The 55,509-nt window shown below is 74.1% G+C and carries 58 protein-coding genes and 1 pseudogene (1 of these 59 only partly in view); 35 read left to right on the forward strand and 24 right to left on the reverse strand.

The genetic code is table 11. From position 1 onward, the window contains the following. Together KBX43_RS26340 and paaK are read right to left on the reverse strand one after the other, a co-directional pair. Positions 1–223 (reverse strand): hotdog fold thioesterase (locus KBX43_RS26340; protein WP_210887648.1); only part of this gene is annotated, 223 nt, incomplete at its 3' end. A 1-nt stretch (position 224) separates the two neighbouring features. Beyond that, a complete protein-coding gene (paaK, locus tag KBX43_RS26345; protein ID WP_210887651.1) occupies positions 225–1,532 on the reverse strand; it encodes a phenylacetate--CoA ligase PaaK in 1,308 nt (435 codons plus the stop codon). A gap of 202 nt (positions 1,533–1,734) precedes the next feature. Here paaK and KBX43_RS26350 point away from each other — a divergent pair, with 202 nt between their 5' ends. Then, positions 1,735–2,232 (forward strand): CrcB family protein, encoded by a 498-nt coding sequence (locus KBX43_RS26350; protein WP_210887654.1) that lies wholly within the window; start codon positions 1,735–1,737, stop codon positions 2,230–2,232. 22 nt (positions 2,233–2,254) lie between these two features. Beyond that, the gene (locus KBX43_RS26355) at positions 2,255–2,617 is read left to right on the forward strand and encodes a CrcB family protein (RefSeq protein ID WP_113972850.1); all 363 of its coding nucleotides are present in this window, start codon (positions 2,255–2,257) and stop codon (positions 2,615–2,617) included. A gap of 9 nt (positions 2,618–2,626) precedes the next feature. On the opposite strand, the gene KBX43_RS26360 is transcribed toward KBX43_RS26355, so the two are convergent. Next, entirely contained in the window at positions 2,627–2,959 is a 333-nt protein-coding gene (locus KBX43_RS26360; protein ID WP_030499339.1) for a hypothetical protein, read from the reverse strand. Positions 2,960–3,047: 88 nt separating this feature from the next. Further along, positions 3,048–4,307 carry an MFS transporter gene (locus KBX43_RS26365; protein ID WP_064445752.1) on the reverse strand — a complete coding sequence of 420 codons (1,260 nt, stop codon included), beginning with the start codon at positions 4,305–4,307 and terminating at the stop codon, positions 3,048–3,050. Positions 4,308–4,425: 118 nt separating this feature from the next. Between KBX43_RS26365 and KBX43_RS26370 the strand changes: the two genes are divergently transcribed. The 18 genes from KBX43_RS26370 (at position 4,426) to KBX43_RS26455 (ending at position 20,229) form a co-directional block, all read left to right on the forward strand. Then, on the forward strand, positions 4,426–5,415 hold the full coding sequence (locus KBX43_RS26370; RefSeq protein ID WP_210887657.1) for a LacI family DNA-binding transcriptional regulator: 990 nt from the start codon (positions 4,426–4,428) through the stop codon (positions 5,413–5,415). Positions 5,416–5,447: 32 nt separating this feature from the next. Then, positions 5,448–5,699: a hypothetical protein gene (locus tag KBX43_RS26375; protein ID WP_247677750.1), complete on the forward strand. Its 252-nt coding sequence runs from the start codon at positions 5,448–5,450 to the stop codon at positions 5,697–5,699. Positions 5,700–5,878: 179 nt separating this feature from the next. Next, entirely contained in the window at positions 5,879–6,715 is an 837-nt protein-coding gene (locus KBX43_RS26380) for a DUF3153 domain-containing protein (RefSeq protein ID WP_247677751.1), read from the forward strand. Positions 6,716–6,781: 66 nt separating this feature from the next. Further along, positions 6,782–7,198 carry a hypothetical protein gene (locus tag KBX43_RS26385; RefSeq protein ID WP_307851587.1) on the forward strand — a complete coding sequence of 139 codons (417 nt, stop codon included), beginning with the start codon at positions 6,782–6,784 and terminating at the stop codon, positions 7,196–7,198. Between the two features lie 13 nt (positions 7,199–7,211). Beyond that, positions 7,212–7,820: a glycine zipper family protein gene (locus KBX43_RS26390; RefSeq protein ID WP_210887660.1), complete on the forward strand. Its 609-nt coding sequence runs from the start codon at positions 7,212–7,214 to the stop codon at positions 7,818–7,820. Beyond that, positions 7,817–8,497, forward strand: a complete 681-nt coding sequence (locus KBX43_RS26395) for a carboxypeptidase-like regulatory domain-containing protein (protein ID WP_210887663.1) — start codon at positions 7,817–7,819, stop codon at positions 8,495–8,497. The genes KBX43_RS26390 and KBX43_RS26395 overlap by 4 nt, the downstream gene beginning before the upstream one ends. Positions 8,498–8,513: 16 nt before the next feature. Continuing rightward, positions 8,514–9,770 (forward strand): phage tail sheath subtilisin-like domain-containing protein, encoded by a 1,257-nt coding sequence (locus KBX43_RS26400; RefSeq protein WP_104114129.1) that lies wholly within the window; start codon positions 8,514–8,516, stop codon positions 9,768–9,770. A gap of 1 nt (position 9,771) precedes the next feature. Then, the gene (locus KBX43_RS26405) at positions 9,772–10,254 is read left to right on the forward strand and encodes a phage tail protein (RefSeq protein WP_209962162.1); all 483 of its coding nucleotides are present in this window, start codon (positions 9,772–9,774) and stop codon (positions 10,252–10,254) included. Positions 10,255–11,524: 1,270 nt separating this feature from the next. Beyond that, complete coding sequence (locus tag KBX43_RS31730; RefSeq protein ID WP_231915426.1) at positions 11,525–11,665, forward strand: hypothetical protein; 141 nt, start codon at positions 11,525–11,527, stop codon at positions 11,663–11,665. Further along, positions 11,665–12,423, forward strand: coding sequence for a hypothetical protein (locus KBX43_RS26415; protein WP_210887669.1), 759 nt, complete (start codon positions 11,665–11,667; stop codon positions 12,421–12,423). The genes KBX43_RS31730 and KBX43_RS26415 overlap by 1 nt, the downstream gene beginning before the upstream one ends. 49 nt (positions 12,424–12,472) lie before the next feature. Beyond that, a complete protein-coding gene (locus tag KBX43_RS26420; protein ID WP_210887672.1) occupies positions 12,473–14,044 on the forward strand; it encodes a phage baseplate assembly protein V in 1,572 nt (523 codons plus the stop codon). Next, complete coding sequence (locus KBX43_RS26425; protein ID WP_064445743.1) at positions 14,044–14,382, forward strand: hypothetical protein; 339 nt, start codon at positions 14,044–14,046, stop codon at positions 14,380–14,382. The genes KBX43_RS26420 and KBX43_RS26425 overlap by 1 nt, the downstream gene beginning before the upstream one ends. Continuing rightward, positions 14,379–14,819, forward strand: coding sequence for a GPW/gp25 family protein (locus KBX43_RS26430; RefSeq protein ID WP_064445742.1), 441 nt, complete (start codon positions 14,379–14,381; stop codon positions 14,817–14,819). The genes KBX43_RS26425 and KBX43_RS26430 overlap by 4 nt, the downstream gene beginning before the upstream one ends. Continuing rightward, on the forward strand, positions 14,816–17,440 hold the full coding sequence (locus tag KBX43_RS26435) for a putative baseplate assembly protein (protein ID WP_210887675.1): 2,625 nt from the start codon (positions 14,816–14,818) through the stop codon (positions 17,438–17,440). The genes KBX43_RS26430 and KBX43_RS26435 overlap by 4 nt, the downstream gene beginning before the upstream one ends. Then, the gene (locus KBX43_RS26440; protein ID WP_210887678.1) at positions 17,421–18,056 is read left to right on the forward strand and encodes a phage tail protein; all 636 of its coding nucleotides are present in this window, start codon (positions 17,421–17,423) and stop codon (positions 18,054–18,056) included. The genes KBX43_RS26435 and KBX43_RS26440 overlap by 20 nt, the downstream gene beginning before the upstream one ends. Beyond that, on the forward strand, positions 18,053–18,973 hold the full coding sequence (locus KBX43_RS26445; RefSeq protein ID WP_210887681.1) for a hypothetical protein: 921 nt from the start codon (positions 18,053–18,055) through the stop codon (positions 18,971–18,973). Before KBX43_RS26440 ends, KBX43_RS26445 begins: the two co-directional genes overlap by 4 nt. After that, positions 18,970–19,446, forward strand: coding sequence for a hypothetical protein (locus KBX43_RS26450; RefSeq protein ID WP_064445738.1), 477 nt, complete (start codon positions 18,970–18,972; stop codon positions 19,444–19,446). The genes KBX43_RS26445 and KBX43_RS26450 overlap by 4 nt, the downstream gene beginning before the upstream one ends. Positions 19,447–19,464: 18 nt before the next feature. After that, positions 19,465–20,229 carry a hypothetical protein gene (locus KBX43_RS26455; protein WP_210887683.1) on the forward strand — a complete coding sequence of 255 codons (765 nt, stop codon included), beginning with the start codon at positions 19,465–19,467 and terminating at the stop codon, positions 20,227–20,229. Here the strand turns inward: KBX43_RS26455 and KBX43_RS26460 are convergent. The 8 genes from KBX43_RS26460 to KBX43_RS26495 all read right to left on the reverse strand — a co-directional run bounded on the left by KBX43_RS26460 (position 20,222) and on the right by KBX43_RS26495 (position 27,612). Continuing rightward, positions 20,222–20,836 carry a bifunctional 4-hydroxy-2-oxoglutarate aldolase/2-dehydro-3-deoxy-phosphogluconate aldolase gene (locus KBX43_RS26460; RefSeq protein WP_210887686.1) on the reverse strand — a complete coding sequence of 205 codons (615 nt, stop codon included), beginning with the start codon at positions 20,834–20,836 and terminating at the stop codon, positions 20,222–20,224. The two genes, KBX43_RS26455 and KBX43_RS26460, sit on opposite strands and share 8 nt — an antisense overlap. Next, the gene (locus KBX43_RS26465; protein WP_307851589.1) at positions 20,833–21,783 is read right to left on the reverse strand and encodes a sugar kinase; all 951 of its coding nucleotides are present in this window, start codon (positions 21,781–21,783) and stop codon (positions 20,833–20,835) included. The genes KBX43_RS26460 and KBX43_RS26465 overlap by 4 nt, the downstream gene beginning before the upstream one ends. A 29-nt stretch (positions 21,784–21,812) precedes the next feature. Next, a complete protein-coding gene (locus tag KBX43_RS26470) occupies positions 21,813–22,655 on the reverse strand; it encodes a PmoA family protein (protein ID WP_166455937.1) in 843 nt (280 codons plus the stop codon). Next, positions 22,652–23,260, reverse strand: a complete 609-nt coding sequence (locus tag KBX43_RS26475) for a hypothetical protein (protein WP_210887692.1) — start codon at positions 23,258–23,260, stop codon at positions 22,652–22,654. The genes KBX43_RS26470 and KBX43_RS26475 overlap by 4 nt, the downstream gene beginning before the upstream one ends. Further along, positions 23,257–24,126: a carbohydrate ABC transporter permease gene (locus tag KBX43_RS26480; protein WP_104114116.1), complete on the reverse strand. Its 870-nt coding sequence runs from the start codon at positions 24,124–24,126 to the stop codon at positions 23,257–23,259. The genes KBX43_RS26475 and KBX43_RS26480 overlap by 4 nt, the downstream gene beginning before the upstream one ends. After that, a complete protein-coding gene (locus KBX43_RS26485) occupies positions 24,123–25,103 on the reverse strand; it encodes a carbohydrate ABC transporter permease (RefSeq protein ID WP_064445732.1) in 981 nt (326 codons plus the stop codon). The genes KBX43_RS26480 and KBX43_RS26485 overlap by 4 nt, the downstream gene beginning before the upstream one ends. Before the next feature lie 21 nt (positions 25,104–25,124). Continuing rightward, positions 25,125–26,468: an ABC transporter substrate-binding protein gene (locus KBX43_RS26490; protein ID WP_043323559.1), complete on the reverse strand. Its 1,344-nt coding sequence runs from the start codon at positions 26,466–26,468 to the stop codon at positions 25,125–25,127. 97 nt (positions 26,469–26,565) lie between these two features. After that, on the reverse strand, positions 26,566–27,612 hold the full coding sequence (locus tag KBX43_RS26495) for a LacI family DNA-binding transcriptional regulator (RefSeq protein WP_043323558.1): 1,047 nt from the start codon (positions 27,610–27,612) through the stop codon (positions 26,566–26,568). 241 nt (positions 27,613–27,853) lie between these two features. On the opposite strand from KBX43_RS26495, the gene KBX43_RS26500 reads away from it, so the two are divergent. The 8 genes from KBX43_RS26500 (at position 27,854) to KBX43_RS26535 (ending at position 37,447) form a co-directional block, all read left to right on the forward strand. After that, on the forward strand, positions 27,854–29,182 hold the full coding sequence (locus KBX43_RS26500; RefSeq protein WP_043323555.1) for a Gfo/Idh/MocA family protein: 1,329 nt from the start codon (positions 27,854–27,856) through the stop codon (positions 29,180–29,182). A gap of 17 nt (positions 29,183–29,199) precedes the next feature. Continuing rightward, a complete protein-coding gene (gene uxaC, locus KBX43_RS26505) occupies positions 29,200–30,633 on the forward strand; it encodes a glucuronate isomerase (protein WP_210887695.1) in 1,434 nt (477 codons plus the stop codon). Then, positions 30,630–31,931, forward strand: a complete 1,302-nt coding sequence (locus KBX43_RS26510) for an enolase C-terminal domain-like protein (RefSeq protein ID WP_210887698.1) — start codon at positions 30,630–30,632, stop codon at positions 31,929–31,931. Before uxaC ends, KBX43_RS26510 begins: the two co-directional genes overlap by 4 nt. Next, positions 31,922–33,406: a mannitol dehydrogenase family protein gene (locus tag KBX43_RS26515; protein ID WP_210887701.1), complete on the forward strand. Its 1,485-nt coding sequence runs from the start codon at positions 31,922–31,924 to the stop codon at positions 33,404–33,406. The genes KBX43_RS26510 and KBX43_RS26515 overlap by 10 nt, the downstream gene beginning before the upstream one ends. 25 nt (positions 33,407–33,431) lie before the next feature. After that, a complete protein-coding gene (locus tag KBX43_RS26520) occupies positions 33,432–34,598 on the forward strand; it encodes a Gfo/Idh/MocA family protein (protein WP_210887703.1) in 1,167 nt (388 codons plus the stop codon). Positions 34,599–34,626: 28 nt separating this feature from the next. Next, the gene (locus tag KBX43_RS26525; protein WP_210887706.1) at positions 34,627–35,970 is read left to right on the forward strand and encodes a polysaccharide lyase family 1 protein; all 1,344 of its coding nucleotides are present in this window, start codon (positions 34,627–34,629) and stop codon (positions 35,968–35,970) included. Positions 35,971–36,252: 282 nt separating this feature from the next. Further along, complete coding sequence (locus KBX43_RS26530) at positions 36,253–36,711, forward strand: ATP-binding protein (protein WP_043323543.1); 459 nt, start codon at positions 36,253–36,255, stop codon at positions 36,709–36,711. Positions 36,712–36,718: 7 nt separating this feature from the next. Continuing rightward, positions 36,719–37,447 carry an HD domain-containing protein gene (locus KBX43_RS26535; protein WP_210887709.1) on the forward strand — a complete coding sequence of 243 codons (729 nt, stop codon included), beginning with the start codon at positions 36,719–36,721 and terminating at the stop codon, positions 37,445–37,447. Between the two features lie 128 nt (positions 37,448–37,575). On the opposite strand, the gene KBX43_RS26540 is transcribed toward KBX43_RS26535, so the two are convergent. The 5 genes from KBX43_RS26540 to KBX43_RS26560 all read right to left on the reverse strand — a co-directional run bounded on the left by KBX43_RS26540 (position 37,576) and on the right by KBX43_RS26560 (position 43,020). Beyond that, on the reverse strand, positions 37,576–37,992 hold the full coding sequence (locus tag KBX43_RS26540) for a barstar family protein (RefSeq protein WP_187693208.1): 417 nt from the start codon (positions 37,990–37,992) through the stop codon (positions 37,576–37,578). A 61-nt stretch (positions 37,993–38,053) separates the two neighbouring features. Continuing rightward, positions 38,054–38,494, reverse strand: coding sequence for a ribonuclease domain-containing protein (locus tag KBX43_RS26545; RefSeq protein WP_030499301.1), 441 nt, complete (start codon positions 38,492–38,494; stop codon positions 38,054–38,056). Between the two features lie 187 nt (positions 38,495–38,681). Further along, a complete protein-coding gene (locus KBX43_RS26550; RefSeq protein WP_280841825.1) occupies positions 38,682–41,591 on the reverse strand; it encodes a M36 family metallopeptidase in 2,910 nt (969 codons plus the stop codon). 285 nt (positions 41,592–41,876) lie between these two features. Next, the gene (locus KBX43_RS26555; RefSeq protein ID WP_210887712.1) at positions 41,877–42,722 is read right to left on the reverse strand and encodes an alpha/beta fold hydrolase; all 846 of its coding nucleotides are present in this window, start codon (positions 42,720–42,722) and stop codon (positions 41,877–41,879) included. A 58-nt stretch (positions 42,723–42,780) separates the two neighbouring features. Further along, a complete protein-coding gene (locus KBX43_RS26560) occupies positions 42,781–43,020 on the reverse strand; it encodes a winged helix-turn-helix domain-containing protein (RefSeq protein WP_064445718.1) in 240 nt (79 codons plus the stop codon). Between the two features lie 295 nt (positions 43,021–43,315). Between KBX43_RS26560 and KBX43_RS26565 the strand changes: the two genes are divergently transcribed. Both KBX43_RS26565 and KBX43_RS26570 read left to right on the forward strand, forming a co-directional pair. After that, positions 43,316–43,591 (forward strand): DivIVA domain-containing protein, encoded by a 276-nt coding sequence (locus KBX43_RS26565; protein WP_069088517.1) that lies wholly within the window; start codon positions 43,316–43,318, stop codon positions 43,589–43,591. 2 nt (positions 43,592–43,593) lie between these two features. After that, positions 43,594–43,899, forward strand: a complete 306-nt coding sequence (locus KBX43_RS26570; protein ID WP_210887715.1) for a hypothetical protein — start codon at positions 43,594–43,596, stop codon at positions 43,897–43,899. Here KBX43_RS26570 and KBX43_RS26575 read toward each other — a convergent pair. Further along, positions 43,827–44,372 carry a hypothetical protein gene (locus KBX43_RS26575; protein ID WP_210887718.1) on the reverse strand — a complete coding sequence of 182 codons (546 nt, stop codon included), beginning with the start codon at positions 44,370–44,372 and terminating at the stop codon, positions 43,827–43,829. The two genes, KBX43_RS26570 and KBX43_RS26575, sit on opposite strands and share 73 nt — an antisense overlap. Before the next feature lie 330 nt (positions 44,373–44,702). On the opposite strand from KBX43_RS26575, the gene KBX43_RS26580 reads away from it, so the two are divergent. Next, complete coding sequence (locus KBX43_RS26580) at positions 44,703–45,488, forward strand: hypothetical protein (RefSeq protein ID WP_210887721.1); 786 nt, start codon at positions 44,703–44,705, stop codon at positions 45,486–45,488. A gap of 91 nt (positions 45,489–45,579) precedes the next feature. On the opposite strand, the gene KBX43_RS26585 is transcribed toward KBX43_RS26580, so the two are convergent. Further along, the gene (locus KBX43_RS26585) at positions 45,580–46,137 is read right to left on the reverse strand and encodes a M23 family metallopeptidase (protein ID WP_082930909.1); all 558 of its coding nucleotides are present in this window, start codon (positions 46,135–46,137) and stop codon (positions 45,580–45,582) included. Between the two features lie 103 nt (positions 46,138–46,240). Then, positions 46,241–48,022, reverse strand: a complete 1,782-nt coding sequence (locus KBX43_RS26590; protein WP_374226024.1) for an ABC transporter ATP-binding protein — start codon at positions 48,020–48,022, stop codon at positions 46,241–46,243. A gap of 90 nt (positions 48,023–48,112) precedes the next feature. Between KBX43_RS26590 and KBX43_RS26595 the strand changes: the two genes are divergently transcribed. The 4 genes and pseudogenes from KBX43_RS26595 to KBX43_RS26610 all read left to right on the forward strand — a co-directional run bounded on the left by KBX43_RS26595 (position 48,113) and on the right by KBX43_RS26610 (position 51,651). After that, the gene (locus KBX43_RS26595) at positions 48,113–48,529 is read left to right on the forward strand and encodes a MarR family winged helix-turn-helix transcriptional regulator (RefSeq protein WP_043323514.1); all 417 of its coding nucleotides are present in this window, start codon (positions 48,113–48,115) and stop codon (positions 48,527–48,529) included. Between the two features lie 74 nt (positions 48,530–48,603). Then, complete coding sequence (locus tag KBX43_RS26600) at positions 48,604–48,972, forward strand: SCP2 sterol-binding domain-containing protein (protein WP_064445712.1); 369 nt, start codon at positions 48,604–48,606, stop codon at positions 48,970–48,972. Further along, positions 48,965–51,053 (forward strand): annotated as a pseudogene (locus tag KBX43_RS26605) (glycogen debranching N-terminal domain-containing protein). The gene KBX43_RS26600 and the pseudogene KBX43_RS26605 overlap by 8 nt, the downstream one beginning before the upstream one ends. Positions 51,054–51,063: 10 nt before the next feature. Then, positions 51,064–51,651, forward strand: a complete 588-nt coding sequence (locus tag KBX43_RS26610) for a cysteine hydrolase family protein (RefSeq protein WP_043323509.1) — start codon at positions 51,064–51,066, stop codon at positions 51,649–51,651. Between the two features lie 16 nt (positions 51,652–51,667). Here KBX43_RS26610 and KBX43_RS26615 read toward each other — a convergent pair whose 3' ends face one another. The 4 genes from KBX43_RS26615 to KBX43_RS26630 form a co-directional block, all read right to left on the reverse strand. Further along, positions 51,668–52,294: a TetR/AcrR family transcriptional regulator gene (locus KBX43_RS26615; protein WP_064445710.1), complete on the reverse strand. Its 627-nt coding sequence runs from the start codon at positions 52,292–52,294 to the stop codon at positions 51,668–51,670. A gap of 89 nt (positions 52,295–52,383) precedes the next feature. After that, entirely contained in the window at positions 52,384–53,655 is a 1,272-nt protein-coding gene (locus tag KBX43_RS26620; protein ID WP_064445709.1) for an ABC transporter substrate-binding protein, read from the reverse strand. A 52-nt stretch (positions 53,656–53,707) separates the two neighbouring features. Continuing rightward, entirely contained in the window at positions 53,708–54,853 is a 1,146-nt protein-coding gene (locus KBX43_RS26625) for a branched-chain amino acid ABC transporter permease (RefSeq protein ID WP_187693202.1), read from the reverse strand. Beyond that, positions 54,850–55,509: the 3' portion of a branched-chain amino acid ABC transporter permease gene (locus KBX43_RS26630; protein WP_043323502.1), read on the reverse strand. It continues 219 nt past the right edge of the window; the window shows 660 of its 879 coding nt (coding positions 220–879); its start codon lies beyond the right edge, outside the window; it ends in the stop codon at positions 54,850–54,852. The genes KBX43_RS26625 and KBX43_RS26630 overlap by 4 nt, the downstream gene beginning before the upstream one ends.

Raw genomic sequence — 55,509 nt, forward strand, 5'->3', positions numbered from 1 at the left:
CCGGGCCGTGGCTGTTGCAGGCGAGCGCGAACGCGGTGTCGGCGAGCAGGAACACGAAGCCGCCGTGCCCGATCGCGTGCCCGTTGAGCATCGCCGGGGTGACCCGCATCCGCGCCACCGCCGCGCCGTCACCGGCCGAGACGAGTTCGATGCCGAGCCCCTTGGACGCCACGTCGGCGTCGAACATGTCGTGCGCCGCGGTGCGGCCGCCGTCGTCCGCCATGTCAGCGCTCCCGCCGCTGGTCGACGATGCGGCGCATCTTGCCCATCGACCGTTCCACCCCGTCCGGTTCGATCACCCGCACCGCGACGGAGACGCCGATGGTGTTCTTGACCTGCTCGGCCAGGGCCGCGCCGGCCCGCTCGGCCTCGTCGGCGGCGGCGTCCGCGCGCCGCTCCACGTGGACGGCGAGCGTGTCCATCCGCCCCCGCCGGTCGAGCACGCACTGGAAGTGCGGCGACAGGGCCGGGGTACGCAGGATCAGCTCCTCGATCTGCGTCGGGAAGATGTTCACCCCCCGGACGATCATCATGTCGTCGGTCCGTCCGGTGATCTTCTCGATCCGCCGCATCGGGCGGGCCGTGCCGGGCAGCAGCCGGGTCAGGTCCCGGGTGCGGTAGCGGACCACCGGCATGGCCTCCTTGGTCAGCGAGGTCAGCACCAGCTCGCCCCGCTGTCCGTCGGGCAGCACCTCCCCGGTCACCGGGTCGATGATCTCCGGGTAGAAGTGGTCCTCCCACAGGTGCAGGCCGTCCTTGGTCTCCACGCACTCGACCGCCACCCCCGGGCCCATCACCTCGGACAGGCCGTAGATGTCCAGCGCGTGCATGTCCAGGCGCTGCTCCAGCTCACGGCGCATGTCCTCGGTCCACGGCTCGGCGCCGAAGACGCCCACCCGCAGCGAGGTGGCGCGCGGGTCGACGCCCTGGCGTTCCATCTCGTCCACGATGGCGAGCATGTAGCTCGGGGTCACCATGATGACCTCCGGTTCGAGGTCGCGGATCAGCATGACCTGGCGCTCGGTCATGCCACCGGAGACCGGGACGACGGTGCAGCCCAGCTCCTCGGCGCCGTAGTGCGCGCCGAGGCCGCCGGTGAACAGCCCGTAGCCGTACGCGACGTGCACCCGGTCACCGCGGCGGCCACCGGCGGCCCGGATCGAGCGGGCCATCAGCTTCGCCCAGGTGTCCAGGTCGGCGCGGGTGTAGCCGACCACAGTCGGGCGTCCGGTGGTGCCGGAGGACGCGTGCAGCCGGGCGATCCGCTCGCGGGGCACCGCGAACATGCCGAACGGGTAGTTCTCCCGCAGCTCGGCCTTCGTGGTGAACGGGAAGCGGGCCAGGTCGGTCAACTCGCGCAGGTCGCCCGGGTGCGCGCCGGCGTCGTCGAACGCGCGGCGGTAGTGCGGCACGTTGTCGTACGCGTGCCGCAGCGAGTGGCGCAGCCGGTCCAGCTGCAGGGCGCGCAGCTCGTCGACGCCGATCCGCTCGACGGGATCCAGCTCGTCCGGACGAGGGGTGCGGTCCTGCACGGCTTCCTCCTGGCGCGACGGGCCCCGGGCACCGCCGCGCCGGGCGCTGCCGCCCACCGTACGCCCCTCATCCCTCCCCCACCCCCCTCCCCCGTGATCTTGCACTTGCCGCCCCTCGGGTGTCCGCTTCGCGCGCAATGCCGGGGCTGGAACCGCAAGATCACCGAGAGCGGGGGCGCGGGCGGACGGCGGGAGCGGGGTTATGCTCGCGGGGGCGGTGGGAGGTGTGGTGTCGGATCCGCGCGTTGATCCGGACGTCGACCTGCGCGTACCGGCGGACCGGTCGGAACTGTCCGCGCACCCGGCGGCCGTGCTCGGCGTGATCGCCGCCGGTGGCGTGTTCGGCGCGCTCGCGCGGGCGGGCGCGCAGGCGGCGGTGCCACACCGGCCCGGCGAGTTTCCGTGGGCCACGTTCGCCGTCAACGTCACCGGCTGCCTGCTGATCGGTGCGCTGACGGCAATGCTCGCCGCCCGCCCGGCCCACCCGCTGACCCGGCCGTTCCTCGGCGTCGGCGTGCTCGGCGGGTTCACCACGTTCTCCGCGTACGCGGTCGACGCGCAGCGGCTGCTGACCGACGGCGCGGCGGCGACGGCGGGCGTCTACCTGGCCGCCACGGTGCTCGGCGCGCTGGCCGCGGTCGCGGCCGGGGACGCGGCGACAGCGCGCCTGCTGGCCGCCCGGCACGGGCGGGCCCCGTGACCGCCCAGACGGTGGCGGGCCGATGACCGTCCTGCTGATCGCGCTCGGCGCCGCGCTCGGCGCGCCGCTGCGCTACCTGACCGACCGGGCGGTGCAGGCCCGGCACGGCTCACCGTTCCCGTGGGGCACGCTCACCGTGAACGTGTCCGGGTCGCTGCTGCTCGGCGGCCTGCTCGCGGCGCCCGTCGACCCGGCGGTGACCGCGCTGGTCGGCACCGGTTTCTGCGGCGCGCTGACCACCTGGTCGACGCTGAGCTACGAGACGCTGCGCCTGGCCCGCACCGGGAAGCGCCGCCTCGCGTACGCGAATGCGGCGCTCAGCGTGGCCGCGGGCCTGGGCGCGGCGTTCCTGGGCTACGCCCTCGTCACCGCGCTGACCGGCTGACCGCGCCGGTCAGCGGGCCCGGCGTTCCGGGTGGGCCCGGTTCCACGCCCGCATCCGCTCCGGGTAGCCGGTGCGGGCCGCCTCGTACAGCGGCACCGCGTGCTTCTGGGCGATCTTGCCGGCGGCGCGGGGCGAGCCGGTACGGCGGCGGATCCACTCACCGTCGTGCGCGATGGCGACGACTGTGGTGTCGGTGGCGGTGGTCTCCGGTTCCAGGTAGAACTCGACCCCGCGCCGGCTGGTGACGAACGCCTCCAGCTGCGCCAGGTCCTCCTTGGTCGCCTCGCGGTCGAGCTTCGTGGGCGTCGTCGGGTCGGCGGCCCGGCGGCTGAACCAGCCCATGCCCGCCTCCTCTCCTCGGCGTTCGCTCCAGTGCAGCACGCCGGCCTGGCAGGCGGCTGGGAGCGCGGTGGGAGTCGGCTGGACCGGCTCAGCCGACCTTCGCCGCCGCTGCGCCGGCCGGCGTGTCCGGCGCGGCGGGGCGCTCCCGCAGCACCGGCACCAGCGCGAGCGTGGGCAGCAGGAGCAGCGGCACCACGCCGAGCGCGGACAGCACGCCGAAGTGGTCGCCGAGGAAGCCGAGCAGCGGCGGCCCGGCCAGGAAGGCGGTGTAGCCGATCACCGCGACCACGCTCACCCGGGCCGGGGCCTTGTCCTCGTCGTCGGCGACGGCGCTCATCCCGACCGGGAAGCCGAGCGAGGCGCCGAGCCCCCACAGCGCGACGCCGACCACCGCGAGGGGGCCGTTCCCGGCCAGTACGGCGAGCGCCGCGCCGGCGGACGCCATCGCGATGGTGGTGAACAGGACCGGCACCCGGCCCCACCTGTCGATGGCGACGGTGCCGACGGTGCGGCCGATCGTCATGCCCACCACGAACACGCCGAAGACCGCGGCGCCGACCGCTTCGTCGACCCCGTACCCGTCGACGAACGCCACCGCGAGCCAGTCGTTGGCACTGCCCTCGGTGAACGCCATGACCAGCACGAGCAGGCCGACCAGCAGGGTGCGGGGCTCGCGCCAGGCGGCCAGCAGCGCCTGCCGCCGGGCGGCCGGCTCCCCGGCCCCGGCCGCCTCGGCGGTGGCCGCGAGGAATGCCCGGGCGCCGACCAGCGTGCCGGCCAGGATCAGCACGGACAGGACCGGCAGGTGCACGCCCACGGGTACGCCGAAGTGCGCGGCGCCGGCGCCGAGCCCGGCCCCGGCCACCGAGCCGAGACTCCAGGCGGCGTGGAACCGGGGCAGGATGGTGTAGCCGAGGCGCTTCTCCACGGCCGCGCCCTCGACGTTCATCGCCACGTCGCACATGCCGGAGCCGAAGCCGAACGCGGCGAGGCCGAACCCCACCCCGACGACCGAGCCGACCAGGCTGGCGGACAGACCCGCCACGGTCAGGCCGAGCGAGACCAGCACCACCGACACGGCGACAGTGCGCGCGGGCCCGAGCCGCTGGGTGACCAGGCCGGCCGTCGGCATGGCCAGCAGCGAACCCGCCGACGCGCAGAGCAGCAGCAGGCCGAGCCGCCCCGGGTTGAGGTCGAGCGCCTCCTGGGCCGCCGGGACCCGGGAGAACCAGCTCGCCACCGCGAGCCCGTTGAGGGCGAAGACGACGGCGACGCCGTTGCGGGCGGTCAGCACCGCCCGGGGCGCCGGTGGCCGCTTTCCGGCCGGTGCGTCGATGGTGCTGCTCACGGTGCGGTGGTCCCTTCCCCCGTCTGGTTCCCGACGACAATCGCACACCTGAGAGCGCTTCCACCACAAGCGCCGTTATGGCTTCGCCCATCCGCGCCGGAGCAGGCATGATGCGGACATGGGTACGCCGACCGCACGTCCCGCCACGCTCGACGACGTCGCCCGCGGCGCCGGGGTGTCCCGGGCCACCGCCTCCCGGGTGCTCGGCGGCTACGGGTTCGCCTCGGCGGACGCCCGCGCCCGGGTGCACGCCGCCGCCGAGCACCTCGGCTACGTACCGGACCTCGCGGCCCGGTCGCTGGTGCGCGGAGCGGGCGTACGCCTGGTGGTGGCCGTGGTGGGCCGCGACGACACCGTGCTGGACGACCCGTACGTGCACCGGGTGGTGGGCGCGGCGTCGCGGGTGGGCGCGCCGCACGGCGTCGGGGTGGCGCTGGAGTGGCTGCCGCTGGTCGACCCGTCCGGGCTGACCCGGCTGGGCGCCGACCGGGGCGTGTGCGGGGTGATCCTGGTCAACACGACCCAGGCCGCGCTGGACGCGGTGCCGCCGAGGCTGCGCGGCCGGGTCGTCTCGATCGGTCAGGGCTCTCCGGCGGTGCCGTCGTTCGACGTCGACAACGCCGGTGGCGCGGGTGAGGTGCTGCGTCACCTGTACGCCACCGGCCGGCGCCGCGTCGTCATGGTCACCGGGCCGCGCTGGTTGAGCTGCGCCGAGCGTTCGGTGACCGCGTACCGGGAGCTGATGCGGGAGTCCGGGTCGCCGGAGCGGCTGGTCACCGGCGACTTCACCGCGGCGCGGGGCGGCCGGGCGGCACTGGAGGCGCTGCGCCGGTGGCCGGACGCCGACGCGGTCTACGCGGCCAGCGACGCCACCGCGTTCGGCGTGATCGCCGCGCTGCGCGGGCGCGGCGTGCGGGTGCCGCACGACGTGGCGGTGGCCGGGTTCGACGACCTGCCGTACGCGGCGATCAGCAGCCCGCCGCTGACCACCGCGACCCATCCGGTGGACCGGATCGCCGCCGCCGCGGCCACGGCCGTGCTGACGCGCGCGCCGGTCGCCCCGAGCACCGCGTTCCCGTCGACGCTGGTGGCCCGCGAGAGCGCCTGACGGTCGATGGGTACGGCGAAGGAGGGCCTCCGGTGGGCGGTGTCATGACGTGGATGTACCGGGGCGGCCGGGTGGTGCTGCGCCGTCGCCGCCGCGAGCCGGTCCGGCTGGTCGAGGTGCCGGTGGCGCAGCGGCCACCGATCCTGCGCCGGCATCTCGCGCTCTCTCCCGGCGCGCGCCCGCACGCGCCCGTGGACCGGCGCGCCCCGCTCGCCGACTTCGCCCGGGTCGCCCCCGGCCTCCCGGTCTTCCGGATCGTCGCGGCGGAGTCCCCGGCGCGGTGACCCGCCGCCCGGGTCGTCACCGGGAACCCCGGCGGAACGGCGACACGACAATCCTTCAGAATATCGATCGCTCACGTTTTCGAGGTCGTCCGAATGGGAGAGGACGCCGGTAAGATCGGCGACAGAACGGCGACCGATCACGGACTGCCCGGCGGGCTGCACCGGCTCACACTGAGCGCATGAATACGAGACTCCGCCGCAGCCGGGCATTCCGCCTCGCGGTGTGTCTCGCCCTCGTGGCGATATTGAGCGGCTGCATGCAGCTCAACCTCGGGCTGACCATGAACGACGACGACACGGTCTCCGGTCAGCTCCTGCTCACCGCGCCGAAGTCCGTGCTCAAGCAGCGCAACCCGGACCCGGCGGTGGCCTTCGCGGAACTGCGGCCGAACATTCCCTCACTTCCGCCCGGAGCGGAGACCCGGTACGAGGATGCCACCTCGTACGGCATTCAGATCACGTACCGGAAAACACCGCTGGCACAATTCACGAGCGAAAGCGTGAATCTTGTCCGGGACGATGATCTGTATCGCTTCTCGCTCCCGCTGGACCCGAAGAAATACGGCGGCAAGTTCGGGCAGCAGGATCCGCGCCAGCAGCAGGCGTTCATGACGCTGATGGCGTTCGAGATCTCGGTGACGTTCCCCGGCCGGGTGCTCGACACCAACGGCACTGTCACCGGGCGCTCGGTCACCTGGAAGGTGGTCGCCAACCAGCCCAAGCCGTCCGAGCTGCGCGCCGTCGCCCAGGCGCCCCCGCCGCCGGCCACCAGCCCGGCCGCCGTGGTGACCGGTGACGGTTCCTTCCCGTGGCTGCCGGTGGTGGCCGCCGTGGTCGTCCTGCTGCTGGTCGCCGCCGTCGTGCTCGTGCTGCTGATGCGGCGGCGGCGCTCCCGCGGCGGCCCGGACGCGACGGCGACCACCGGCCCGGGCGTGCCGGCCGACCCCGCCCCGGCCTCCACCGGCGCCCCGGCCGCGTCCGACGCACCGACTCGACCCGCCGGTCCGCCGGCCTGAGCCCACCGACCACCGACGGCGTCCGCGCCGGCGGCCCACCAGCACACCGGGCGGAGGCTGGGTCACGTGACCCGGAACGCCGCCGCACCATCCCACCCCGACCTGCACCACCGCACCACCGAAAAGAGGGGGATCGCCGTGAACGATCTCTTCACCTGGGCCGCCCTGGGCAGCCTGACCGGCGCCAGCGCCGCCACCCTGCTCGCCGCGAACGTCATCGGCGGGCTGATCGGCCCGAGCGGCGACAAGGCGCGCAAGTGGATCGCGCTGGGCTTCGCGCTCCTGCTGTCCTACCTGACCGCCGCGTTCGCCGCCGACGCCGGCCCGGAGAAGTGGATCATCGCGTTCTTCAACGGGCTGGTGATCTTCTCCGCCGCGCTCGGCGTCAACCAGCTCCCCCCTGGTAACCGGCAGGCGACGCAGGCGTCGCCGGCCCAGCTCGCCCAGGGCCACGAGCCCCGCTACGTCCGCTCCTGGGTCTGAGAGAGGTGACCCCATGATCTTCGGCATCCTCAGCGCCGCCGTCCAGGTCGTCTTCGGCGCCGCACTCGGGCAACTCGCCGCCGGCACCGTCGGCCTGCTGGCCGGCGCGGTCGTCGGCCTGCTCGTCGGCGCGCCGTTCGGCTGGGCGTCCGCGTCCGCCGGCACGTACGGCGCCGACCCGAAGGGGATCTTCCTGTTCGTGGTCGACCACACCTGGAGCCTGCTCAACACGTTCGCCGGGGCGCTCTTCCTGGCCCTGCACCTGGTCTTCGGCCACCAGCTCGACCGGATCGTCTCGGCTGGCAGCGGCCGGGTCAACGTGATCGAGGGCGTCTCACCCCGGTACGCGACCACGATCGGCACCGTGTGCGCCGGCTCCAGCCCGGGCATCCAGCGCCACGAGGACGTGCACGTGTTCCAGGCCCGGCTGCTCGGCCCGTTCTACCTGCCGCTCGTGGCTCTCAACTACGTGCTGTTCACCATCGCCCCGGTGTGGCTGCTCTGGCACGACCACACCAACGCGCCGATCAACCGGTTCACCCGCTACTTCGAGATCGGCGTCTACCCGCACGTGTGGAACGAGGCCATCGCGTACCGGATCCAGGGGACGCCACCGCGATGACCGGCGCGATCGAGGCGGCCGTCGCGGACGTCGCGAGCTGGCTCACCGGAGCCGCGGGTGAGCCCGTACCGGTCGGTCCGCCGCGCGACGACCCCGACGGCGGCCTCACGGTCTGGCCGCTGGAGCTGCGGCCGGCCCGGCAGACCGCCACCGGCGGCGCGGCGCGCGAGCCGTACCGGTTCGTGGTCCGCCTGCTGGTCTCCGGCGGCGGGCCGGCGGCGCTGCCCGCGCTGGACCGGGTGCTCGCCGCCGCCACCACGGCGGGCCGGCCGGAACTGGTGCTCGCCACCGGCGACCCGGCGTTGTGGCGGGCGCTCGGCGTGGCGCCCCGGCCGGCGCTGCTGCTGGACGTGCCGGCCCGCATCGACCGGCCGGTCCCGATCGCGCCGCCGGTGCGGCACCCGCTGCGACTGCGGCAGCTCGGCATGCGCACGCTCGACGGCCGGGTGGTCGGCCCGCAGGACCAGCCGCTCGCCGCCGTCCGGGTGGAGCTGGTGGGCACCGCCCAGGCCACCGAGACCGACACCGCCGGCCGGTTCCGGCTGACCGGCGTGCCGCACGACCCCGACGCGCCGGACGCCCCGGTGCGGATCCGGCTGGTCGGCGCGGGACGCGTCCACACCGCCGAACTCGATCCGGACGGCGACCACCTGATCGTCGTCCGCGCGCCCGACTGACGTCCGAGGAGGACCGATGCCCACCTACTTCTCCCCCGGCATCTACGTCGAGGAGGTACCGAGCGGGGCCCGCCCGATCGGACCGGTCGGCATGAGCACCGCCGCCTTCGTCGGGGTCGCGCCCGACCGGGGCGCCCACGTCGGCGAGGCGCTGGCGGTGAACAGCTGGACCGAGTTCCTGCGGCTGTACGCCGACGGCGAGCACCTGGAGAGCACCCCGCTGGCCCGCGCCGTGTTCGGCTTCCTGGACAACGGCGGCACCCGCTGCTGGGTGGTGAACGTCGGCGAGGGCGGCCGCCTCACCGGCACCGGCGGGCGGCGCGGCGGCCTGGAACTGCTGGAGGCGATCGACGAGGTCTCCATAGTGGCCGCGCCCGGCTACCACGACCCGGTCTCGCACGAGGCCCTGATCAGCATGGCCGAGCGGCTGCGCACCATGGTGGCGATCTGCGACCCGCCGCCGGAGGTCACCGACGTCTCCCGGCTCACCCGCGTCGCCACGCCGGGCAAGCCGCCCAAGCCCGCGTCGGCCGCTTCATCCGCGTCGGCCGACAAACCCGCCGAGGGTACGCCGGGCGACGCCGACGACGAACCGCCCGGCACCGGCGGTGACCGGCCCCGGCAGTCGGACTACGCCACCTTCTACTTCCCGTGGATCCGGGTCCGTGACCCGCTCAGCGGCGACCTGGTGCTCACCCCGCCGAGCGGGCACGTCGCCGGCATCTGGGCCCGCACCGACGCGCTGCGCGGCGTGCACAAGGCGCCCGCCAACGAGCCGGTACGCGGCGCCGTCGACCTCGCGTACCGGGTGACCCGGCCGGAGCACGACGTGCTCAACCCCAAGGGCGTCAACGTGATCCGCTTCTTCGCCGGGGAGGGCATCCGGCTGTGGGGCGCCCGTACGCTCGCCGCCGAGGCCAGCGAGTGGCGCTACCTGAACGTGCGGCGGCTGTCCATCTCGATCGAGCAGGCCATCGCGGGCGGCACCCGCTGGATGGTGTTCGAGCCGAACGACTTCACGCTGTGGCGCTCGATCCGCCGCGACATCGGGGCGTTCCTCACCCGGGTGTGGCGCGACGGCGCGCTGCTCGGCCGTACGCCCGAGGAGGCGTTCTTCGTCAAGTGCGACGAGGAGACCAACCCGGCCGACGTCCGCGACGCCGGGATGGTGGTGGCGCACATCGGCATCGCCGTGGTCAAGCCCGCGGAGTTCGTGGTGTTCAAGCTGAGCCAGTGGGCCGGCGGCACCGAGACCGAGACGATCGGAGGCTGACATGCCCACCACCGCGACGCCGCAGCCGGGGGCGCCCGTCGACCCGTACCGCGCCTACCACTTCAAGCTGCTGATCAACGGCATCACCAACGGGCACTTCACCGAGGTCAGCGGCTTCGAGGTGGCGATTCCCGCGCTGTCGTACCGGGAGGCGGGCAACGAGCGCATCCGGGCCGTGCCGGGACAGGTCGAGTACGCCCCGGTCACGCTCCACTTCGGCCTGACCAGCTCGCGTGAGCTGTGGGACTGGGTGAGCGCGGCGGCGAAGGGCACCGTCAACCGGCGCAACGTGTCGGTGGTGCTGCTCGACCCGGCCGGCACAGCCGAGGTGCTGCGCTGGAACATGATCAATGCCTGGCCGACCCGGTGGCGGGGCGCGCACCTGAACACCCTGTCGCAGGAGATCGCCATCGAGGCGCTGACCCTGGCGTACGAGGGCCTGGAACTGGAGGCCGGCGGTGCCGCCGCCCCGGCGGGCGCGTGACCGGCTGGCCCGCGCGCTGCGGGTCACCGCGGATCGCCTGTCCGGTCCGGCCCCGGCCGAGGACGCGCCGTCCTTGCCCGGCCAGCAGCCCGCCCCCGGTCAGCCGCCCGAGCACTGGCGGCGGCTGGTGGCGGCGCACGCCCCCGGCCTGCTGCGCGACCTTCCGCCGGTTTCCGCCCCTCCCCCGCTCTCCGACGAGCGGCGCCAGAGGGGCCGGTGGCGCTGGATGGCACGTTTGATCAACGGACTCGCCGCTTTCCGCAACAGCCCGCCGAGATCTCGGTACGAAAGGACCCCTATAGGGGCCGTTTCCTACCAAGATCTCCCGGAGCTCCTGGGAAGTGGGACGGGGATCTCGGCAAGCGGGAACTCGGAGCCGGGGCGCGGTGCGCGGTCGCCGGGAGCGACGAGTGCCGGGTGGGAAGTGAGCGGGGCGGCGCCCTCCACGCCGACGCCGGGCGCCCGGTCCCACTCGGACGGGGCCTCGCGGTCGTGGGACGACGGGGCGTCTGCGGGTGAACCCGCGAACCGGTTCGTGACGGAGCCGATCGGCTTGGCCGGGGCACCGGAGAGGACGAGAGCGGCGCGTATGCCGGACCGGACCGGATCACCGGGCGCCGTCGGCCCGACCGGTACCGCAAGCACCACGGAAGCCATCGGTGGCGCGCCCCCGGCACGCCGGCCGGTGGTGACTCGCGCCCTCAGGCCGGCCCTCACCGGCACGAGGGGCGCGAGCGGCGACGGCACCGGTCGGCCCACCGACCCGGGCGTGCCCGCTGGCACCGCCGGGCCCGTACACCCCGCCGGCAGCCGGGACACGATCGGATCGCCGGGCCGCGTGAGATCCGGCGAATCGGACCGGCCGTCACCGTCCGAGCGCAGGCCCGGCCCCGACCGGGCGGACCCGCTCCGGAACCTCCCACAGGTCGACCGGGGCCGGCCGACGCGCAGGGACGACATCGCCGGAGCGGACGTGCCGTCCGGTCGAGGGGACACGCCCCCGCTCGCCTTCGCGGCTGCGCCACCGTCGTTGCCGCGCGGACCGGCCCCACGCATCAAGGGCGGTCGAACCGGATCAACGAACGGTCGCGACGGGACAAGGGACGGATCCGTCGCCCAGTACCCGGGGCGCGCCGCCGGCCTGCCGTACCCGGGCGGACACGACCCGGCGTCCGGGGAGAGGCAGGGGCGGTGGCCCGCGCGTCCCACGTACAGCAACCCGTGGCCGGCCCTGCCGGACGGTTCCGACCCGACCCGCACGACGGGCCACGTGGCGACCGGGATGGCCGAGGGCGGCGGGACGCACGCGGATCCGTGGCCGGCGCTCCCGGCCGAACCGGCCTGGCCCGCCCCGCAGCCCACGCGGTGGAGCGACACGGCCCGGCTGGACCGGGAACAGGCGGGTGACTGATGGAGCGCGTCGCCTTCCTCGTGGACGAGTCCGGCACCCGGGTCGACTGCCTGCTCAACCCGGAGACCGTGCAGGTGACCCGGCTGGCCGGGGTACGCCCGCGCGGCGGACCGGACGGGCCGCTGACCGGCGCCGGGCTGGCCGACGACCCGCTGGTCTTCACCGGCGGCGGGCGTACCGAACTGGTCCTGGACCTGCTCTTCGACGTCGACTTCGTGGAGTCGCCGGCCCGGCCCGAGGACGTCCGCGCGCTGACCCGGCCGCTGTGGATGCTGGCGGAGAACTCGGCGGTCGAGCACGGCTGGCTACGCCCGCCGCTGGTCCGCCTGGTCTGGGGCAAGACCTGGAACGTCCCGGGCGTGATCACCGCGATCGCGGAACGCTTCGACGCGTTCACCCTCACCGGTACGCCCCGGCGCTCCTGGCTGCGGCTGAAGCTGGTCCGCGTCGCCGAGGGCGCGGAGGCGGCGCGCGCCGGGTTCGAGGAGGAACTGGCCGCGGCGAGCACACCCGCTGTCGCGCCCGGGTCCGCGGTGGTCGCCGCCGCCGACGGCGCGGCCGAGCCGGGCTGGTCCGGGGTGCGCTTCGACCTGCTCGCCCACGACGCGCTGGGCTCGCCGCTGCGCTGGCGGCTGCTCGCCGAGCACAACCGGATCACCGACCCGCTCACCGTGCCCGCCGGCACCGCGCTCGCCGTCCCGCCGGTCGGCGCCACCACCGTCGCGCCGGACGCCGTCACCGCGGGAGGCACGCCGTGACCCGCCACGCGACCAGCCCGGCGCGGCGAGCGGCCGCCGGGGGTGCGCCGTGAGCCGGGCCGCCCTGGTCACGGTCGACGGGCGACCGCTGGCCGACCCGGCCCGGCTGCGCGGCATCCGCGTCGCCGCCCGCCTCGACCGCCCGGCGCAGTGCGAGCTGACCCTCGCCACCGCTCCCGGCGCGGGTCCGCTCGACCCTCCGGTACGCCCCGGCGCCGCCCTCGACGTCCGCCTCGACGGTCAGGCGGAGGCGCTGTTCACCGGCGAGGTGACAGCAGTCGAGCGGGAGTACGCCGGTGACGGCGCCGCGCTGGCCCGGATCCGGGCGTACGACCCGCTGCACCGGCTGCGCAAGCGGCAGGAGCTGCGCGTGTTCGAGTCGGTGACCGCCGCCGAGCTGGCCGCCGACCTGTGCGCCGGGCTGGGGTTGAGCGTGGCGGCCGAGGACGACGGGCCGCGCCTGGACCGGCTGCTCCAGCACCGGCACACCGACCTCGATCTGCTGTGCGAGGTGGCCGGTCGCGCCGGGCTGCACCTCGGCGTGGACGGTGACCGGTTGCGGCTGTGCACGCTGGACGGCTACGGGGAGCCGCTGCCGTTGACGCTCGGCGAGACGGTGCACGCGCTGCGGATCACCGAGAACCTGGACCGGGCGGGCGCGGAGTGCGCAGTGCTCGGCTGGCACCCGCAGCGCGCCGAGCCGCTGAGCCAGCGCGCGGACGAGGCGCGCAGCGGGCGGCGCATCCCGCTGCGCCCCGACCCGGGCGACGTGGGCGCGGACGGCGTGCGTACCGCTGTGGACCAGCCGGGCCGCAGCGACGACGAGCTGGCCGCGCTGGCCCAGGCCGGGCTGGACGCCCGGGTGGCGGCGCTGGTCACCGCCGAGGGCACCGCGGAGGGCGACCCGGCGCTGCGGCCGGGCCGGCGGATCGCGCTGGCCGGCGTCCCGGAGCCGCTGGCCGGGGTGTACGTGCTCACCGAGGTGGTGCACACGGTGGACGCCGACGGGCACCTGACCCGGTTCTCCACGGCGCCGCCCGGCCCGCCGCCGTCGGCCGCGCCCCCGGCGGCGACTGTCACGCTCGGCACCGTCACCGACGTCGACGACCCGGACGGGCTGGGCCGGGCCCGGGTGACGCTGCCCGCGTACGGCGATCTGGACGCCGGCTGGCTCGCGGTGCTCTGCCCGGGCGCGGGCCGGGGCAAGGGGATCGTCGCGCTGCCCGATCCGGACGACACCGTGCTGGTGGCGCTGCCCGGCGGCGAGCCGGCCTCGGGCGTGGTGCTCGGTTCGCTGTTCGGCGCGGTCGAGCCGTACGACACCGGGATCGTGTCCGGCCGCTCGCGGCGCTGGTCGATGCGGACCGGCACCGGGCAGTCCATCGTGATCGACGACGACGGGCGCACGCTGCGGCTGGCCACCGACGCGGGCAGCTTCGTCGAGCTGCGTCCCGAGCTGACCACCGTGCACGCCGCCGGTGACCTGGTGCTCTCCGCGCCCGGCCGGGCCGTCGTGGTACGCGGCCGCACCGTCGACTTCCTGCACGCCCCGGCGGCCGAGGACGCCGAGACCGCCGCCGCGCAGGCCCGTACGCTCGCCCGTTCCGCCGGAGGTGGCTGATGCGCTGGATCCACCGCGACTCGCTGATCACCTGCGGACACGACGGGCGGGTGAGCAACCGCCCGTCCCAGCAGTGGGTGACGGTCCAGGCCGTGCCGGTGCTGATCCGCCCCGACCCGGAGGGGCGCGACATCACCGCCTGCCCCAACTACGGCCCGACGATCAAACCGTGCCTGCACACGCTGACCGTGACAGTGGGTTACAGCACGTGGGTGCGGGTGGACCGGCAGCCGGTGGTGCTGTCGCACCTGGACGGCCTGACCGACGGCACCCCGCCGGGCACCGTGCACCACCAGGTCCGCGACGTGCGGCAGAGCTTCCTGGGGGCGGACGCATGAGGGCCTTCCGCTTCGTCGGCGCCGGCTTCGACGCCGGCCGCGCCGGTGGTCTCGCGCTCACCGCCGCAGGCTCGCTCGCCATGACCGACGGCGACGAGACGGTACGCCAGGCGCTGTACCTGCTGCTGTCCACCACGCCCGGGGAGCGGCTGATGCGTCCCGGGTACGGGTCGCGGCTGCACCGGCTCGTCTTCGCGCCCAACGACGACACCACCGCCGGGCTGGCGATCCACTACGTGCGGCAGGCAATCCGGCGCTGGGAGCCCCGGGTCGAGGTGCTCGACGTGGACGCCGGCCCCGACCCGGACGACCCGTGGCGCCTGGTGATCCGGCTCGACTACCGGGTGCGGGCCAGCCTCTCCCCCGGCCACCTGGTGTTCTCCGTCGACCTGCTGCCCGCCGACGAGGAAACCGGAGACGAGGAGGGCACGTCATGACGCTGCCGGTGCCGCACCTGGACGACCGCGCCTTCCTCGACCTGGTCACCGAGGCGCGGGAACGCATCGCCCGGTCCTGCCCGGACTGGACGGACCTGTCCGCGCACGACCCGGGCATGGCGCTGGTGGAGGCGTTCGCGTACCTGACCGAGGTGATGATCTACCGGCTGAACCAGTTGCCGGAGAAGGCGTACGTGGCGTTCCTGAACCTGCTCGGCGTCACCCGGCATCCACCGGCGGCGGCCTGGGCGGACGTGCGCCTGACCCGTACCGGCCCGGACCGCGGCCCGGTGCGGGTGCCGGCCGGCACCCGGGTCGCCGCGGCCCGCGGCGCGGACCCCCGGCCGGTCGTCTTCGTGACCACCGAACCGGCGGTGCTGCCTGCCGGGGAGACCACGACGACGGTACGTGTGCACCACTGCGAGCCGGTCGAGGCGGAGCTGCTGGGCACCGGCACCGGGCAGCCCGGTCAGGTGTTGCGGGCCGGCCGTGCGCCGCTGACCCGTACCACCGAGGCGCTTGATCTGCTACTCGGGGTGGAGGTGCCGGCCGGTTCGGTGGAGCTGGGCGCGGCCGCCCGCGAGCACGAGGGGCGCACGTACGAGATCTGGCGGCCGGTGGACAGCTTCGCCGGTGTCGGCCCGCAGGCGAAGGTCTACCTGGTGGACCGGGCCTCCGGGGTGGTCACGTTCGCCCCGGCGCTGGACCTGCGCCCGGACACCGAAGCCGCTCCGGCCGTCGAGGGGGCTGCCGGGGCGACCACAGTGGCGGCGGTGCCGCCGGCCGGACGGCAGGTGCGGCTCTGGTACCGCTGCGGCGGCGGACCGGCCGGCAACGTCGCGGCGGGCGTGCTGACCAGCCTGCGCGACCCGCTGCCCGGGGTGAAGGTGGACAACCCGGAGCCGGCCACCGGTGGGCGGGAACTGGAGACGCTGGAGTCGGTGCTGGCGCGCGGGCCGTACGAGTTCTTCGCCCAGCAGCGCGCGGTGACCGCCCGGGACTTCGAGATCCTGGCCACCGGCTCCGGGGCGGTGGCGCGGGCGCGGGCGTTCACCCGGGCCGCCGTCTACAGCTTCGCCCGGCCCGGCGAGGTCGAGGTGGTGCTGGTGCCGTACGTGCCGGAGGCGGCCCGTCCCGGCGGCCGGCTGCCGGTGGCGGTGCTGCGCGAGCACGAGGTGGAGGAGGCCCGCCGCCGGGTCGAGGCCGACCTGGAACGCCGCCGTGCCCTGGGTACGGCGGTGCGGGCCGGCTGGGCGCGCTACAAGGCGGTGTCCATCAGGGCCCGGGTGGTGGTGCGCCGCGAGGAGGACGTGGACGCGGTGCGCCGCCGCATCCACGACCGGCTGCACCAGACGCTCAGCCCGCTGCCGACGCCGCTGAACCCGGTCGGCTGGGCGTTCGGCGAGCCGCTGCGCGCCTCCAACGTGTACCGGATGCTGGAGCACGCCGAGCCGGGTGTGCGCTACGTCGAGTCGGTGCGGTTCGTGGTCGACGAGGCGCCGGACGCGCAGGTACGGACCGTGGCGGTGGACCAGTACCAGGCCGACACCTGGTACGCCGGCGGCGGCCCGGTGCTGTTCCGCTCCACCAACGCGGGGGCGGGCTGGGAACCGGCCGGCCGGTTCGACGACGAGACGGTGGTGCGGGTGGTGCCCGCGCCCGCCCCGGTACGCCCCGGCGTGGTCCCCCGGGCCGGTTCGGTGGCGGTGGTGACGGCCCGCGACGCCGGCGGCTCCCGGGTCCGGCTGAGCACCGACCTGGGTGAGACGTGGACGCTGCTGACCGACCTCGACTCCGGCGTACGCGATCTGGCCTGGATCGACCGGGACGGCACCGGCGCGCTGCTGCTGGCCACCGACGCGGGCCTGTACGAGGTGCCGCTGCTACCCGGCGCGGTGCCGTTGCAGATCCTGGTCGACCCGGCCGACGCCGACCGGGGCTTCTACGCGGTGCGCGCGTTCGTCTCCGAGCGCGGCGCACCAGGGGTGGCTGTCGCCGCGCAGGCCGGATTCGGCGTCTACCTGTCCACCGCGGCCGGGCGGCCCGGCACGTTCGCCCACGTCGGCCTCGCCAACGTCGACAACCGGATCCTCGCCGTCCAGTACGACGGCCCGGCCACGCTGCTGTGGTGCGGCGCGGGCGAGCCGGACCCGAAGAAGCCCGGCCAGGGCTGCCACCGCACCCGGCTGTTCGAGTCGGACGTGAAGTGGCAGTCGATGGCATCAGGCTGGATCGGCGGCACCTGCCGCGACCTGGCGTTCAGCGGCCCGCTCGCGCTCGCCGCGACGCAGAGCGGCGGCGTGGTCCGCCTCGACACGCTCGCCGGGCAGCCGCAGTGGTCGCCGGTGATGGTCAACTGCGGCCTGCCGCTGCGGGACCGCACCCGGTTCGTCCCGGTCGACACCATCGCCGCCACCGCGCCCACCGGCACGCCCGGCGCCGGGCGGCTGGTGCTCGCCGGCGGCGAGCGCGGCGTGTTCCGCAGCGGCGACGGCGAGGACTGGACGGCGAGCGCCAACCAGGCCACCGCCGACGTGGTCACCGTCCCCGGCACCTGGCTGCTCTGCTCCGGCGAGCACGACATCGAGGTGGTGCGGCAGGATGCGCCGAGCGGCGATTGAGCGGCTGCTGCCGGCCGCGTACCAGCGGGCCGCCGGCCCGGGCAGCGTGCTGGGCGCGCTGCTGGACGTGATGGAGGCGCTGCACGCCCCGGACGAGGCGGTGCTCGCCGACGTCGACGCGCTGTTCGGGGCGTACCGGACGCCGGACGGGTTCGTGGCGTACCTGACCCGCTGGGTGGCGATGGACCACGTGGTCGCCGCGCCCCGCGCCGACGCGCCGCTGCCGTTGCCGGCGGGCCGGCTGCGGGACCTGGTGGCGCACGGCGCGCTGCTGGCCCGGTGGCGCGGCACCCCGTACGGCATGCGGACCGCGCTGGAGCTGGCCACCGGCGTGACCGGGTTCGTGCTGGACGAACCGCCGGAGCGGCCGTTCCACCTGGTGGTGCGGGTGCCACCGGCCGCCGCCGACCGGCTCGCGCTGGTCACCCGCATCGTCGAGGCGGAGAAACCGGCGGCGGTCACCGTCGAGGTCGTCACCGGGGACCCGCCCGACCCGGGCCCGCCGCCCACGCCCGAGCCGGACGATGCCGAGCCCGCCGCCGGGGTGGCGACGGTGCGCGCGGTCGGCCGGGCGCACGTACCCGCACCCCACGATCCGCCCGAGGAGCCGTCATGACCACCGAATGGACAGTCGTCGCCGCCGCCGAACAGTTCACCCTGGACGCCCGCAACAGCGGTGAGCTGACGTTCACCGTGTCGAACCCGGGCACCGCGCCGGACACCGTCGTCTTCGACGTCGCGCCCGGCGAGGGCAGCCAGCGGGCCTGGTTCACCGTGGCCGAGCCGCAGCGGGTGGTGCCCGGGCAGGGCTCGGTGTCGTTCCTGGCACGCCTGGCCGTGCCGCCCGGCACGCCGCCCCGGCGCTACGACATGACCGGGTTCGCGTACTCGGCGAACACCGCGCCGGAGGAGAGTTCCCGCTCCAGCGGCCGGGTCACGTACGACGTGCGGGCCGTCGTACCCCCGAAGCGCGCGCCGTGGCCGTGGATCGCGGCCGCCGCGGCGCTGGTGCTGGTCGTGGCCGGGGTGGTGGCCTGGCTGGTGACCCGCGGACCGGACACCCCCGCGCCGCCGCAGGCCGACGCGGTGACCGTGGAGGCGGAGACGCTGGTCTCCGGCGCGACGGTGCAGTCCACCACCGGCGCGAAGGCGGACGTGGTGGCGCAAAAGAACTGCTGCGACGTGGTGTGGTCCGGCGACGCCCAGCTGTTCTTCCTGGGCCGGGGCGTCGGCGACCGGGTCACCGTGCAGGTGGATCTGCCGTCCGACGGCACCTGGCGGTTCTCCACCGTGCGGACCACGTCGTTCGACTACGCGAACACGATCTGGCTGGTCGACGGGAGGCAGGTCGGCGACACGTTCTTCGGGTTCACCCCGACGGTGGTCCGCACCGACGAGGTGGACGTGGGGACCCTGGAGCTGACCCGCGGCCCGCACAAGCTGACGCTCGTGGCGGTGAGCAAGACGCAGGGCACCGACAGGTACTTCGCGGGCGTGGACGAGATCCGCTTCACGCCCGTCGTCCGGCCATGACCACCAGGCAGAAGGTGCTGCTGGTGGCGGTGGCAGTGCTGCTGGTGGCGCTGTACGTGGTGGCGGTGGCCGGACGCCGCGACGACAGGGGCGACCCGGCGGCCGGGCCGGGCGCGCTGGCCCGGCTGGGACGCGGGTCCGGGACGGTCGACCCGGCGACGGTGGCGGTGAACTGCCTGCCGCCGGCCGCCGAACCGGCCACCACCGCCGACGGGGTGACGCTCACCTTCGGCACGGTGTGCCGGCTGCGGGTGGCCGACCCGGGCGCGCTGCGCACGCTGGTGCTGCGCGGCACGACACCGTTCGAGGTGACCGCCCGCGCGCCGGGCGACGCGGACGTGACGGTCACCGACGAGGTCGCGCCCGACGCGGACGGCCCGGCGGTGGCGAAGGTGGCTGTTGACCGGGAGACCGAGGTGCTCCTGCGGTGTCCGGGAGGTGGTGGATGTTCGGTCACGCTGGCCCGGTCCTGACCGGGACGGAGACGCGGCATGGGTGAGTTGCGCAAGCCGTTCCTGCTGCTGGCCCTGCTCGCGGTGGCGCTCGTGGTCGGCGTGGAGCTGGGCGCGGCGGCGCTGACCGGCGGCGGCGACGCGAGCGGCGCGCTGCGGGAGCGCGCCGGGCAGCTCGGCGTCGAGCTGGGCGACGTCGGCGCGGTGTCCGAGCCGTCCGGGCGGGGCATCGGCTACCTCGCGCTGATCGACGTGGTGGCGCTCTGGACGACCGGGCTGTTCTGCCTGAGCCTGGTGCTGCCGGACCGGGTGCAGGGCCGGGTGCAGGGCGCGGCCACGCTCGTCTTCTCGATCGTGCTGCTGCTGGTGTCGCTGGTCCTGCTGGTCGTCGCGTTCGTCGAGCTGACGGTGATGGTGTCGCTGTTCCTGGCGCCGCCGTTCGGCACGCTGGCGTACCTCGCGGTGTGGGGGTTCTTCCCGGTCGGCGACGCGGCGGTGCTGCTCGGGCTGGCGCTGCTGCTCAAACTGGTCTGGGCCGGGCTGCTGCTCGCCGCCCAGCCCCGGTTCCTGCGCAACAAGGGCCTCGTCGCGCTGGTGCTGACCACGCTGCTGTGCACAGTGGCGCTGCAGTTCCTGCACGGCCTGGTGCCGGTGATCCTGGTCAGCATCCTGGACGACCTGGGCGCCGTGGTGTTCGCGGTGGTGGCGCTGATCTGGGCGCTGGTGCTGCTGATCGGGTCGATCCCGGCGATCGTGAAGGCGATCCGGACCACCGCCACCACGTCCGGCCGTACCGTCACCTGACCGCGCCGCCGGCCGCGAGCGTGGCCAGGCGCGGCAGTTGCGCCGGGTCGGTGAGCGCCGACCCGACCGCCACCACGCGCGCCCCGGCGGCGAGGAAGTCACCCGCGTTGCCGGCGTCGACGCCGCCGGTGGCCACGAACCGGGCCTCCGGCAGCGGCCCGGCGACCGCCCGGAACCAGGCCGGGCCGAGGCTGACCGCCGGGAACGCCTTGAGCCACACCAGGCCGTGGTCGAGCGCCCGCTGCGCCTCGGTCGGGGTGGCCACGCCGGGCAGGTGCGGCACGCCGAGACCGGCCGCCGCGTCGGCCACCGCCAGATCCAGGCCCGGCGCCACCGTGAACGCCGCCCCGGCGGCCACCGCGTCGTGGACCTGCGCCGGGGTACGCACGGTGCCCGCGCCGACGATCCGGTCCCGCCGCCGCCCGGCCGTCACCGCGGCGCGCAGCGCCGGCACCGCTTCCGGGGTACGGATGGGCACCTCCACCACGGCGATGCCGAGATCCCAGGCCAGTTCCGCCAGCCGGACCGTCTCGTCGACAGGCAGGTCGCGCAGGATCACCATCACCCGCGCGTCGCCGAACAGTGCCTCGAAGTCGTGCCCGCTCATCTCCCACTCCCTCCCCTGACCTGCGCGGTCCACATCGTCTCCGGCAGCGCCAGCGCCCGCGCGATCGTCTCCGGATCAGGCGGCGGCGCGGTGTCGCCCGGCACGACCAGCACCGGCGCGGCGGTCAGGTGCCCCAGCCGCAGACAGGCGCGCAGGTCCAGGCCGCGCAGCAGCCCGGACAGGAACCCGGCGGCGAACGCGTCACCCGCGCCGACCGGCTCCACCACGTCCACCGGCAGCGCCGGCACGAACACCGCCGGCCCGGTACGCGGCAGCGCCGTCGCGCCGACCGGCCCGTCCTTGACCACCACCAGTTCCGGGCCGGGCAGCAGGGCACGAACGTCGGCCGGATCGTCCGCAGCCCAGAGCCCGGCCGCCTCGTCCAGCCCGACCAGCACCACGTCGGCGCGGTCGGCCAGGCCGCGCAGGACCGGCCCGGCCCGGTCGGCGGGCCAGAGCGCCGGGCGGTGGTTCACGTCGAAGCTCACCCGCGCGCCGGGCAGCGCCCGCCCGGCCAGCGCTGATACGAGCAGGTCACGGCAGGTGCCGGAGAGCGCCGCGGTGATCCCGGACAGGTGCAGCAGGCGTGCCCCGGCCAGCCCGGAACGCGTGAGGTCGGCGGCACCGAGGCGGCTCGCGGCCGACCCGGCGCGGTGGTAGTGCACGCGGGTGCCGTACGGCCCCGGATCCTTCAGGTAGAGCCCGGTCGGCGCGTCCGGGTCCACGGTGACCAGGCTGACGTCCACGCCCGCGGCGGCGACCTCGGCCACCACCCGCCGCCCGAACGGGTCGTCGCCGACCCGGCTCACCCACGCCGCGCGGTGCCCGAGCCGGGCCAGCCCGGCCGCCACGTTCGACTCCGCGCCGCCCACGCCGACGGTCAGCCGCGCCGCGCGCTCCAGCGACCCGCCGTCGTCAGGGGCGAGCACCACCATCGTCTCGCCCACGCAGACCACCTCCGGCCCGCCCGCCGGGCTCACGGCGTCACCCCCAGGCGGGCCGACACGTCGTCCGGGTCCAGGTGGCCGTCGGCGACCAGCACCCGGTGCCGGTTGTGCCGGGGCCGGCTGGCCGCGACCACCGTCGGGGTGTCGAACGCGTACGCGACGCAGACGCCCGGGTACATGGCGGTGCGTACGAACCACCTGTCACCGGGCCCCAGACCGGTGAACACCAGCGTGTACGCGCCACCGCCGGGCGCGGAGGCGGACAACGCCAGCCAGGGCGCGGCCGAGCCGTTCACCGCCTCCTCGCCCGCCGCCTCGGCGGTGCGCACCCGCGCTTCCCCGTCGGCCAGGGCACGCCAGAAGAAGCCGCCGTAGCCGGCACCGCCCGGGCGGCCGTTCGTGGCCGGGCTGCCCAGGCGCACGTCGGCGCCGGTGGCGGAGGTGAGCGTGGCGGACAGGTCCAGCCACCAGGCGTCCTCCCCGGCCGGGGTGGCGGTGATCCGCCGGTGCTCGCGCAGCAGCACCCGGCCGTGCCGGTCCCGCCATTCCAGGTCGTGGTCCAGCCGGTCGGCGGTCCGCTCCCGCCAGCCGGTGTGCGCGATGACGCCGTGGTCGTCGCGCCAGGCGTAGCCGGTGCCGCGCACGTACGTCCGGCCGCCCCACAGGTTGACGCCGTCCACGTCCTGCACGGCCAGTGACGCGCCGAGGTGCCAGACGTGGTCGGCCGGGAGCGCGTCGGTGACCGGCGTGCCGGCCCGGGTCCGCACCGGATGCAGGTACGGCCGGGGCCCGTGGCGCGGGTCCAGCTCCGGCCGGACCAGGTACCGGGCCACCTCGACACCGTCCACCACCAGCCGGGGTTCGGCGGTCACGTCGGGTCCGGGGCGGGGACCGGGCGGCGGGCGTCGAGCGCGTGCAGCGCCGCGAGGGCGTACCCGCCGAGGATCGGCACCGCGACCGGCGTGACCAGCACGCCCAGCAGCACCGCGAGGGCACAGATGCCGGAGGCGGCGGCCCACACGCCGGGGCGCTGCGGGCAGGTGCGGGCCACGTCACGCGCCGCCGTCCGCCAGCCCCGGCCGCCGCTGCGCCCGACCGCGACGGTGACCAGGCCCGCGTACCCGAGCAGGACCGCGACCACGACGGCGGTGAGCGCGAGCGCGGGCTCGCCGCCGGGAACCCGGCCGGTGGCGAGCGCGACCAGGTCGGCGGCGAGCAGCGCGACGGCGGCCAGGGCGACGGCGCTGACCGCCAGCCCGGCGGGCAGCGCGCGGCCGAACCGGGCCAGGCTGGTCCGCGCGTCGGGCCAGGAACCGGTGACCGACCTGTCGTGCAGCGCGGCACTGGCGGTGGCGAGCGCCGGGGCGAGCGTGAGCACCGGCAGCGCGGCGAGCGCCACGGCGAAGCCGAGCAGCGCCAGGTCGGTCGCCTCGCGCAGCGTGTCCCGCCAGTCGGCACGGGCAGGCACGGCGGTCATCCCTTCAGCCCGCTGGTGTTGATGCCCTCGACGAGCATCCGCTGGAAGGCCAGGAAGAACAGGAACACCGGCAGCAGGGACAGCACCGACATGGCGAACATCGGGCCGACGGCGCTCTGGCTGGTCGAGTCGATGAACAGGGTCAGCGCCACCGGGACCGTGTAGTCCTCCAGGCTGGACAGGAACACCAGTTGCCGGAAGAAGTCGTTCCAGGTCCAGATGAACGAGAAGATCGCGGTGGTGACCAGCGCCGGGCGGCTCAGCGGCAGGATGACGTGCCGGAACACGCCGTACGGGGACGCGCCGTCGATGGTGGCCGCCTCGTCCAGCTCGCGCGGGATGCCGCGCATGAACTGCACCATGAGGAAGACGAAGAACGCCTCGGTGGCCAGGAACTGCGGCACCAGCAGCGGCAGGTACGGCCAGTCGCCGCCGACCAGGCCGAGGCTGCGGAACAGGATGTACTGCGGCACGATCAGCACGTGCCCGGGCAGCAGCAGCGTGCCGATCATGACGGTGAACCAGAGCTTGCGCAGCCGGAACCGCAGCCGGCCCAGGGCGTACGCGGCGAGCAGGCAGGACAGCGCGTTGCCGACGACGGTGAGCCCGCTGACCAGCACGCTGTTGAGGAAGAACCGGCCGAAGCTGATGTCGAAGTTGGTCCAGCCGTCGACGTAGTTGCCGGGGGTGAACACCTCCGGCAGCAGGCCGACGTTGTTGACGATCTCGGCCTGCGACTTGACCGACGTGCCGAGCATCCAGAACAGCGGGTAGAGCACCACCGCGACGATCGCCACGAGCACGACCAGCCGCAGCACGTTCCGGCCGCTGCCGGGCCGGCGGCGGGCGACAGGAAGCGCCGTCACGAGTCGTCTCCGTCCGAGTAGTGCACCCAGAACCGGCCGGTGCTGAAGAAGACGGCGGTGACCACGCCGATCGCCACCAGGAACACCCACGCCATCGCCGACGCGTAGCCCATCTCCAGGTCGGTGAAGCCGGAGATGTAGAGCTTCAGCGTGTACATCAGGGTGGAGTCGACAGGGCCGCCGGTGCCGTTGCTGAGCACGAACGCGGCGGTGAAGCCCTGGAAGCCGTTGATGGTCTCCAGCACCAGATTGAAGAAGATCACCGGGGAGAGCATGGGCAGGGTGACCGCGCGGAAGCGCCGCCACGCCCCGGCGCCGTCCACCGCCGCCGCCTCGTACAGCTCGGTGGGCACCTGCTTCAGCCCGGCCAGGAAGATCACCATGGGCGCGCCGAACTGCCAGATCGCCAGCACCATCAGCGTCTCCAGCGCCCAGTCCGGGTCGCTGACCCAGGGCAGCCCCTCGACGCCGAACAGGGCGAGGAACGAGTTGAACGCGCCGTCCCGGTTGAACATGTTGACCCAGACGATGGCCAGCGCGACGCTGCCGCCGAGCAGCGACGGCAGGTAGAACAGGCTGCGGAACAGCCCGACGCCGCGCCAGGCCCGGTTGAGCAGCAGCGCCACGCCGAGCGCGGCGGCCAGCTTCAGCGGCACCGCGATCAGCGCGAACGTCAGCGTGACCCGCACCGCGTGCCAGTACGACGGGTCGGCGGTGAACATCCGCTCGTAGTTGGCCAGCCCCACCCACCGAACCTCGGACAGCGGCGTGAGGATGTCGTAGTCGGTGAAGCTCAGCCAGAGCGACAGCAGCATCGGGATCGCCGTGACGCCCATCAGTCCGATGAGCCAGGGCGAGAGGAAGACGTACCCCGCCAGGCCCTCGCCGAGCCGGGCCCGGCCGGCCCGACGCCGCGTGGGGCGAGGGCCGGCCGGTCCGGTGCGCGGGGTCCGGCCGGGCGCCGTGGTGACAGCCACGGGACCGGTCCTTTCGTGGGGTCAGGCGATCGCGGACTTGCAGGCGGTGACGAACTGCTCGGCCGCCTGAGCCGGGGTGGCGCGGCCGTACTGGGCGTTCTCGGCGGCCTTGACCAGCTCGGACTTGACCTTGCTGTGCCCCTTGATCGGCACCTGGGGCGAGGCGCCGAACTTCTGCGCCAGGTCGGACTCGACCTGGATGGACTGCTTCATGGCCGGGTCGGTGGCGGTCTCGCTGACCTTGGCGCGCAGATCCATGTTCGACGGCAGACCGCGGTCGGTGCCGAGCAGCGCCACCGCCTCCGGGTCGTTGTTCAGGAAGTTGATCACGTCGACGGCGACGTCCTTGTGCTTGCTGCCCTTGAACACCGACCAGTACATCGAGGCGCGCGCCCACTGCCCGCTCGGGTCACCCGGGTACGCGACCACGCCCAGCTCGTCCTTGGTGTTCTTCTTCAGGTCCGGCATCTGGTTGACCCACACCCAGGAGGTGGCCGACTTGCCGGTGACCACCAGCTGCTTGGTGATGTCGCTGGAGTTGCCCTCGTGGATGACGTCAGGCTTCGGGGTGGCGCCCCGGTCCCGCGCGCCCTTCCACAGCTCGAACCACTTCGTCACGTCCTCGGCGGTGAAGCCGAGCTCCTTGCCGTTGTACAGGTCCTTGCCCTGCTGGCGCAGCCACACCCAGAGCGCCTTGTAGTCGGCGCTCGGGTCCTGAGTGCCGGGCACCTTCGTCTTCTTCGCCACCTGCTCGGCCCAGGCGATGTGCTCCTCCCAGCTCATCCCGGTGGTCGGCTCGGGCAGCCCGTTCTTTTGCAGCAGCGTCTTGTTGTAGACCAGGCCCTGGGTGTTCTCCCCGGCGGCCACCCCGGCGAGCTTGCCGTCGACCACGCCGTACTCCAGCAGGCTCTTGGGGAACTTCGACACGTCGAGCTTGCCGGAGTCCTGGTAGCTGCCCAGGTCGAGCGTGGTGCTGCGGCCGGCGTACTCGGCCAGGTAGTTGTCGTCGATCTGGAACAGGTCCGGCGGGTTGCCGCCGGCGGTGAGCGTGGCGAGCTTGTCGAAGTAGCCCTGGTTGGCCTGCCAGGTCTTCTCGAACGTCACGTCCGGGTGCTTCTTGGTGTAGAGGGCCAGGGCGTCCTCGGTGAGCTTGGCCCGGGCCTCACCGCCCCACCAGAAGACGGAGAGTTTGACCGGGCCGCCGTCGCCGCCGGCGTCGTCGTCGCCACAGCCGGCCGCGCCCAGGGCGAGGGGCACGGCGAGCGCGACGGCGGCCAGGCCGCGCACGAGTCGACGTCGGGTCAGAGGGGTACGGTGATGCCGCCCGGCGGGTGCGCCGGCGGTGGGGGACGTTGCGGGGTGCATCTGCGCTCACTCCTCGGCTGTGGGAGGCGACGACGTCACCGGCTGCCGTCCACGGGCCGCCCGGGTCCGCAGTGCTGTGCGGGCCCGGGCCACCTGCTCAGGCCCCGGTGCCGTCCCGGCCGGGCGCGGGGACGGGCCCGGTCGAGTCGCGGACGACCAGTTCGGTCTGGAGCATTACCTGTGCGGTGGTGCGACGGTCGCCGGCCGCCGCGCCCCGGCCCCGGGCGCCGCGTGGCGCGTCGGAGTCGAGTTGCAGCAGCATGTCGACGGCCGTCCGGCCGGCGGCCGCGGTCGGCGTGGCCACCGTCGTCAACTTGGGGCGGGTGAGCCGGCTCAGCGCGATGTCGTCGACGCCGACGACGCTCACGTCGTGCGGCACCCGCGTCCCGAGCGCGTCCAGCCCTTCGATCAGGCCGATCGCCATCAGGTCGTTGTAGGCCAGCACGGCGGTGACGCCGCTGCGGCGCACCTGTTCGGCCAGGGCGCCGCCGCCGGTCTCGGTGGGCTGGTTGGGTCCGAGGACGGTCAGCTCCGCTGAACCGCTGCGGGCGGCGGCGGTAGCGGCGCGGCGCATCTCCCGGGCGGTCCACGAGCCGCGTGGGCCGCCGAGCAGCGCGATCCGGCGGTGGCCGAGCCCGAGCAGGTGCTCGATCGCGGCCCGGGCGCCCTGCCCGACGTCCATCATCACGCAGGGCAGGCCGGCGACCTGGCGGTTTATCACCACCACCGGGACCTCGCGGCTGACCTGCTCGATCAGGCTGTTGCTCATCCGGGGGCTGCACAGCAGCACGCCGTCGACCTGCTTGGCCAGCGCGTGGACCAGGTCCTCCTCGGCGACCGGGTCCTCGTTGGTGTCGGCGACGAACACGTGGTAGTCGCGGTGCCGGGCCTGCCCCTCCGCCGCCTTGATCAGCGGCGGGAAGAACGGGTTGGCGATGTCGGCCACGATCAGGCCGATGTTGTGCGTACGGCCGGTGATGAGGGCCCGGGCGGCCCGGTTGGGCCGGTAGCCGAGGTCCTCCGCGCAGGCCAGCACCCGGACCCGGGTCTCCGGGTTGACCAGGTGCGGGGCCGAGAACGTCCGGGACACGGTGGAGATGTGCACACCGGAGGCGCGGGCGACGTCCCGGATGGTGGCTGGCACGGCGGGCTCCCTCGTCCGATGTGGTGGGGGTCACGGGTGCCGCCCATTAATGCAAACGGTTGCGCCCGTGTCAACGGTCCATTGTTGCGGCTCGATTGCGGCGACGGTCCCGGTGGGCGCGCGAAACCTCATCAATGCGGATGGATAGGGCGGCTTGACCGCCATCCGTTGACGACGTATCCATCGTCGTGGTTTCTTCGGCTGCAAACCTTTGCAGCCGACTGCCGGGGAGGCCGACGTCATGTCACCACCGGCCCGGGAACGGGTCCGCCACGCCCTGGTCGGCGCCGGGGCGCGCGCCGAGATGTTCGTCCGCGCCCTGGCGCTCGACCACGCCGACACCGCCGAGCTGGTCGCGTTCGCCGACGTCAACCAGACGAGGATGGACGCGCACAACCGCTGGCTGGCCGAGCTGGGCCGGTCGCCGGTGCCCACGTACACGGCCGGCGACTTCACCGCGATGCTCGCCAAGGAGCGCGTCGACGTGGCGCTGGTGACCAGCGTGGACGCCACCCACGACGAGTACGTGACGGCGGCGCTGCGCGCCGGCTGCGACGTGATCGTCGAGAAGCCCATGACGGTCGACGCGGAACGGTGCCGCCGCATCCTGGACGCGGTCGCCGAGACCGGCCGGCGCGTCACAGTCGCGTTCAACTACCGCTACAACCCGCTGCACGAGCAGGTCCGGCGGCTGCTCGCCGACGGCGCGGTGGGCGAGATCGGGTCGGTGCACTTCGAGTGGCTGCTCGACGTGCGCCACGGCGCCGACTACTTCCGCCGCTGGCACCGCGACAAGTCCGTCTCCGGCGGGCTGCTGGTGCACAAGTCCGGCCACCACTTCGACCTGGTCAACTGGTGGCTGGACGCGCGCCCGGTCGAGGTGCACGCGTACGGCCGGTTGTTCTTCTACGGCGCCCACGGCCGCCGGCACGGCTACGCCCGCGACTACGACCGGGCGCACGGCTCCCCCGCCGCCGACGGCGACCCGTTCGCGCTGCGCCTGGCCGACCACCCGCGACTGCGCGAGCTGTACCTCGACGCCGAGGCCGAGGACGGCTACCACCGCGACCGCAACGTCTTCGCCCCCGGCGTGACCATCGAGGACGACCTCGCGGTGCTCGCCCGCTACGACACCGGCGCGACCATGACCTACCACCTGACCGCGTACGCCCCCTGGGAGGGCTACCGGGTGATGGTCAACGGCAGCCGGGGCCGCCTGGAGCTGGAGGTGACCGAGAGCGACCACGTCAGCCCGTCCGTCGCCGGTGCACTGAAGGGCGCGGCGCTGCACGGCGACGAGGCCGCCGTCGAGCGGGGCGCGGCCCGGCTCACGCTGCGCCCGTTCTGGGCGCCGCCGGTCCAGATCCCGGTCGAGGGCTGGACCCGGCGCGGGCACGGCGGCGCGGACACCCGGATGACCCGGGTGCTGCTCGGCGGCGAACCCGACCCGCTCGGCCGGGCCGCCACCGCCCGCGACGGCGCGCTCGCGCTGCTCACCGGCCTGGCCGCCAACCGCTCGCTGGAGACCGGCGCCCCCACCCGCGTCGCCGACCTGCTCACCCTGCCCTGACCGAGGAGCCCGCCCCCGTGCCGATCATCTCCCCCAGCGATCTGCTGCTGCCCGCCGAGCCCGGCCTGCGTGCCCTGGCCCGCGAGCTGTACGCGCTCGCCGCGCAGCAGCCGATCATCTCCCCGCACGGGCACGTCGACCCCGGGCTGCTGGCCGACGACCAGCCGTTCCCCGACCCGGCCCGGCTGCTCGTCGTACCCGACCACTACCTGACCCGGATGCTGCTCAGCCAGGGCGTACCCCCGGCCGACCTGGGCGTGCCCAGCGTCGACGGCAGCCCGGTGGAGACCGACGGGCGGACCATCTGGCGGCGATTGGCCGCGCACTGGCACCTGTTCCGCGGCACCCCGTCCCGCCTGTGGCTGGAGCAGACGTTCCGCAACGTGTTCGACGTCGACACGCCGCTGAGCCCGGCCACCGCCGACACCGTCTACGACGCGCTCGCCGCGCGCCTGGCCGAACCGGGATTCCGGCCCCGGGCGCTGTTCGAGCGCTTCGGCATCGAGGTGCTCGCCACCACCGAGTCGCCGCTGGACGACCTGGGCCGGCACGCCAAGCTCGCCGCCGACGGCTGGGGCGGGCCGGGCGGGCGGGTGGTCACCACGTTCCGCCCCGACGACGTGGTGGACATGGAGTTCGGCAACTGGGCGGCAAACGTGGACCGCCTCGCCGAGGTCTCCGGCGAGGACACCGGCACGTACGCCGGATACCTGGCCGCGCTGCGGGCCCGGCGGGAGGCGTTCGCCGCCGCCGGGGCCACCTCCACCGACCACGGGCACCCGACCGCCCGTACCCTCGACCTCAGTCCGGCGCAGGCCGCGGCCCTGTTCGACAGGGGCCGGCGCGGCCTGGCCGACACGGGCGACGCGGAGGCGTTCCGGGCGCACATGCTGCTGGAGTTCGCCCGGATGTCGCTCGACGACGGCCTGGTCATGCAGCTGCACCCCGGTGCGGTGCGCAACCACAACCGGTGGCTGCACGCCCGGCACGGCCGCGACGTGGGCGGGGACGTGCCGCAGGCCACCGAGTACGTGCACGCTCTCGCGCCGCTGCTGGACGCGCACGGCAACGACCCGCGGCTCACAGTGGTGCTCTACACGCTCGACGAGGACACGTTCACCAGGGAACTCGCCCCCCTGGCCGGCGGCTACGCGGCGCTGCGCCTCGGCGCGCCCTGGTGGTTCCTGGACTCCCCCGAGGTGCTGCGCCGGTTCCGCGAGGCGGTCACCGAGACGGCCGGCTTCTACAACACCGCCGGGTTCGTCGACGACACCCGCGCGTTCTGCTCCATCCCGGTACGCCACGACGTGGCCCGCCGGGTCGACGCCGGATTCCTCGCCCGCCTCGTCGCCGAGCACCGGATGACCGGGGACGAGGCCGCCGAGACGATCGTCGACCTGGCGTACCGGCTGCCGAAGCAGGTCTTCAAGTTCGGAGGTGGGCCTTCATGACCACAATCGTCGACGTCGAGGTGCACGACGTGCGCTTCCCCACCGCCGCCAGCGGCGACGGCTCGGACGCGATAAACCGGGGCGACTACTCGGCCACGTACGTGGAGCTGACCACCGACGGCGGGCCGACCGGCACCGGGTTCACGTTCACCAACGGGCGGGGCAACGAGATCACCTGCGCGGCGGTCCGCGCGCTCGCCCACCACGTACGCGGACGCACCGTCGCCGAGATCGCCGCCGAACCCGTCGCGTTCTGGCGCTCCCTGGCCGCCGACGTGCAACTGCGCTGGCTGGGCCCGGAGAAGGGCGTGATCCACATGGCCACCGGCGCGCTCGTCAACGCGGTCTGGGACCTGCGCGCCAAGCTCGCCGGCAAGCCGATGTGGCGCCTCCTCGCCGAGATGCCCACCGACGAGCTGGTCGCGACTGTCGACTTTCACCACATCACCGACGCGCTCACCCCGGACGAGGCGGCGGCCATCCTCGACAAGGGACGCGACGGCCTGGCCGACCGGCTCGCCGGGCTGGAACGCGACGGGTTCCCCTCGTACACCACGTCGGTGGGCTGGCTCGGCTACCCGGACGAGCAGGTGCGCGCGCTGACCCGCGACGCGTACGCCGCCGGGTGGCGCGCGATGAAGATGAAGGTCGGCGGGCGGATCGAGGACGACCTGCGGCGGGCCCGGATCATCAGGGCCGAGATCGGCCCGGACGCGCTGCTGATGATGGACGCCAACCAGGTGTGGGACGTGGACGAGGCGATCGCCGCGATGGGCGTGCTCGCCGAGGTCGACCCGTACTGGATCGAGGAGCCCACGCACGCCGACGACGTGCTCGGCCACGCCCGGATCGCCCGCGCGGTCACCGAGCTGACCGGCGGACGCTGCCGGGTCGCCACCGGCGAGGTCGCCGCCAACAAGGTCATCTTCAAGCAGCTGCTCCAGGCCGAGGCGATCGGCGTGATGCAGATCGACGCCTGCCGAGTCGGCGGCGTGGACGAGGTGCTCGCCGAGCTGCTGCTGGCGGCGAAATTCGGCGTGCCGGTCTGCCCGCACGCGGGCGGCGTGGGCCTGTGCGAGTACGTGCAGCACCTCGCGATCTTCGACCACCTGCGGGTCGGCACGAGCCTGGACGGCCGCATGGTCGAGTACGTCGACCACCTGCACGAGCACTTCACCGACCCGGTCCGCACCCGGGGCGGGCGCTACCTGGTGCCCACCGTGCCCGGCTACAGCGCCACCATGCGCCCGGAGTCGATCGCGCGGTTCCGCTTCCCGGACGGCCCGGCATGGCGCTGACCCCCGACCGGCTCGGCCTGGCCACGCTACGCCACCTGCCGCCGGAGTCCCGGCCGCTGCTGCGCCCCGGCACCGTGCCGGCCGGCATCGTCCACCTCGGCGTCGGCGCGTTCCACCGCGCCCACCAGGCGGTGCACACCGAGGCGGCGGTCGGCGCGGCCGGCGGCGACTGGGGCATCATCGGCGTCGCGCCGCGCAGCACCGACGTGGTCGACGCCCTGGCCGCGCAGGACTGCCTGTTCAGCGTCACCACGCTCGCCCCCGACGCCGCGGCCACCCGGGTGGTCGGCGCGCTCGCCGGGGTACGGCACGCCGCGAGTGACCCGGACGCGGTGGTCGGCCTGCTCGCCGACCCGGCGATCCGGGTGGTCACGCTGACGGTGACCGAGAAGGCGTACCGGCTGGACCCGGTGACCGCAGCGCTCACAGTGGACGCGGACCTGACCGCCGACCTCACCACCGGCCGTCCCCCGCGTACCGTGCCCGGTCTGCTGGTGCGCGGGCTGCTCGCCCGCGCCGCCGCCGACGCCGGGCCGATCGCGCTGGTGAGCTGCGACAACCTGCCCGCCAACGGACGCCGTCTGCGCGGGCTGGTGGAGCAGTGCCTCGCGCTGGCCCGGGTGCCGGACGCGAGCGCCGAACGGGTGCTCACCGCCGTCACCTGCCCCGGCACCATGGTCGACCGGATCGTGCCGGCCGCCACCGACGAGACCCGGGACACCGCGCGCCGGGCGCTGGGCGTGACCGACCTGGCGGCGATCGCCGCCGAACCGTGGTCGCAGTGGGTGATCGAGGACGACTTCCCCGGCGGCCGACCGGCCTGGGAGCGGTCCGGCGCGGTGCTCACCGACGACGCCGGCCCGTGGGAGCGGCTGAAACTGCGGGCCCTCAACGGCGTGCACTCGGCCACCGCGTACCTGGGCGCGCTCGCCGGCGCGGAGACGGTGGCCGAGGCGCTGACGCTGCCGCACCTGGAGGCGGTGCTGCGGCGGCTGGTCGCCGAGGACATCACGCCGAGCTTCACCCCGCCGGCCGGCGTCGACGTGAGCGCCTACGGCGAGCAGGTGCTCGCCCGCTTCGCCAACCCCGCGATCCGGTACCGGACCACGCAGGTCGCCATGGACGGCTCGCAGAAGCTGCCGCAGCGGGTGCTGCACACCGTCGCCGACCTGCGGGCGGCCGGCCGGTCGGCGCGGTGGAGCGCGCTCGTGGTGGCGGCCTGGCTGCGGTTCCTGCTCGGGTACGCCGACGACGGCCGGCCGCTGCCGCTGGACGACCCGCTCGCCGACCGGCTGCGCGCCGCCCTCGCCGCCGGAGCGCACACCCCGGCCGGGGTGGTGGACGCGGTCTTCGCGCTGCGCGAGGTGTTCCCGCCCGACCTGGCCGCCGACGACGAGTTCCGCGCCGACGTGACCGGCTGGCTCACCGCGCTGGAACGCCACGGCGTCCGGGCCACGCTGGCGGACGCCCGGTGACCGGGAGCACGCCGGGCGGCGCCCGGTGAGCGCCGGCGGGCCGCCACGGGTGGCGTTGATCGGGGCGAACGGGCACGGCCGCTGGCACCGCCGGACCATCGCGGAACTGCACGCGGCCGGGCGGGCGCGCCTGGTGGCGCTGGTCGACGTGCGGCCGCTGGATGCCGAACCGGACGCGCCGGTCCCGCCGGAAGCGGCCGTTTTCACCGACCACCGGGCCATGCTCGCCGAGTCCCGGCCCGACGTGGTGGTGATCTGCACGCCGCCGCACACCCACCTGCCGATCGCGCTCGACGCGCTCGCCGCCGGGGCGGACCTGCTGCTGGAGAAGCCGCCGGTGCTCGACCTCGCCGAACACCTGACGCTCACCGCCGCCGCGCACGCCGCCGGCCGGGCCGTGCAGGTCAACTTCCAGGCGCTCGGCTCGGCCGCGCTGACCGAACTGACCGGCGCGCTCGGGCGGCTCGGCCCGGTCACCGGCATCGCCACACTCGCCGCCTGGCAACGCCCGGACGCCTACTACGCCCGCTCCCCGTGGGCCGGGCGACGAACCGTCGACGGCCGCCCGGCGCTGGACGGAGCGCTCGCCAACCCGCTCGCCCACGCGCTCATGCAGTGCCTCGCCGTCGCAGAATCGGTCACCGGCGCACCCGTCCGCCCCGCCCGGATCGCCGTCGAGCGCTACCGGGTGCGCCCGATCGAGGTGGACGACACCACAGTGCTGCGACTGACGCCGCACGCCGGGCCGCCCGTGCTGGCCGCGCTCACCCTCGCCGCCGAGGAACACGTACCCGGGGAGGTGCTGGTCACCGGCGAGCGGGGCCGGGCGGTGCTGGAGTACCCCACCGACCGGCTGCGGCTACCCGGCGACGACACGCCACGCCCGGTGCCCGGCCGCCGGGGGCTGCTGGCGAACCTGCTCGACCACCGCGCGGACGGCACGCCGCTGATCGCGCCGCTGGCGCGTACCGAACCGTTCACCGCGGTGCTGGACGCGCTGCGGGACGCGCCCGTTCCGACGCTGCTCGACGGGGACCTGGTGCGCGTGGCGGGCGACGGCCCGCAGCGGGTGCGGATGGTGCGGGGCGTCGGCGCGGTGCTGCGGGCCGCCGTCGAGACCGGCGCGCTGCCGTCCGAGGCGGGCGTGCCGTGGGCGGTCACGCCGTACGTGGTGGACCTGCCCGCGCAGTGAATGTCCCTCCAGGAGAACGGAACGAGTCATGCGTACCCGAACCGCAGTCGTCGCGGCGCTGACCGCCGCGCTCGTCCTCACCACCGCCGCGCCCGCGCCGGCCGCACCTGGTGAGCCGTCCCGGGCCGCCGAGCTGATCGGCCGCCAGGCCCTCGCCGCGAACGACGGCTGGGCCGCCGCCGGCACCGGCACCACCGGCGGGTCGGCCGCCACGCCGGAGCGGGTGCGCGTCGTGCGTACCCGGGCCGAACTGGTCGCCGCGCTCGGCGGCGACAACGCCACGAACGCCACCGACGCCACCTCCAAGATTGTGTACGTGGCCGGAACCGTCGACGGTTTCGAAGGCCCGGACGGCACGCCGCTGGACTGCGCCGACCTGGCCGACCCCGAGTACTCGCTGCAGGCCTACCTGGCCGCGTACGACCCGGCGACCTGGGGGCGGACGAACCCGAGCGGGCCGCTGGAGGCCGCCCGGGTGCGGTCGGTGGCCAACCAGACCCGGCAGACCCAGATCAACGTCGGCTCCAACACCACGATCATCGGGCTGCGCGGCGCCCGGCTCACCGGCCTGACGCTGATGATCGACCGGGTGGACAACGTGATCGTGCGCAACATCGAGTTCGTCGACGCCCGGGACTGCTTCCCCGCCTGGTCCCCCACCGACGGCGACACCGGCAACTGGAACTCCCAGTACGACCAGATCTCCGTGCGGCGCAGCGAACACGTCTGGATCGACCACAACACGTTCACCGACGGCGACAACCCGGACAGCACGCAGCCCGTCTACTTCGGCCGGCCCTGGCAGGTGCACGACGGCTCGCTGGACGTCACGCACACCGCCAGCCTGGTCACCGTCTCCTGGAACCGGTTCACCGGCCGGGACAAGGTGATGCTGATCGGCTCGTCCAACACCGTCGGGCCGGACGTGGGCAGGCTCAACGTCACCGTGCGGCACAACCTGTTCGACGGCACGCTGCAACGGCTGCCCCGGGTACGGTTCGGCCAGGTCGACGTGCACGAGAACCACTACCGGCTCGGCGGGCCCGGCTTCGAGTACGCCCTCGGCGTCGGCGTGCAGTCCGCGCTGTACGCGGAGAACAACTTCTTCACGCTCACCGGCGACGCCGGCCCCGCAGACCTGCTGTACGACTGGGGCGGCACCGCGCTCACCGAGCGCGGCAGCTGGGTGCGCCAGGGTGACCGCCTGCCCCGGCCGGTGAGCCTGCTCGCCGCGTACAACGCCGTCCACGACCCGGACCTCGGCGGCGACGCCGGATGGACGCCGACGCTGCGCGCCGCCCGGCCGATGCCGGCCCCGCTGGTCCCGCTCGTCGTCGACGCCTTCGCCGGCGCCGGGCGGCTGCCGCTCTGACCTGCCCCGATACCCGCTCGCGTACCGCCTCCACGTCGCCGGCGTGACCGTCCGCTCATCCCGCGCCGGCGTCCCCTCCGGGGGGCGCCGGCCCGCCGCCGTTGCCGCCCTGCCGGGCCGCCGGCTGACACGCCGCCCCCGATGCGCAATGATCACGTTTGACGGACAGCGCCGCCGGGGGAATGAATCGGCGGTCACCGGGGACAACAGGGTGAGAATCGGGCGGTGACAGCGCGAGTGGGCGCCCAGGTCCGGGGACGGGCACGGGACGGAGGGCCGGACGTGACGGGTGGGACATCCGCGGACGTCGGCCCGGTCCTCACCATCGAGCTGCCGGCCGACCCGGGCCGGCTCGCCGCCACCCGCGAGCGGCTACGCGGCTGGCTGCACGCCCGGGGCGTCAGCGAGTGGGACGTCGAAACCGTCCTCATCGCCACCGGCGAGGCGTGCGCAAACGCCATCGAGCACGGGTACCGCTTCGCACCGGAGGGGATCACCACGCTGCGGGCCGAGCTGCGCGGCGACCGGTTGGAGATCGAGGTACGCGACCAGGGCGGCTGGCGGCCAGCCGACGGCGACGAGAGCGGCGACCGGGGACGCGGGCGGCTGATCATGGCGCGGGTGATGGACGAGGCCACCATCGTCGGCACGCCCGAGGGCACCTGCGTACGCCTGGTCAAGCGCCTGACCGACGACGTGAGCGGCCCGGCGGGCACCGGATCTAGCGAAGATCAGCTATAAGGGACGCATGGAGTTCCCCGCGTACCTCGCCACCATGCCGATGCACGCGATCACCGAGATCCACGGTGAGCCCGGCCTGCTGGCCCGGTTCCGGCTGGAGATCGAGGCGTTCGACGAGGCCGACCGCGACCGGCTGACCGAGGCGCTCGACCTGGCCGCCGACCTGCACCGCGACGACCGGCGGGTACGCGAGCCGTACCTCAACCACCTGCTGCGGGTGTCGATCCGGCTGATGCACCACTACCAGGTGCGGGACGTGGACGTGATCGTCGCCGGGCTGCTGCACGACGCGGTCGAGGACCACCCCGCCGAGCTGGCCGGGCTCGACCCTTCGGCCACCGGGCCCGACGTGACCTCGGCGGCGCTCGCCGCGCTGTCCGGCCGGTTCGGGTCGCGGGTCGCCCGGCTGGTCGCGGCGGTCACCAACCCCGAGTACGACCCGGGGCGGGACCGCGACGAGCAGTACCGGGAGCACGTGGCGGCCAGCCTGGAACGGGAGCCCTGGGCCCGGGTGATCAAGGTGTCCGACTTCACCGACAACGGCGTGGGCGTGATCCACACGGTCGGGCCGAAGGTGGCCCGCGCCGCCACGAAGTACCGCCCGCTGGTGCCGGTCTTCCGCGACCTGGTCGCCCGCCCGGACACACCGTTGTCGCCACCGGTCAAGGAGCACATCCTGGCCCAGCTCGACCTGGCCGAGGAACGCTTCAGCGCCATCCTCGACCACCCCACCTGACCCCCACCCGCCCTCGCGGCGTTGATCAAGGAGTTTGGGTCGCCCCGGCGGCCTGATTCGGACACAAACTCCTTGATCACCGCCCCGGTCGGCAGGCCGGGTGAGGGTGACGGGTGCGGGTGGTGGGATCAGCCGGTGGCGGGTGGGCCGGCGAGCCGTCCGCCGAGCACGGCGGCGACGCGGTCGCGCAGGGCGGGCAGCCGGTCCGGGTGGTCGTGCAGCACCACCCGCAGCGTCTCGTGGCCACCGGCGGCGACCGCGCCGAGCACGTCGAGCAGCGTGCCGAGCTGCGCGGGCGGCTCGTCGGCGAGCAGGTACGCCGCGTCGGTCACGACCACTGTCAGCGGACCGGCGTCGAGGCGGTCGGCGAGCGCGTCGGCCAGGGCGTCCCAGTTACGGCCGTACCAGTCGGGCAGGTCCAGCGCCCGGGCCAGCGCCTCGTGCAGCCCGGCCCGGGTGCGGCCGGCCACGCCGGAGACCGGCACACCGTCCGGCTCGGACGGCGCAAAGTCGTACCCGAGCCAGGCCGGCAACCGCGTACCCATGATCCGTCCTTTCCCGACGGCGCCGGCCGGGCGTCGGGAGCCCGGCCGGCGTCGAGGCTGCTCAGAGCCGGTAGAAGTTGGCGTAGTGGTCGGGTGAGAACCAGGTCGCCCCGGTGCTCTTGTTGACCACGATCCGGTACGCGTCCCGGGAGGCGTTGCAGGCGCGCGGGTAGACGTCGTACTCGTAGTAGGTGGCGCCGGAGGGCAGCTGTCCCTCGTAGTTGTAGAACCGGCCGCCGGCGAAGTTGCACTGGCCGCCGCTCCACGAGTACCAGCCGCGGCTGGTCGGGAAGCTCTTCGCGGACCAGCCGGACCGCGCGGTGCGCGCGTCGGCGCAGCGGGACTGGGTGCAGGAGCCGTAGACGGCGGCAGCGGCCGGTTCGGCGAGCCGGGTGGAGACAGTGGCGGGGGCGACGAGCGCGGCGGCGGCCACGGCGGCGACCAGGGCGGACGCGGCGAGGGCGCGGCGTACGCGGGTGACGGCGGCGCGGAACGGGGTCAAGGGATCCTCCTTGAACGGGACGACAGCGCATCGACCAGCGTTGATGACCGGTCGACGCTCAGTCTGTCCGGGATCCTGCCCCCGGTACAGCCCCGATCCGGCGACGAGGCCCCGAACCCCGCGTGAACACACGGCGGCGGGTGCGGACGGACGACAGGAGCCGCCCGTCCGCACCCGCCGCGCGGAGCTAGTGCGAGAACGCCTGGAACTCGGCGATCCGCACGTTCTGCGCCTGCGGGCTGGCGGTGGCGCAGTCGGTCGCCGCCCGCGGGTCGTCGTCCTGCTCACCGGCGTAGTCCGGCGCGCCGGTGCACTGGTTGGTCAGCACCTCGACGCGCAGGTGCGTGGCAGTGGTGCGCGGGATGTCGAACGACCGCATGATCAGCTCCGGCGCCCGGGGACGCGGCGCCACCGACGGGAAGGCGTCCGGCTTGCTGGTGTAGACCGGCCGGAAGTCCGCCGCGTCGGCGCACGTCACCGGCCCCTGCGCGGTGCACGCCAGCACCCGGAACTGCCGCAGCGCGGAGTACCGGCTCTGGGTGCCGGTGTCCGCGTCACCGGTGACGGGCGGGCGCAGCATCGCGCTGACCTGCACCCGGCGTACCTGCTGGACGCCGCCGGCCAGGTCGACGGTGACCTGCCGGCCGGCGACCGGCGCGCCGAGCGAGGCCCAGTTGGTGGCCTCGTCGTCGTCGACGATCTGCGGCAGGTTGATCCCGTCACCGGCCACTGTCGCGCCGGTGGTCGCCGAGGCCAGGTTGGGTCGCAGCTTCACCGGCAGCGTCCGGTTCTGGCCCGCCTTGATCGTCACCGGGCCGATCCGGGTGTGCCCGTAGCCGGGGGCCCGCACCACGAACTCGTACGTGCCGGGCACCAGGTCCACCCGGTCGGTCAGCGGGGTCGCCGGGTCGGTGTCCGCGACCGGCACGGCCCGCGCCTGGTAGCGCCCGACGAACAGCTGCGCACCGGCCACCGGCCCGCGCTCGCCCACCGGCAGGAGCCGCAGCGAGCCCTCCCGGGCGTACGGGGAGGTGAAGCCCGGCGTGGGGTCGGGGTCGGTGTGGCCGACGCTGACCGCGCCCTCCCCCAGGCCGCGCTTGGCGAACGCGTTCCAGAGCAGGTCCTGGTTGGCCCCGCCGAAGCGGATCCGGTCGGCGGCGAGCATCGCGTCCCGGGCGTCGACCATGCTGACCTGGCTGACCGCCATCAGCAGGAACGAGTCGAAGACCAGCTGGATCCAGCGCCGGTTGCCGGGGCAGGCGGTCACGTCGCGAGCGCCGGTCGCGCACGCCTTCTGGATCGCCGGGGTGCCGCTGCCCCAGCGGCGCATCATGGCCGCGCGGATGTCGGTGTTGGTGGCGCTCCACACCTCGCCGGAGGCGTGCACCTGCAGGCCGACGAAGTCGTAGTCCAGCGAGCTGTAGTTCAGCGGGCTGTCGCTCATGTTGTAGTTGCGGATGCCCGCGTTCGGGTCCTGCGTGGTGTACTCGCCGATGGTGAAACCGCGCCGGCCGGGCGCGGCGTACCCGTGCTCGAAGAGGTACTCCATCGCGAGCTGGTCGGACCAGCTCTCGCTCATGCCCTGCGGCGTGCTGACCCCGGCGCTCGGGCCGGCGATCATGCGGTTGGTGACCGCGTGACCGTACTCGTGGGCGATCACCGACATGTCGAAGTCGCCGTCGACGCAGGGCGCATAGAACGAGCCGGCGGTGGGCTGCCACAGGTACATGTTGGTGGTCGGCGCGACGCCGTCCGGCGGGGTGATCTGGTTGGCGTTGTTGCGGGCCGGGAACGTCGGCGGGCCGCCGCTGACGCCACCGGCCTGGGCGTTGCCCTGCTCGGGGTCGTTACCGAGACCGCCGCGGCCGAGGTTGTCCTGCTGCATGTTCCAGGTCTCCTCGGTGAACCCGAGGTGGTACGTCCAGTCGTGCATCCGGTTGTGCATCGCGAACAGGTTCGCCCGGGCCGCGTCGATGTCGTTGGCGCGCGGCGAGGTGAACACCTCCGGGTTGCAGCGCTGCTCCTGCCACTGGTTCGTCCACGGGTACGCGTATTTGCGGTCCGGGCGGGGCGTGGCGGTCTCGGTGCCGACGCTGAACGCGTCGTTGCTGAACCAGTTCTGCACGGCTATCGCGTTGTTGCCCTTGGTCGTGGTGGTGGACTCGCCGGTCGCCGGGTCCACGTCCCAGGCCGGGTGCCCGGGCACCCCGACCACCTCGGCGCAGCCGCGCGCCGGCACGGCGCACCACCGCTTACGGGTGTCGACGGAGGACCTGTCGACCCGGGGCGAGTTCGGGAAGACCTCCCAGGACGGGTGGTCCGAGGCGTGGTCGATCAGGTCCTCGCGGACCAGCACGGCGCCGTCGCGGGCGTCCACGTAGGTGGAGTAGGCGGCCGGGTCCGCGCCGGTGGTGTCCGCGCCGAGGACCACCTCCCACGCCGCGCGCGGCCCACGGTCCGCGGTGGGCACCGCGACCAATGAGGTACGTATGACCTGCGCGTCGCCGCGGCCGGCATCGGCGATCGCCGCCTTGCGGGCCTGCTCGGCGCTGATCGTGGCCGGGGCCGGCGTACCGGCGTCGCGGGCGAGCGAGGAGCTGACGTGCCACACCGCTCCGTCGCGTACGCCGACCGACAGCATGCCGTCGACGGCGGCCGGCAGATCACCGAAGCGCTGCCGGAACAGCACCGTCGCGCCCTGCCCCATCGGCGCCACGGTCAGCAGTTCCAGCGCGGCGGCGCCCTCGGCGGTCAGGCCCAGCACGTCCCGGTTGGCGGCCACGTACGCGCGCGCGGCGGCGGCCGGGTCGGCAGGCAGGCCGGTGGCCAGGGGCTTGCCGGTGGAGGTGAGCGTGGCGGGCGTACCGAAGTCGGTCCAGCGCACGCGCGCGCCGAGCGCGGCGGCCCGGTCCCGCTGCCGCTCGGTGGCGGCGACGCGGCCCTTGCGGTTGTCGGTGGCCTTGGTGTCGTGCCGGTCGCCCGGCAGGTGGTCGGGTGGCGCCTGGGTACGGGTCTGTTCCCGGGGTGCCGCCTGGCCGCCGCCAGCGGCGGTCAGGACCAGACCGGCTGCCAGCAGCAGCGCGGTGGTCCCCGTCAACGCACGGGATGGTGTGCGCACGGTCCCTCCTGTCATCGTCGAACGGCGATGTCCGTTCCGCCATCCGACCAGGACGATCGACGCGCCGACACCATCCGAACATCCATAAATGTTGTTGCGTCGATTTCTCGATGGCGCCACAGGCACCCCTGGCCGAGCAGTTTCGAGACTCGCTTCTCACCAGACGAGACGCGAATAGATCTTGGTACGAAACGGCCCCTATGAGGGCCCTTTCGTACCAAGATCTCCACAGGTCGGTAGCGTGCCGGACGGGGGCACCCCGGCTTACATCGTCGCGTCGAGGAAGGTGGTCACCGCCCGGCGGAAGCCGTCCGGATTCTCGACCCACGGCAGATGACCGGATCCGGGGAGACTGACCCGCTCGCAGTTCGGCAGCGCCTTCTCCAGCGAGTCGACGCCCCAGCGGGGACGGATGTCCTCGGGTCCGTCGATGATCAGCACGGGCAGGTCGAGCGTCCGGCACCGCGCCGCGAGGTCGCAGATGCGGAGTTCCTGCTTGACCTCGGCGTTGATCGCCCGGTTGCAGTCGCCGTTGACACCTAGCCACGGCGTGGCCATGTCCTCGGCGTGCCGCACGGCGTCGTCGGGGTCGGCGAAGTCGGCCGACCACTGCAGGACCGCCCGTTCCCGATCCTCGGCCGGGGTGCGGTCCCGTGCGCCAAGCGCCTCCCACCGATCCAGGTGCGGCCCGAGCCGCCGCCGGAGATTCCGTTCGTAGTGCGGGTGCCAGCCGCGATCGGGGTCGATGCCGGTGCCGGACACGTAGATCAGGTGACTGACCCGTTCCGGGTGGTCGATCGCGTACCGCAGCGCCAGGTGCGCGCCCCACGAGTGGCCCAGCACCGCCGTTCGCGGCCCGGCCAGGCGTTCGCGTACCGCGTCGAGGTCCGCGACGAAGCGGCCGGTCGAGTACGGACCGCGCCGCTCGGAGCGCCCGCAACCACGCTGGTCCCACCGGATGACGCGGGCGCGATCGTCGAGCAGCCGGGCGACCGGGCCGAGGTAGTCCCACATGCCCGGACCGCCGTGACAGAGCACCAGCGGCGCTCCGGCGCCGCCCTGGTCGGCCCACAGGCGGCAACCGTCTTCGGTACGCACATCCCCAGTCATCGCCGACAGTATGGCGAGTCGCGCGCCGGCCGATGAGGGCTTGCTGGGCTGACGCCGGTTACGGCTCTCTCATCCAGGTCTTCGGATCGGTCACGAAGACGCCCTTGCCCTGCTGTCGTCGGATCACCCGCAACGCTTCCAGCCGCGCATACGCCATCTGCACGGTCCCATGACTGACGTCGTAGCGATCGCGCAGCTCAGCGATTGAGGGCAGCTTGTCCCCCGGCTTCAGCTTCTTTCCTCTGACGTCGGCGATCACATCATCGGCGATGCGCCAGTAATCCGGCACTTCTCGCATGGCACTCCTCGCGTGGCGATCCGATTCGATCACACCGCGACTCGCCTAACAAGCAGCGTTGACTCATCTGACATGTCTAGATATGTTGATTCCGGGCCGCTCCTCGCGTGGCAACGAGTTCGGCTCATCCCCCGGTCGGGGCGGGTGTGCGTACCCGTCCCGACCCTCCGGACTGCTCCGCCTCCGTACCGCCGATCCGGGCTGCGGCGGCGGAGCGGGCGGGCCGCCCGCGGCCGGCGTGCGGCCCGCCCCTCCAGACCCACCGCACCTGTCCCCCGCTCCTGGAAGGACCGATATGACGCCGCATCGATCCGGTCGGCTCTACCTGACCGCCCCACCGGCCCGGCTGACCCCGCACGAGGTGCGCATCCGCGCCTTCGACGCCCGCAGGCGCGGCGTCGACCCCGATCAGGTACGCGAGTTCCAGGCCCGGGTCGCCGACGAGCTGACCGAGCTGCACCGGCAGGTACGCCTGCTCGCGCAGGAGAACGACAGGCTGAAGCGCGCCCTGCGGGACTGGCAGACCATGCACGCCCGCGAGTGCCGCCCGCCGAACGACGGCCACTGGTAGCGGTGCGCCCGCAACCCGGTGACCTGCTGCGCGTCGACGGCCGAGCGTCCGTGCAGTTCGGCGGCGACCGGGCGCTCACGTTCCGGGTCGCGTCGGTCGGCGCCGAGGTGCCGCACACCGGCTGGATCTGGCTGACCGGCTACGTGCTCAACCGTCGAGGCACCGCGACCGCGAAGCGGGAGATCTTCGTGCAGCTCGCCGGGCTGCGCCGGGCCGGCGAACCGTTGCCGCGCGATCAGTCCTGGGTGCCGGCGAACAGCGTCCAGGCGTCGATCTCGGTCGGCGCGAGGGGCCGCGCCGGCAGGTAGGACGCCAGATCGCGGAAGTCCGCCACGGCGTTGTGCACGCACACCGCGAGCGAGAAGTGCAGCAGTTCGCGCAGCGCCTGCGCGTCGGGCGCGGTGGCGTCGTCGAGCAGCGGACTGCGGACGTCCAGCGCGAACACCACGTGGCAGGCGCTCTGGTCGGCCTTGACGACGCAGTAGTAACGCCCCTCCTCGGCCAGCCGGTTGCGGATGTTCGCCCAGGCCATGGCCCCGGAGATGTCCGGCACGTCGGCGCCGGCCGCGCAGGCCATCCGGAAGACCCAGCGGGCCGGGTCCTCCGGCGACACCGCGCCGTAGACCAGCACCAGGCCACCGCGGTGGAAGACGGCGAAGCCCTGTACGTCGGGGGTGAGGTGCAGGAAGTCCGGAGTCCAGACCCGGTCGTACTGCCGCTCCGCCAGGGACCGCACGTACGTCACGGTCTGGCTGGCGGCGTGGCGAGCGTCTACGCCCATGCGTTCTGGTCCTCCCCCGAAGCATCGCGGAGCCTCACGCTACGAAGCGCTTCGATAACAGATCAAGGCATGCCGATCGAGTTTGGATGGTCGGTCTCGTGAACGGGACCGAACCCGCCCCGAGTCCCACGGATAGGACTACGGAACGGCTCGTCCGATCGGTCAACCAGCGGGGCGGAGCCGTCCGCGCGGCTGCGCGCGTACACCGGTCGCTGTTGTTAGCGTGGATCGCGGACCGCCACGGCGGTCCGGCCACCCCTCACCCGACGGCCCGCGCGTCCCGGCGACGCCGCGGGGCGCGGTGCCGCGATCCGGCAGGGAGGGGGTGCGATGACCGCGGTGCCGGAGGATCCGGGGCCGGGCGACCAGCGGCCCGCGCCGCGCAACGGCTGGCGGGTACGGGCGCGGGCGCTCGGCGACGCGGCGCGCCTGCGGGCCCGGCGTTTCTGGGACGGCGCGCAGCCCACGCTGCGGCGGCTCTGGTGGACCGAGGAGCCGGAGACGCCGGTGACCACAGTCGACCGGCGCGCCCCGGAGCCGCTCGTGGTGCCGGCGCAGGGCCAGGTGTACGTGTTCCTGGTGCGGGCCACCTACACCTGGTCGTCGGAGACCGCGCGGCCGGAGCTGTTCGGCTGGTACGTCGACTACTTCCAGGCGCAGGCCACGCAGCGGCTGCACCGGCTGGCCGTCCGGTACGCGGTGGAGGTGCCGCCGCACCGGCCGCGTGACCTGCACGCCGCGCTGACGGCGGCGCTGGCCGAGGACGATCCACCGCCCTGGACGTACGCGCGCGGGGAGGTGACGTTCGCCTGCGAGCCGGACGTCACGGTGCATCTGGACGAGCGGGTGCGCCGGCTGCTCCAGCCGTACTGGGAGCAGCGCATCGCGCTGGAGTGCGAGCGCGACCTGGCCCGCCGCCGCGCCGAGTACGCCGACGAGCGGGACCGGCGCGACCGGCAGCCGGAGGCGGCGGGAGCGAGGCCCGCGCCGCGAGCGCCGGACGCCGACGGGCCGGCGGACCTGTTCCCGTTGGAGCCGCTGCTCCCCCCGCCCGCGCCGCGCCCGGCTCCGGGGCAGCGACCGCGTCCCGGCGAGCCGCAGCCACCGGCAGTCTGACGCGCCGCACGGGCGGACGGCGGCGGTCAGCCCGCTACGGCCGCCTTGTCCGGCCGGGTCCGGCGGGCGGTCAGGTACGCGGCGAGGCCGATCAGCAGCCGTTGGTGCTCTTCTGGTTGCGCTTCAGCCCGTCTGACCAGGTCACGCCCTGCACGACGGCCACCACGACGCTGCCGTTGTGGATCTGCTCGTAGTGCAGGTGCGGGCTGAGGTCGTACTTCGCCGAGGTCGCGCCGACCCGGCCGATGACGTCGCCGCGCTTCACGGTGTCGCCAGTGGCCACGGCGCGCGAGTTGAGGTGGGCGTACCGGGTGCGCCAGCCGTCGCCGTGCCCGATGACGATGGTGTTCCCGTAGCCGGAGGTGGTGGAGTAGTACGACTCCAGCACGGTGCCGGCGGCGCTGGCGACCGTCCGGCGGTTGAGGTCGTCCGGGCTGCCGTTGGCGTCGTAGTGGTTCCAGTCGATGGCGTGAGCCGGGCTGTGCCCGTTCCAGTTGTTGCCCTGCCAGGTCTGGCCGCACAGGAACGGCATCCGGAAGCCCGGCCGGGCGGCCTGCGCGGGCTGCACGCCGAGCATCGCGCCCGCGACGACGGCGGTCGTGAGCAGCGCCGGCACGCGCCACCGGGCGGCGGTGGTCGTCAGCGACATCGTTCCCCTCCTCGCATCGAGTGATCCAGGTCGATGCTATGGGCCGCGCGGGGGCCGGGTAAATAGCTACACGGATGAATGCTCGATCAAAACTTTCCTACGGTCAGCCGACCAGGGCGGCGTAGCGGCCGCGCCGGTCCAGCAGCGCGTCGTGGGTGCCGGACTCGACGATCCGGCCGTGGTCGAGCACCGCGATCCGGTCGGCGTCGCGCACGGTGGAGAGCCGGTGCGCGATGGTCACCACGGTGCGGCCCCGGGCCAGCTCGTCCAGCGCCCGCTGGACCGCGCGTTCGGTCTCGGTGTCCAGCGCGCTGGTCGCCTCGTCCAGCACCAGGATCCGCGGGTCGCGCAGCAGGGTCCGGGCGATCGCCAGGCGCTGCTGCTCGCCGCCGGAGAACCGGTGGCCGCGCGAGCCGACCATGGTGTCGTACCCGTCGGGCAGCGCGGCGATGAGGTCGTGGATGCGGGCGGCGCGGGCGGCGGCCTCGATGTCGGCGTCGGTGGCGTCCGGACGCGCGTACCGGAGGTTGTCCCGCACGGTGCCGTGCAGCAGGTACGTCTCCTGGCTGACCACGCCCACGACGGCGGCCAGATCGGCCGGGCGAAGGTCGCGCAGGTCGATCCCGTCGATGGTGATGCGGCCGGCGTCCGGGTCGTGCAGCCGGCTGATCAGCGCAGCGAGCGTGCTCTTGCCGGAGCCGGTCTCCCCCACCAGGGCGAGGCTGGTGCCGGCCGGGACGTCCAGGCTGACGCCGGCGAGGGCGGCGGTGTCGCTGCCCGGGTAGCTGAAGGTGACGTCCTCGATCCGGAGGTGGCCGCGGGCGGTGGCCGGGTCGAGCGGGACCGGGCGGGCCGGCTCGGCGACCTCGACGGGCAGGTCGAGGTATTCGAAGATGCGGGCGAACAGCGCGAGCGACGCGGTGAGCGTGACGCCCACGTTGAGCAGGCCCATCAGCGGCCGGAACAGGTTGCCCTGCAGGGCGGTGAACGCGACGAGCGTGCCGATGGTGAGCGTGCCGGCGGTGCCGGGCAGCCCGGCGCCGAGGTAGATCACCGCGGGGATGGCAGCGAAGACGATGCTCATGGCGGCCATCCGCCAGCGTCCGGCCAGCTCGGAGCGCAGTTCCAGGTCGACCAGGCGGGCCGAGGACGCGGTGAACCGGTCGACCAGGGCCGGGCCGGTGCCGAGCGTCTTGGCCAGCCGGACGCCACTGACCGACAGCCCCTCCTCGATGGTCACGGTGAGGTCGGCCAGCTCGCGCTGGCGCTGGGCGGTGATCTCCCGGCGCAGCCGGGCGACGCGGCGGGTGAGCCACAGCGCGGGCGGCAGCACGACCGCCGAGACGAGCGTGAGGCGCCAGCTCAGCGCCAGCATGGCGATGGTGGTGGCGACCACTGTGGTGAGGTTGGCGGCGATCGAGGTGGCGGTGGAGGTGACCACCGCCTGCATGCCGCCGATGTCGTTGGTGATGCGCGACTGGACCTCGCCGGTGCGGGTGCGTACGAAGAAGCCGATCGACTGCCGCTGGAGGTGGGCGAAGACGTCGGCGCGCAGCCGGTGCATGACCTGCTGGCCGACGCGGGTGGAGATCCAGGTCTGGGCGACGCCGAGCACGGCGGTGACGGCGGCGACCGCGACCATGCCCGCGACCAGCCAGGCCAGCAGGGTCAGGTCACGCTCGGGCAGGGCCCTGTCGATCACGGTACGCAGCAGGAACGGCGTGGCCATCGCGATGATCGAGGACGCCACGATGATCGCCACCACGGTGGCGAGCGGGCCGCGGTGGGCGGTGAACAGGCCGCCGATCCGGCGCAGGGACACGTCGCGGGCCTGGGCCTTCTCGGCCGGGGAGACGGTTCGGCCGTCGCGGCGGCCGTCGGGGATGCGATCCAAGGGTGCTCCTCATGTGGGGGGACAATGCTGAGGTTACCTCAACATGAGGGAACAACACGAAAGCCTGTTACCGTATTCCCCGTGGACGGCAGCGACGAGAGCCTGGCCGAGACGTTCTGGGCGGTGACCCGCCGGCTGCGGCACCAGACCAAGCGCGCGCTTGCGCCGTGGGAGATCAGCCCCGGGCAGGCGCGGGCGCTGGGCGTGCTGATGCGTCACGGCGCGCTGCGTCCCGGCGCGCTCGCCGAGCACCTGCGCATCGCGCCGCGATCGGCCACCGAGGTGATCGACGGGTTGCAGGAGCGCGGGCTGGTCGAACGCCGGCCCGACCCGGCCGACCGGCGGGCCACGCTGGTCGCGCCCACCGCCGAGGGCGAGCGGGTGGGCGCCGCGATCCGGCAGGCGCGGGCCACCGAGGCGGAACGGTTCTTCGGCGCGCTCCCACCGGAGGACCGGGCCGAGCTGACCCGCATCCTGCGCCGCCTGCGCGAGGACTAGATCAGCGGTTTCACCCGATCCGGGTGAGGCGACAGGCCCCGTGGCGGGGAATAGCGCCATCGGGAGGAGGGCCGATGGTCGACGCCACCGAAGAGTTCTTCCGGAGCCTGGGGCAGCGCCGGCAGCGCGGGCTGACAGCGCTCCACGAGGGCAGCGTCCGGTTCGACATCGCCGGTGACGGGTCGGTCGACCACTGGCTGGTCTCCATCGCCCGGGGCGAGGTCACCGCGGCACGGCAGGCCACCGGCGGGGACGCGGTCGTCCGGGCGGACCGGGCCGTCTTCGACCGGATCGCCCGGGGCGAGGCGTACTTCCTGACCACCGTCCTGCGCGGCGAGGCCGAGGTGGAGGGCAGCCCCCGGCTGTTCGCGACCGTACGCCGGCTGTTCCCCTCCCCGCCCGGCTCGCGCCCGGAAGGACACCGGGGAGACGATCATGGGTGACGACCACGTCGGCATCTTCGACGGGACGATCTTCCTGGTCTGCGACCGGGCCGGCGACATCGTCCCGGCGGCCGACGGCACCCACGGCCTGTTCGCCCACGACACCCGCCTGCTGTCCCGGTGGCAGCTCACCATCGACGGCGAGCGGCTCAGCACGCTGTCCATCGACGACATCCAGTACTTCGAGAACCGGTTCTACCTGGTCCCGGGCGCGCAGGACGTCTACGTCAACAGCACGCTCGAGGTGCGCCGCACCCACAGGCTGAACAGCGGACTCCACGAGGAACTGGTCCTGGTCAACAACGACCGGCGAGCCGTCGACCTGACCGTACGGATCGAGGTGGACGCGGACTTCGCGGACCTCTTCGCGGTCAAGGAGGGCACGACGAACCGGGAGGGGCGGCACTACCGGCGGGTCGACGGCCCGCGACTCGTCCTGGGTTACCAGCGCGAACGCTACCGCCGCGAGACGATCGTGTCGGCGACGGCTCCGGCGGAGGTGGACGAGAACGGCCTGACGCTGCGCGTGCACATCGAACCGCACGGCCGGTGGCAGACCCGGCTGACCGCCGAGCCGGACCTCCCCCTGCCCCGCGGACTGGAACGGCTCAGCCTGCCCGGACGGGTCGAGGGCAACGCCCGGGACAAGCCCGCCGAGCTACGGGAGTGGCTGGACCGGGCGCCGCGACTGGAGACCAGCTGGGGTCCGTTGCAGAACACCTACCGGCAGAGCCTCATCGACCTGGCCGCGCTGCGGTTCAGCCCGTTCCTCGCCGGGACCGGGTGCGTGCTGGCCGCCGGGCTGCCCTGGTTCATGAGCCTGTTCGGCCGCGACAGCATCCTCACCAGCCTCCAGGCGCTGCCGTTCGCACCGGAGCTCGCCGCCACCACGCTCACCGTGCTCGCCTTCCGCCAGGGCAGCCGGATCGACGACTTCCGGGAGGAGGAGCCGGGCCGGATCCTGCACGAGATGCGCTACGGCGAGCTGACCGTCTTCGACGAGACGCCGCACAGCCCCTACTTCGGCAGCGCGGACGCCACTCCCCCTGTTCCTCGTGCTGCTCGACGAGTACGAGCGGTGGACCGGCGACGCCGCCCTCGTGCGCGCGGTGGAGCAGGAGGCGCGGGCGGCCGTCGACTGGATCGACCACTACGCCGACCGGGCCGGCAACGGCTACGTCTCCTACGAGCGGCGCAACCCGGTGAACGGCCTGGAGAACCAGTGTTGGAAGGACTCCTGGGACAGCATCTCCTACCGCGACGGCCGGCTGCCGGGCTTCCCGCGCGCCACCTGCGAACTCCAGGGGTACGTGTACGACGCGAAGGTGCGCACCGCCCGGCTGGCCCGCGAGATCTGGCACGACGCGGCGTACGCGGACCGGCTGGAGCGGGACGCCGCCGACCTCAAGCGCCGCTTCAACCACGACTTCTGGATCGACGACGGCGAGTACATGGCGCTGGCGCTGGACGGCGACGGCAGCAAGGTGGACGCCCTGTCGTCGAACATCGGCCACCTGCTGTGGAGCGGCATCGTCGAGGAGCCGAAGGCCGAGGCCCTGGTGCGGCACCTGATGTCACCGGCGATGTTCAGCGGCTGGGGTGTCCGCACGCTGGCCGAGGGCGAGGCCCGCTACAACCCGGTGGGCTACCACGTCGGGACCATCTGGCCGTTCGACAACTCGTTCATCGCCTGGGGACTGCGGCGCTACGGGTACGCCGAGGAGGCGGCCCGCGTCGCGGCCGGCATCCTGGACGCGGCGGCCTTCTACGACGGCCGGCTGCCGGAGGCGTTCGCCGGGCACAACCGGTCCGAGACCCGCTACCCGATCCGGTATCCGACCGCGTGCAGCCCGCAGGCGTGGTCGGCCGGAGCGCCGCTGCTGCTCCTGCGGACGATGCTCGGCCTGCGGCCGGTCGGCGACGATCTCGTGGCCCGGCCGGCTCTGCCTGCTAGCCTCGACTACGTGGCGTTGCTCGACATCCCCGGTCGTTGGGGGCGGCTGGACGCCTTCGGCAGGAGCACCGCCGCCGGCGGCCTGAGCCGTTACGAGCTGGCGCCACAGCAGCTCTCCGCACCGTGACGGGATCGACATGCAGCGCATCGACTGGGAGCACACCGCGGTCGTGGGCGTCCACTGGCAACCCGAGGTGGTCAGCCCGGACGGCGTCTTCGGCCCGTTCTTCGCCGACCAGGTGGCCCGGCACGGCGTGGCGGCGAACGCGGCCCGGGTCGCCGCCGCCGCGCGGGCAGCGGGCGGCCTCGTGGTCTTCACCCGGGTCGCCTACCGGCCCGGCTACCCGGACCTGATCACCAACACCCCGAGCTTCGCGATGATCGCCGAACGCGGGGCGTTCCTGGAGGGCGACCCGAAGACCCGCATCGTCGACGAGGTCGGGCGACAGCCCGGCGACGTCGTGGTCACCGGCACCCGGCTCGGCGGATTCTCCGGCACCGAACTGGACCTGATCCTGCGCGGCCGGGGCGTGCGGACCGTGGTGTTCACCGGCGTCGCGACGAACCTGGCCGTCGCCGCCACCGCCTACCAGGCGGTCGACAACGGGTACCGCATCGTCACCGTCTCCGACGCGTGCACGGCGGCCACCGACGAGCTGCACGAGGCGTACCTGAGCACGCTGGGCCAGCTCGGCGAGATCGCCACCACCGGCGAGATCGCCTGACCGGCCGCCGGGGCGCTCAGCGCAGGCCGGCGGCGATCGCGTCGACCAGCAGCGCGCCGAGCATCCGGGCCATCACCGCGCGGGCGGCGTCCACGTCGAGACCCATCGAGTCGCGCATCATCGACCAGGACGACCAGGTGCCGGCCACCGTCAGCGCGTCCAGCAACTGCGCGCGGCCCGGACCGGCGTGCGCCAGCTCCGGGGCGAACACCGCCTCGATCTCGTGCCGGACCCGGGCGACCGCCGCCTCCCGGTTGCGGCGCAACTGCGGGGAGAACGGCTCCCGCAGCGCCGACGCGCGGGCCGAGGGCGCCAGCACCTCCAGCAGCCGGGCGCGCTGGTCGCAGAACGCGGCGATCCGGGCGGTCAGCGGCAGTTCCGGCGACACCGGCCGCCAGAGCGCGGCCTGCCGCTCGCCGACCCGCCGCCCGGTCGCGGCGAACAGCGTCTCCATGTCCTTGAAGTTGGTCCAGAGCGTGCGCAGCGACACCCCGGCCCGCTCGGCGATCCGTTCCCCGGTGGGGCGCAGGTCACCGGAGTCGATCAGGGCCAGGTGCGCCTCCACGATCGCGGCCCGGGTCCGCTCGGCTCGCGCCGCCCGGCCGTCCACCCGCTCCGGCGGGTCGGCCTCCACCTCGATCATGGGTACGGATCTCCTGTTGCTCGGGTACCGGCGGCAACTCTACGTGCGTGCCGCCGGGCGACCGGCACCCGGCCGCCCGGCGGGACGCCTCAGGCGGTCGGCACCGCGTCGGCGGGCGGGTTCGTCGGCGGCTCGGTGAACTCGGTGACCGCGCCGTCGCCGTCGTCCGTGGTGTACGCGGGACCGAAGTACTCCTGCACGCCGTTGCTCACCTTGGTGAGCCGGACGCCGCCGTAGCCGGCGTGCACGCCGTCGGCGTACCGGAAGGGGACCAGGCCGGGCCCGCGGAAGCCGCCCTTGCGCACGGCCTCGACCAGCTTCTCCCGGGTGGGGTCGGGCCCGGCGGCGAGCATCGCCTGGACGAACGTGTACGCCATCGAGTAGCCGTAGATGGCGTTGCCGTCGACCGGGTTGCCCGCGTTGTACTTCTGGTGGATCTTGGTGAACTCCTGGATCCACGGGTTCGCGGTGTCGGCCACGTTCGGCAGGTAGTTGTCGGCCACCATGCCCTCGAGGATCACCTTCTTGTCGCCGAGCTGGGCGGCCAGCGTGGTGTAGTCGGCACCCACGTTGGACACCACCCACTGCGCCTTGAAGCCCTGCCCGGCGGCCTGGCCCATGGCCAGCGCGGTGAAGCCGGGGATGGTCGCCGAGATGACCACCTGGCAGCCGGCCGCGCGCAGCGCCCCGATCGCCGGGCCGACCTGCTGGTTGGTGGTGGTGTACGTCTGCTTCGCCGCGACCGGGCCGAGGACCTGCTCGACGCCGACCAGCGAGTCCCGCCCGAAGTCGTCGTTCTGCCCGAAGTGGCAGACCTTCGCGCCGGGGAACTCCCGCTTGACGTAGCTGGCCAGGATCTTGCCCTCGACCGTGTAGTCGGGCTGCCAGCCGAACGTCGTCGGGTACTTGTCCGGCTCGTTCCAGTTGCGGCTGCCGGAGGCGACGAACAGGTCCGGCACCTTCTGCGTCTTGACGAACTCCAGCACGTTGGTGTGCGTGGGCGTGCCGAGGCCGCCGAGCAGCGCGAAGACCTTGTCGTCGAGCACCAGCTTGCGGACCACGTTCTCGGTGTTGGCGGGGTTGTAGCCGTCGTCCATGACCTTGTAGACGATTTTCCGGCCGTGCACGCCGCCCTTGGCGTTGACGTGCTCGAAGTACGCCTTGGTGGCGGCGGAGATCTTCGAGTAGCCGGGCGCGGCCGGTCCGGTGAGCGGTTGGTGGGTGCCGATGACGACCTCGGAGTCGCTGACGCCGGGAACGTTCTCGGCGGCCTGCTTCTCGTCGTCGGCGCAGGCCGGCAGCGCGGCCAGCAGGGCCAGGCCGGCGGCGGCCGCGAGAACGCGGCGGGTGGTGGTGCGCATGGTTCTCCATTCCGGTGCGACGGTGCGAACGGTGTGGGTGGAACCGGTGAGGTCAGCGGTCCGGCGGCCGGCGGGTGGCGGGACGGCGGCGGACGGCCCCGCGTAGGCGGGCGGTGAGGGCACGCACGCCGCCCTGCAGGCCGCCCGGGGCGGCGAGCATGACGACGATGAGGACCAGGCCGAACACGGCCAGCGCGAGGTTGCCTTCCAGCCGCTGGGCCAGCCCGGCGGAGAGGCTGAGGTGTTCGGTGAGCAGGCCGGGCAGGTCCTGGAGCGCGACCAGCAGCACCGCGCCCCAGACCGCGCCGGCCAGGCTGCCCAGCCCGCCGATGACGATCGCCATGAGCAGGAACAGCGACAGGTCCAGCGGGAACTTGCCGGGCGCGACGGTGGCGGTGAGCATGGCGTACACGCCGCCGCCCAGCCCGGCGCAGGCGGCGCTGACCACGAACGCGAGCACCTGCGTACGGGCCACCGGGATGCCGGCGAGCCGGGCCGCGACCTCGTCGTCGCGTACCGCCCGCAGCGACCGGCCGAAGCGGCTGCGCACCAGGTTGGCCAGCAGCAGCATGGTGAGCAGCGCGGCGGCCAGCGCGATCCAGGCCAGCCAGCGCTCGGGCTGGAAGTAGGCGCCGAGCGCGGCCGGTGGCGTCTGCGCCGGGAACGACAGCCCCTGCTCGCCGTTGAACACGCCGGTGAAGATCGTGGTGACCGCCGGGACGAGCGTCGCCACGGCGAGGGTCACGCCGGCCAGGTAGGGGCCGCGCAGCCGGGCCGCGGCCAGCCCGACGACGAGTCCGCCGAGCGCGGTCACCGCGACCCCCGCGAGCAGCGACGCCGGCAGCGTCCACCACCCGCGTACGGCCCGCTCGTCGAGGGCCTGCTGGGTCAGCGCCACGGTGTACGCGCCGGTGGCCATCAGCGCGCCGTGCCCGAGCGAGAGCTGGCCGTTGAGCCCGACCAGCACGGTGTGCCCGGCGGTGACGCAGAGGAACGCGCAGACGCGCGCCACCTGGAGGTTCTGGTACGGCGCGAGCTGGTTGGTGACCAGCACGACGAGCGTGCCGGCGAACACGGCCACGGCCAGGTGGCGCAGCAGCGTGGAGCCGCGCGGATCGCGTCCGGCCGGCGCGCCGGGCAGCAGCCGGCGCAGCGGGGACGCCGTGGCGGGCGCGGTCTCGGTCGGGGTGGTCGTCACACGTGTCTCGCTCTCGCCGCGGAGAAGAGCCCGCCGGGGCGGACCAGCAGGACGGCCAGCAGCAGCACCAGGACGGCCAGCGGGGTGGTGTCCGGTCCGAGGTAGCCGGTGACGTAGGACAGGATCAGCCCGACCAGCAGGCCGCCGACGACAGCGCCGACCGGGCTGTCCAGGCCGCCGACCACGGCGGCGGTGAACGCGATCACGAAGACCAGGTCCATGGCGTGCGAGTGCAGGCCGAGTCCGGTGGGGACGACGAGCATCCCGGCCAGCGCGCCGACGGCGGCGGCGAGCGCCCAGCCGAGCGTGAGCATCCGGCCGACGCTGACGCCGAGCAGCCGGGACACCTCGGGCGCGAACGCGGCGGCCCGCATCCGCAATCCGATCGGGGTGCGGGTGAACAGCACCGCGAGCAGCGCCACCACCGTCAGCGCCGCGCCGAGCACCCAGAGGTCGTACGGGGACAGCGCGGCCACCCCGGCGATGGTGAGCGCGTCGGTGTCGAACGGCGCCGGGGCGGGACGGTACTCGTTGCCGAAGATCATGCCGAGCACCGCCTGGATGACGAGCACCAGGCCGAGCGCGACGATCACCTGGTTGAGCGGCCCGCCGGGTCCGGCGAACCGCATCAGCACCCGCTCCACCAGCGCGCCCAG

The sequence above is a fragment of the Micromonospora sp. C41 genome (genome assembly GCF_018070485.1).
Taxonomy (GTDB): domain Bacteria; phylum Actinomycetota; class Actinomycetes; order Mycobacteriales; family Micromonosporaceae; genus Micromonospora; species Micromonospora chalcea.

Excerpts from the sequence above, each read along its gene's own strand:
- KBX43_RS26610 (WP_043323509.1), top strand. The coding sequence starts at position 51,064 with ATGCAGCGCATCGACTGGGAGCACACCGCGGTCGTGGGCGTCCACTGG.
- KBX43_RS26360 (WP_030499339.1), bottom strand. The coding sequence starts at position 2,959 with ATGGGCTGGTTCAGCCGCCGGGCCGCCGACCCGACGACGCCCACGAAG.
- KBX43_RS26390 (WP_210887660.1), top strand. The coding sequence starts at position 7,212 with ATGATCTTCGGCATCCTCAGCGCCGCCGTCCAGGTCGTCTTCGGCGCC.
- KBX43_RS26445 (WP_210887681.1), top strand. The coding sequence starts at position 18,053 with ATGACCACCGAATGGACAGTCGTCGCCGCCGCCGAACAGTTCACCCTG.
- KBX43_RS26510 (WP_210887698.1), top strand. The coding sequence starts at position 30,630 with ATGACCACAATCGTCGACGTCGAGGTGCACGACGTGCGCTTCCCCACC.
- KBX43_RS26515 (WP_210887701.1), top strand. The coding sequence starts at position 31,922 with ATGGCGCTGACCCCCGACCGGCTCGGCCTGGCCACGCTACGCCACCTG.
- KBX43_RS26615 (WP_064445710.1), bottom strand. The coding sequence starts at position 52,294 with ATGATCGAGGTGGAGGCCGACCCGCCGGAGCGGGTGGACGGCCGGGCG.
- KBX43_RS26355 (WP_113972850.1), top strand. The coding sequence starts at position 2,255 with ATGACCGTCCTGCTGATCGCGCTCGGCGCCGCGCTCGGCGCGCCGCTG.
- KBX43_RS26435 (WP_210887675.1), top strand. The coding sequence starts at position 14,816 with ATGACGCTGCCGGTGCCGCACCTGGACGACCGCGCCTTCCTCGACCTG.
- KBX43_RS26575 (WP_210887718.1), bottom strand. The coding sequence starts at position 44,372 with ATGGGCGTAGACGCTCGCCACGCCGCCAGCCAGACCGTGACGTACGTG.
- KBX43_RS26475 (WP_210887692.1), bottom strand. The coding sequence starts at position 23,260 with ATGACCGCCGTGCCTGCCCGTGCCGACTGGCGGGACACGCTGCGCGAG.
- KBX43_RS26580 (WP_210887721.1), top strand. The coding sequence starts at position 44,703 with ATGACCGCGGTGCCGGAGGATCCGGGGCCGGGCGACCAGCGGCCCGCG.
- KBX43_RS26500 (WP_043323555.1), top strand. The coding sequence starts at position 27,854 with ATGTCACCACCGGCCCGGGAACGGGTCCGCCACGCCCTGGTCGGCGCC.
- KBX43_RS26430 (WP_064445742.1), top strand. The coding sequence starts at position 14,379 with ATGAGGGCCTTCCGCTTCGTCGGCGCCGGCTTCGACGCCGGCCGCGCC.
- KBX43_RS26525 (WP_210887706.1), top strand. The coding sequence starts at position 34,627 with ATGCGTACCCGAACCGCAGTCGTCGCGGCGCTGACCGCCGCGCTCGTC.
- KBX43_RS26460 (WP_210887686.1), bottom strand. The coding sequence starts at position 20,836 with ATGAGCGGGCACGACTTCGAGGCACTGTTCGGCGACGCGCGGGTGATG.
- KBX43_RS26565 (WP_069088517.1), top strand. The coding sequence starts at position 43,316 with ATGACGCCGCATCGATCCGGTCGGCTCTACCTGACCGCCCCACCGGCC.
- KBX43_RS26425 (WP_064445743.1), top strand. The coding sequence starts at position 14,044 with ATGCGCTGGATCCACCGCGACTCGCTGATCACCTGCGGACACGACGGG.
- KBX43_RS26620 (WP_064445709.1), bottom strand. The coding sequence starts at position 53,655 with ATGCGCACCACCACCCGCCGCGTTCTCGCGGCCGCCGCCGGCCTGGCC.
- KBX43_RS26555 (WP_210887712.1), bottom strand. The coding sequence starts at position 42,722 with ATGACTGGGGATGTGCGTACCGAAGACGGTTGCCGCCTGTGGGCCGAC.
- KBX43_RS26535 (WP_210887709.1), top strand. The coding sequence starts at position 36,719 with ATGGAGTTCCCCGCGTACCTCGCCACCATGCCGATGCACGCGATCACC.
- KBX43_RS26560 (WP_064445718.1), bottom strand. The coding sequence starts at position 43,020 with ATGCGAGAAGTGCCGGATTACTGGCGCATCGCCGATGATGTGATCGCC.
- KBX43_RS26600 (WP_064445712.1), top strand. The coding sequence starts at position 48,604 with ATGGTCGACGCCACCGAAGAGTTCTTCCGGAGCCTGGGGCAGCGCCGG.
- KBX43_RS26400 (WP_104114129.1), top strand. The coding sequence starts at position 8,514 with ATGCCCACCTACTTCTCCCCCGGCATCTACGTCGAGGAGGTACCGAGC.
- KBX43_RS26395 (WP_210887663.1), top strand. The coding sequence starts at position 7,817 with ATGACCGGCGCGATCGAGGCGGCCGTCGCGGACGTCGCGAGCTGGCTC.
- KBX43_RS26455 (WP_210887683.1), top strand. The coding sequence starts at position 19,465 with ATGGGTGAGTTGCGCAAGCCGTTCCTGCTGCTGGCCCTGCTCGCGGTG.
- KBX43_RS26350 (WP_210887654.1), top strand. The coding sequence starts at position 1,735 with ATGCTCGCGGGGGCGGTGGGAGGTGTGGTGTCGGATCCGCGCGTTGAT.
- KBX43_RS26415 (WP_210887669.1), top strand. The coding sequence starts at position 11,665 with ATGGAGCGCGTCGCCTTCCTCGTGGACGAGTCCGGCACCCGGGTCGAC.
- KBX43_RS26490 (WP_043323559.1), bottom strand. The coding sequence starts at position 26,468 with ATGCACCCCGCAACGTCCCCCACCGCCGGCGCACCCGCCGGGCGGCAT.
- KBX43_RS26540 (WP_187693208.1), bottom strand. The coding sequence starts at position 37,992 with ATGGGTACGCGGTTGCCGGCCTGGCTCGGGTACGACTTTGCGCCGTCC.
- KBX43_RS26380 (WP_247677751.1), top strand. The coding sequence starts at position 5,879 with ATGAATACGAGACTCCGCCGCAGCCGGGCATTCCGCCTCGCGGTGTGT.
- KBX43_RS26585 (WP_082930909.1), bottom strand. The coding sequence starts at position 46,137 with ATGTCGCTGACGACCACCGCCGCCCGGTGGCGCGTGCCGGCGCTGCTC.
- KBX43_RS26440 (WP_210887678.1), top strand. The coding sequence starts at position 17,421 with ATGCGCCGAGCGGCGATTGAGCGGCTGCTGCCGGCCGCGTACCAGCGG.
- KBX43_RS26405 (WP_209962162.1), top strand. The coding sequence starts at position 9,772 with ATGCCCACCACCGCGACGCCGCAGCCGGGGGCGCCCGTCGACCCGTAC.
- KBX43_RS26450 (WP_064445738.1), top strand. The coding sequence starts at position 18,970 with ATGACCACCAGGCAGAAGGTGCTGCTGGTGGCGGTGGCAGTGCTGCTG.
- KBX43_RS26370 (WP_210887657.1), top strand. The coding sequence starts at position 4,426 with ATGGGTACGCCGACCGCACGTCCCGCCACGCTCGACGACGTCGCCCGC.